Source organism: Parasphingorhabdus sp. SCSIO 66989 (genome assembly GCF_032852305.1).
GTDB lineage: Bacteria > Pseudomonadota > Alphaproteobacteria > Sphingomonadales > Sphingomonadaceae > Alterisphingorhabdus > Alterisphingorhabdus coralli.
The window spans coordinates 3,128,098-3,185,768 of record NZ_CP136594.1; the positions used below are offsets into that span (position 1 = coordinate 3,128,098).

Here is a 57,671-nt window from a genome sequence, read left to right on the forward strand (position 1 = left end):
CCTGGGTCCTGATGTTTGTTATGGCGCCATTTGCTGCCGGTCTCCAGCTTTACTGGATGGTCTCTAACGTCCTCACCATTGCACAACAGAAATGGTTCTATTCGCGCCACCCGGCTCTCAAGGAGCAAATGGCCAAGGATGCAGAAGAAAAGGCGCGCAAGAAGGAACTGGAAGCGGCAGAGAAGTGAGCGAGGCTGCGCAGAAACTGTTTTCCGGTCGCGTTGAATTTCTCAAATCCGCGCCCGCGCTCGAGTTTCTGCCCGATCCGACGGTGCCGGAAATCGCTTTTGCCGGGCGCTCCAATGTCGGCAAGTCCTCGCTGATCAACGCCTTTACCGGCCGCCGCGCCATTGCCCGCACCTCGGTCACGCCGGGACGGACACAGGAACTCAATTTCTTTGAGATTGGCGATCCGACGCTGTTCCGCCTCGTCGATATGCCTGGCTATGGCTATGCTAAGGCACCGAAAGACGTGGTCAAAAAATGGCGTTTTCTGATCAATGATTATCTGCGCGGGCGCACCGTTCTTAAGCGCACATTGGTGCTGATCGATAGCCGCCATGGCATCAAACCGGTCGACCATGAGATATTGGAAATGCTCGATGAAGCGGCAGTCAGCTATGCGATTGTGCTGACCAAGGGTGACAAGGTGAAGGCCAGCGATCTGGCGAAGGTGCAGGACAAAACCGCCGAAGCCATTCGCAAACGTCCTGCCGCTTACCCGGAAATATTCACCACTTCATCGGAAAAACATTTAGGCATTGATGACTTAAGGCAATTTGTGCTGTCATCGATTGAGAGTTAGGGTTTAGCCAAACTAGCCCCTCCCCTTCAGGGGAGGGGTTGGGGTGGGGGCGTTCCAAAAGCGCCGCGCAAGCGGACACTCCCCACCCCGCTGCGACTAAATTCGCTACGCTCATTAAGTCTCACTGCCCCTCCCCTAAAGGAAGAGGGGCGAAAGCAATAATCAAGGCATCGACTATGAAACTGATTATCGGCAACAAGAATTATTCAAGCTGGTCATTGCGCGGTTGGCTGGCCTGCAAGCAATCGGGTATTGCTTTTGAGGAGATCACCGTCCCGCTTTATGGCGAGGAATGGGACAAGCAAAAGACCGGTGAAGAGTTCGCACCCTCGCATGGCAAAGTGCCGATTCTATGGGATGGCGAAACGGTGATCTGGGATTCGATGGCGATTATCGACTGGCTGGCCGACAAGACCCATCGCGACCGCTTCTGGCCCAAGGATGAAACCGCGCGCGGCATGGCGCGATCGATGGCGGCGGAGATGCACTCCAGCTTCATGGCGCTGCGTCAGGAGCTGCCGATGAATATCCGCCAGCGGCTCGATGACAAGGCAATCAGCGCCGAATGTCAGGCCGATGTTATGCGGGTTCTCTCGCTCTGGGCCGAAGCGCGGGCACGTTTTGGCAAGCAAGGGCCGTTTCTCTTCGGCACCTTCGGCGCGGCGGACATTATGTATGCCCCGGTGATCACCCGCTTCCGGACCTATGGCTTCACCCTGCCCGGCTTTGCCGAGGCCTATAGCGAGGCGATATTGGAGCATGACTGGATGCAACAATGGTGCGCCGCAGCGGTGACCGAGGACTGGTCCATCGAACGCTTTGACGCACTGGCGACTTAAGGGCTGAAATCCTCCCCGTTCACGGGGAGGATCTTCAACGACGCCGCCTTTTCAGGATTATATACAGCGCCCCCTCACCGCCATGGCGGGGATGCGCGTTTCTAACGGCGGCGATATCGCCGGCATGGCGCGAGGCCATTAGCCAGTCCTGCATCGCTCTGCGGATCGCACCACGTTCGCGGCCATGGGCTGCATGGCTGTGGGGTGCAGGCCTCGCCTTGCCGGTGATTAGCAGCAACACCCGCGCACCGCGCGCCTGCGCATCGGCTAGCGCCTGATCCATCCGGGCATAGGCATTGGCCAGCGAATGCTCGTGCAGATCGACCGTCATATCGGGTGCGATCAGACCTTTGCCCAGGCGCCGCTCCCAATGCCCATCCAAATTACCGCTACTCGCCTTGGGCGCAGGCTGAAAGGTGTAGCCGCGCTTCTGAACGAGCGGCGTGCCGTTGCTGTTTGAAGAATCTGCGCCGCGCGCGCTATCGAGCAAGCGTGCAAAATCCTGCTGGGTTGGGGTCAGAGGCTTCCTTGCTGGCTCAGAACCAAGGCGTGTTTGGTGTGGCTCACTCGGCGCAACATGGCGCGATAATGGCTTGGGTGCTTGCAGTCGGTACTCATCTGGAACGGGTTTTGATCGAGCGGGTTGCTCCAAAGGCGTTACCGTCGCAATCAGCCGTTGCCACAGCGCCGCTTCTGCATCAGAGAGCGGCCGCTTGCTCATCTCAGCGCGGCGGCGCGTGCATATCGCGCATAGGTGCCTTTGGGCACCAATATCAGCGCCTGACCCCTCGCTGACATACCCCCGGCAATGGTGCGGGCGCGGCTGCCTGCTCCCCAGAAGGTATCGAACCGGTTGGCACCCTTGATCGCGCCGCCGGTATCCTGCGCCACCCATAAGCCATTGGGTTCATCGCGATCCATGGAGAGGAACACCGGCGCGCCCATTGGCACAAAGGCCGGATCAACCGCGGCGCTGTCCTCGCCGCTGACCGGCCAACCCATGGAGCCGAGCGGCCCGGGCCCCGTCAGCTCACGAAAGAAAATATAGCTGGCATTGCGCCGCATCAGCGCGCGGCCTTCTTCGGGATTATCGCGCAGCCATTGCTGAATACCCTGCATATTGGCCTGCCCCGGCTCGAGCTTGCCCTCATCGCGCAGCACCCGGCCAATGCCGAGATAATCATGGCCGTTCTGGCCGTTATAGCCGATACGGATGACCTCGCCTTCGGGTGAGACCAGTCGCCCCGAGCCCTGAATCTGCAGGAAGAAAAACTCTATCGGATCGGCGGCCCAGGCAATTTCCAGACCTTGTCCGGCAAGCGCCCCATCCTCAATCGCGGTACGGTCGGCATAGCGCACAAGCTTGCCGTCCTCGACCCGGCCACGTACCCGCTTGCCTGTCCATTCATCGGCAAATTGGCTGAGGTCAACATCGACCAGATCATCGGGTCGCGCATAGACCGGCACTTCATAGCCGGGACGACGGGTGCGCGATCCGGCGATTTCCGGCTCGAAATAGCCGGTGGCAAAGGCCGCACCATCGCCGACCTGCAACGTCTCGAAATGCGTCTGGAAGAATGCCGCAGCATCATCTTCATCCCATTCCTTCACCACTGCACATGCATCAGCCCAGTCCTGCGATTGGGTCAGACCCGAGCGGTCCTCGCGATTGGGATTGATAAGCGATGGGCAACTTGTGCGGAAGGCGATCAGCGCGCCGCGCGCATCTTCTTGTGTGATAGCGAGGTCCGCCACCGAAGGCCCCTGTTGCAGCGCCATATCCGCGGCGCGTGTGATCTCCTCTATCTGGACACCGTCATCTTCAGACTGGGGAACGGCTGGGGCATCGGCAGGAGCAGACGCGACAGGGCCAGCGAGCACAGCAGCAGAAGCCAGTGCGACGGACAGAGCAATCGCCATAATGCGACCCATTCCAGCTAGTGAAGGATATTTCCGCATGCCCCGTTTGCGCATGCTGACGGATCAGGCTTCGTCGGTCTCGACCAATACCCAGTCGGGTGCATCGCTGCGAACATCGCGAGCGAAGGTCCAGATATCATGGGTTTCGACAGCATCGGTGAGCGATCCGGCGATCATTTCGCCATCACGATCACGCACGACCGAAGCGATATCGGCATCAATACGCACGGTGACACGCGCAATCTTGCCATCAAGTTCAGCGTCAGCAATGACCGCCTTTTCAATCCGCACCAGACGATTCTCCAGCGTCTCGCCACGCTCTTCGCGCGCATCGATCACTTCGGCAAAGCTGGCATAGACATCTTCGTCAGTCAGCGTCTTGAGATCATCCTTATTGCCGGTCCAGAAGGCCTCAAGGATCATGTCATAAGCCGTCTTGGCACCAGCAAGAAAACGCACCGGGTTAAACTGGCGATCGGCATTGGCGATACGGCGCAGGCCATCCTCGGCGGCGGTTTCAACAGCCGGGTTAAACTCGGTCACAGTCTGCGAGTCCTGACCCATGGGCTGTGGCTCGCGCTCATTGGCCGGGCTTTCGGGCACAGTACGCTCTGGCATGGAGCGATCCAGCGGACGGCGCATAGGCTCCTGCTCATGCCCTGTGCGTTTACCCAGCACCGAGTAGAGGCGAAGCCCGAGAAACGCTGCAACCATGGCAAGAATGATGATTTCCGGTGACACGATAATGATAGCCCGTTCTATGATTTCCATGTTGTTCACACCTGGCATAAACACCGGAATATGAACAATAGCTGTTGCCTCTATACGCAAAGAGACAACATACTGTTATTAAGATAAGGGAATTTCCATCATTTGCAAATGGCAAGACCGTTTAATTCGGCTGTTTTCGCGATTCCATGCCCTGATGTGACAGATAATTACGGCAGTATGCCTTTTGAGTCGCGCACTGTGCTCAGCGCGCTACACAATCCGGGTGGCAGGGATGTTGCCCTATCGGCAAGTCACTGCTAGGCGCAAGCGCAAGAATTTTGGTGGCTTGCAAGGCTGTCCCATCGGGCATTTTGCACGCTATCGCATCAGATCAAGAACACCCGGATAACACAGAAAGAAGCACCATGGCCGACGATGATGGCAACATCACATCCGACAATCTCACCGCAAATGGCAATGACACCGCGCCTGCCGTTGGCATTATCTCGCAATATATCAAGGATATGTCGGTCGAGAACCCGAATGCGCCCGATGCCTATCAATGGGGCGGTCAGCCCAAGATTGACGTGCAGTTCAACATCGGCTCACGCAAGCTGAATGACGAGGTGCATGAGGTTGAGCTGAAAATCACTGTAACAGCGACCGCCGACCAGGGCACAGCCTTTATCGTTGAGCTGGCTTATGCCGGACTGATCGGCATGCGCAATGTGCCGGAAGATCAGGTGCAGCCTTTCCTGTTCGCCGAGGCGCCGCGCATCCTCTTCCCCTTTGCCCGTCGCATTCTTGCTGATGCCGTGCGTGATGCCGGTTTCCAGCCGCTGATGCTGGAGCCGATTGATTTCAACGCGCTCTATGCCCAACAGCGCGCCGAGCATGACCGGCAGCAAGCCGCTGGTGAACAACCGGCAGGTAATGCCTGAACCCCGACGACAAAAATACACCGTTAGCCCTGAGCCTGTCGAAGGGCGCTTCTCAGTTGATAGACGGGCTTCGACAGGCTCAGCCCTTACGGTGTAAGTTTCAGTCACAATGAATCTGCTCAAAGCCACAGGAACCATAGGCGGGCTGACACTGGTCAGCCGGTTCTTCGGCTTTGCGCGGGATATCTTGTTGGCGCGGATATTGGGCGCGGGGCTGGCCGCCGATGCCTGGCAGCTGGCGTTTCAGATGCCCAATATCTTCCGGCGCCTCTTTGCCGAGGGCGCGTTTTCGGCTGCTTTTGTACCGCTATTCAATCGCAGACTACATGGCAGTAAGGCCGATGATGGCGATGAGGCGGATGAGGATGCCGACAACGCTAAAGGCCATGCCGCAGCGCAGGCCTTTGTCACCGACATTGTCTCAATATTGGTGCCTGTCCTGCTGCTGTTCTCGGCGATTTTCATGATCGCCATGCCGGGAATTATCTGGCTGATCGCAGGTGATTTTTCCGGCGGTGATGAGGCAGGGCAAAAGGCAGCGCTAAGCGCCACATTGGCGCGGATCGCCTTTCCCTATCTCGCCTTTATGAGCATCACCACTTTGCTGGCGGGTATATTGAACAGCCTGTCACGCTTTGCTGCGGCGGCCGCTGCACCGATCCTGCTCAATATCTGTCTGGTGATCGCGCTGATTGCCGGGGCATTGTCCGGCGCAGGCGAGGACATGACAGTTCGCACCGCCTATTATCTCGCCTTTGCGGTTTCCATCTCCGGCCTGTTGCAGATGCTCTGGCTGGCCTATTGGGTGCGCAAAAGCGGCTTTTCTGTCCGCATCGGCAGGCCGAGGCTGAATGATAATGTGCGCGAGCTTGGGGTTCTGATCTTCCCGGCAATATTCGGCGCGGGCATTTATCAGATCAGCCGATTTGTTGACTTGTTCTTTGTCGCCCGTCTGCCCGAAGGATCCCTTACCTATCTCGCTATGGCCGACCGACTCAACCAGTTACCGCTGGGCATTATCGGCATTGCGCTTGGCACCGCGATATTGCCCGCACTGTCGCGGCTGATTGCCAGTGATGATCCCGATGGCGCGAGCCGGTTACAAACCAATGCGATCGAATTGTCGATGCTGCTGACCATTCCGGCAGCCTTTGCGCTCTATGTCGCCTCATGGCCGGTCGCCGGGGCGTTTTATGTCGGTGGTAATTTCACCGATGAGGACGGGCTGACTACGGCGGCGGTTATCTCGGCATTGGTCATCGGCCTGCCTGCCTATGTGCTCGTGAAGGTATTGGTACCCGGCTTTTTCGCACGCAAGGACACCCGCACACCGGTTGTCACCGCAGGCATATCGCTGGCGATCAACATCACGCTTAACCTGTTGCTCATCCCGATTTACGGCATTGTCGGGCTGGCGCTTGCGGGCGCGATCAGCGCATGGTGCAACACCGCTATGTTATACTCGGTACTGCATTATCGTGGCCATTATCGCCTGCCGCTTATCCTGTTGCTTCGGCTGGCACGCATTGCGCTGGCCGCGACGCTGATGGCTTTGGCGATGATCTATGTCATCCCCTATGGCTTGGTGTTTTTCACCGGCTCAACGATAGAACGGATCGTCTCGCTCGCACTACTGGTGCTGGTCGGTCTGATCGTCTATGCCCTCGCCGCATGGTTTGGCGGTGCCGTGGACAAGGAGCGGATAAAGCTGCTCACATCCCGCAAATCCGCTAACGCCACAACAACCGATACAGCAGAATAGGACAGACAGTGATGCGCGTGGTTTCAGGGATCCAGCCGACCGGCAATCTGCATCTCGGCAATTATCTCGGCGCGATCAAGAAATGGGTCGCGATGCAGGATGAGATGGAGTGCCTGTTCTTCCTCGCCGATCTGCATGCGATCACCGTCTATAATGAACCCCTGGCACTGGCCAACAACACCCGCGAAATGGCGGCGGCGCTGGTAGCCTGTGGTGTCGATCCAGAGCGCGCGGTGCTATTCAATCAGGCACGGGTTCCAGCACATGCCGAGCTCGCCTGGTTGCTGTTCTGCACCGCGCGTATGGGCTGGCTCAACCGCATGACCCAGTTCAAGGAAAAGTCGGGCAAAAACCGTGAGGGCGCGAGCGTCGGGCTTTATGCTTATCCGGTGCTGCAGGCTGCCGATGTGCTGATCTATGGCGCCACCCATGTCCCTGTGGGTGAGGACCAGAAACAGCATCTGGAACTCGCGCGCGACATTGCGACCAAGTTCAACAGTGATTTCGACACCGAGCTGTTCACCCTGCCCGATCCGATTATCGAAGGCCCCGCAACCCGGGTGATGAGCCTGCGCGATGGTTCGGCGAAAATGTCCAAGTCTGACCCTTCGGATATGAGCCGGATCAACCTCACTGATGATGACGACACCATCACCAAGAAAGTGAAAAAGGCCAAGACCGATCCGGAACCGCTGCCGGATTCGCTGGAAGCACTCGAAGAGCGCCCCGAAGCCGCCAATCTGGTTGGCATGATGGCGGCATTAAGCGATCGCACGCCCGAAGATGTGCTGGCGGACTTTGCCGGACAGGGCTTTGGTGCGTTCAAACCGGCATTGGCCGAGGTGATGGTCGAAACGTTGCGCCCGATCCGCGAGCGTTTTGTTGCGCTAAAATCCGATCCTGCGGCTATTGACGCGATTTTACAGCAAGGCTCGGAAAAGGCACGTGCATTGGCAGCGCCGACCGTAGCCGGAGCCTATCGCGCTCTTGGTCTGCAAAGCGCGTAAACCGGGCATTTGAGCCGGTGACGTCATTGGCAACTGGCAGTAGAATTACACAAGCGTAATAGTCCCTGCCTATCGCTTGCTTGCAATTTTTTGCATCGGTTTTGCGGAACCAAGCCTATGCCTTGGCCATTTTATTCAATAGATATTCATGGCGGCATATCCACTATGCGCGCCATAGTGAGTGATTGCTGCTAAGCTCTTGCCTCAAAGCAGGATCGAATCTGATGATTCGCGCAAGGCAGCGTCACAATAAGGTCGCATGGGTGACCAGAATTGGACCGTTAAGAACGAGGCCGGGTAGCAGGCCAGAACAGGAACGCAAAATGACAAACACACCCCTATCATTGCGCATCATTATACCGGCATTACTGCTGATGCTGGCTGGGTGTACCACACCTTTCCGCGCTGATGTGGCGCGCTTTCAGCAATTGCCGCCACCACAGGGTGAGAGCTTTACCGTAGTTCCGGCCGATCCGGCACGGGTGGGCAGCATCGAGGCCAATCAATATGCCATGATGATTACCCAACGGATGCAGCAGGAAGGCTATGCCCCTGCATCCAATCCGGAAGCGACCGACCTTGTTGTCAGCTTCGACTATGTCGTTGATGGCGGTCGGGAGCGCGTTCGCACAACCCCTGGCATCGGTCCGGGCTTTGGTGCCTTTGGCCCATGGGGTGGCTGGGGCGGCTGGGGTGGCTGGGGCGGCTGGGGCGGCTTCAATCGCTTTGGCTGGGGACCCGGCTGGGGTGCCTGGGGTCCCGGTTGGGGCGGCTGGGGCTGGGGCGGCGGCTTTGGCCCGGATGTCCGCAGCTACACCATCTATAACTCCGAGCTGGCGCTGAAGATTGACCGCGTCGCCGACAATGTCCGCGTCTTTGAAGGCCGCGCACAGGCAACGTCGCGCTCAAACAACCTGACCTATCTGGTGCCTAACCTGGTCGAAGCCATGTTCGCCGAATTCCCCGGTAACTCGGGCGAAACGGTGCGGGTCTCACTTGATGATGACAAGGTCAAGGTGAAGACGCTGAACCGCTCGGCCCGTCGCTAAGGCTGTTCTATAAAGGGGCTGCCCCCTTTATTCAGGACCTTGCTGGTGCTGGAGTTTCGCAAGAAACTCCAGCACTGCTGTTTCTACCGCATCGGGCTGTTCGGGTAGCAGGGCATGGCCCGCCTTTTCAACGATCACAATCTCGGCGCGGCCTTTGGCATCATTGACCAGTGCCTGACCGGCATCTTCCGGCGGTGCAATGGTATCCGCCTCACCTTGCACCACCAGAATCCGCTCATCACCGGCCAGCCACCAGTCATCCGTATTGGTAAGCTCCACGGCTCTGCCCTGTAACCGCGCCGTGGCGATATGCCAGCCGCGTTGCCAATGCTCGGGAACCCGGTTGGCCCCGGCGAAAAAGGCATAACGGATACTGGCCAGCCGCTTGACGCTGGTGCGCAGCGGGTTGAAACTGCCTTTCAGCGCGGCATCGGCACGCGGCGGTATTGGCTGCTTGCCACCTGCCGCCAGCAGGATAACCCCGTCAATGCGCTCGCCATGTTTGGCCGCCGTTGCTCGCGCCACACGGTTACCAAAGGCATGGCCGAGAATGACCGCTTTGTCTTGTGATGCGAGTTCAGCATCGAGCACTGCGCGAACATCATCGGCAAGATCAAACAGCGTCATATCCTCATCGGGGAGATCAGAATTACCGATCCCCGGCGGTTCAATAGAAATCGTGCGATAGCCCTTATAGTTCAACTGATCGGCAAGCTCGTTGAAATCGCTGGCCTCTCGCCCGGCGCTGGGCAGCAGAACCACGACAGGCCCCCCGCCTTGCACAAAATAGGCAATGTTGCGACCATCGCGGGCAATGCTGTGCTCGACTCCGTCAGTGGCGCGTGCCCTTGCATTGGGATAGGGCACAAACATCATCACCACCGACATGCCACCCAAAGCGACCAAGCCGATAAGCAATATGGCCCACCGCATTATGGCGCACCTTGGGCAAGCACCGACGCCAGCGCCGCCTGCCATTGGGCCAAACGTGCTGAACGCTCCGCATCCTGCATCTTGGGGGTAAATGCGCCGCCCGAGCGGCGCATCGCGGCCGATGCTTCAAGGCTGGGATAAAGCCCCGCACCGGTCGCCGCCAGCATCGCCGCACCCAGCGCTGTGGTCTCGATAAAGTCGGGCCGATCAACCTCAAGCTGCAATATGTCGGCGAGATCCTGCACCATCCAGTCATTGCTCACCATGCCGCCATCGACGCGCAGTTGCGACCAATCGACACCATCGGCGGCAAAGGCGGTTTTGAGGTCCATCATCTGATGCGCCATCGCCTCCAGTGCCGCGCGGACGATATGCGCCTTATCGCTGGCAAAGCTGAGGCCGGTAATCGCCGCACGCGCATCGGCGCGCCAATGCGGTGCGCCCAATCCGCTGAGCGCGGGCACGATGGTGACGCCGCCATTATCGGCTACCGACCGCGCTAAGGCCTCGCTTTCCTCGGCCTCGACAATCATGCCGAGTTGATCACGCAGCCATTGGATCAGGCTGCCAGAGACAAAGATCGACCCTTCAAGCGCATAGTGACGCACGCCATCAAGCTGCCAGCCAATGGTGGTGAGGATGCGATGCGCCGACAAAGGTGCACTGGTCCCGGCATAGGAGAGGACAAAAGCCCCGGTGCCGAAGGTCGCCTTGGTATCGCCGGGCGCGAAACAGCCCTGCCCTATGGTCGCCGCCTGCTGGTCTCCTGCCATGCCGCAGATCGGAATCGGCGCGCCGAACAGGTCCGCTTCGGTGCGGCCAAAGTCTCCGGCGCAATCGACGATCTGGGGCAAAATCGCATGCGGCACGCCGAACAGGCCGAGCAGTTCATCATCCCATTGCCCCGAATGAATATCCATCAACGCGGTGCGCGCGGCATTGCTGGCATCGGTGATATGCAATCCGCCGGTCATGCGGAAAATCAGATAGCTCTCCACCGTGCCGACTGCGAGATGCTCTCCGGCCGCCTTTAATTGCGGCCAGTTCTCCAATGCCCAGCCGATCTTGCTGCCCGAGAAATAGGGATCGAGCAGCAGCCCGGTCTTGCGCTGCACCATCGGCTCATGACCATAGGCCCGCAGCCGGTCGCAAATCGCAGCAGTGCGCCTATCCTGCCACACAATCGCTGGCGCTAATGGCTCACCGCTGCGCTTGTCCCAAAAGACAATTGTCTCACGCTGATTGGTGATGCCGATAGCCGCGATATTCTCCACGCCGCCAGCCGCTTCAATCTCGGCGCGCATCACATCGACGCTGCGCTGCCATATCTCGGCGGCGTCATGCTCGACTTCGCCCGATTGGGGATAGTGCTGAGTAATCTCTTGCTGGCTGCTGCCAAGGCAACTGCCGTCCACGGCAAAGCGCATTGCACGGGTCGAGGTCGTGCCTTCATCGAGAACCAATATCGTGTCGCTCATGCGGTCGCCGCCCCCTTCATGCCATCCTCGCTCTGCCAGAATAAAGTCGCGCGATTGCCAAAGATCAGCCGGTTGACCGTTAGCGCCACTACTATCGAGCTGAACAGTACGAACACCATCACATCAATATAGTGCAGCCAATCAAAGCCGAGCATGCGGTATAATGTCTCGTCGCCCCAATAGGGCTGCGGCGTATAGAACCAGAATGTGTGCAGCGCATAAATTCCCAGCCCCCATAACAGCCCGGTAATCGCTGCCCGCGCATCAACATTGCGGAACAACAAGCCCACGGCAAAGACCGACAGGATCGGCATCGAGAAGAGACCGTTGAGCTCCTGCAGAAGATTGATAATGCTCTCCGCATTGGCGTAAATGGGCACCAGCGCAATTGCCAATGCCGTGGCGGCGATACCCATCATCCAGTTCAGCCGACCTGCCTTGGCATCCGGGTTGATAAACACCTTGTGAAAATCTACCGCATAAAGGGTAGAGGTCGCGTTCAGAACTGCAGAGAATGTGGTCAGCACCGCCGCGGCAATCATCGCAGCAAAAATGCCGCTGGTCCAGGGCGGCAGCACCTCGGCAACCACCATCCCATAAGCAGCGTCATTGACATCACCAAAAAGCTTGAATGCCACCACGCCGGGGATAACGACAATCGCCGGAACAATAGCAAGGCGTATAATCGCGGCAACCATCACACCCTTTTGCGCCTCGCGTACTGTGGGAGCAGCAAGCGCCTTCTGGGTGATATTCTGATTGGTGCTCCAATAGAATATCTGAATAAACACCATACCGGTGAACAGTGTGTGGAAGGGAATGGGCGAGTCATTATCGCCGATAAGGGTCAACCGATGCGCCGGGACGCCAGTGCTCAGATCAAAACCCACTGCCTGCAGCGCCAGATAGACTACCACCAGCGCCATCCCCAATATACCGATGCCGCTATAGGTATCCAGAACCGCCACGCCGCGCAGCCCGCCCAATATGGCATAGGCACCACCCACCACCGCCAGTGCGGCAGCAATCGGGATCAATGCCCCCTCGTCCAGACCAAAGAGCGATCGCAGAAACAGCGCGCCGGAATATATCACCGCAGGCATATAGATCAGTAGGTTACCGAACAGGAACATCGCCGAAATCACGGTGCGCACATTGCGCTGTTGGTAACGCCTTTCGAGCAACTCAGTCACTGTGGTGCAATGGTTGCGATAATAGATTGGCACAAACACAAATGCGAGGATCAGCAGCCCGGCAAAACCGGCCATCTCCCACCAGGCGAGCAACAGCATCTGGTTGCCGTTCATGCCAACCAGCTGATCAGTAGAAAGATTGGTCAGGGTGATAGCGCCGGCGACAAAGAACCAGTTGAGGCCGCCACCGGCGAGAAACACCTCTTTGGAATCACCGTCAATCCCGGCATGGTGCCCGCGCACATGCCACCAGGTAATCCCGGCCAGCAACAGCATGATGCCCGCAAATATGGTGAGCTGCACTATCGAGCCGCTATTGCCCGCTGAAAATACCGTCAAATGATTGGCCTTTTGTCATCCTCTTGCCGCCACCCTATGCGTCATACCGCAAAGTGCAAGTGAGCCGCGCCGCTCAACGCTCTGCTTTATGGTTTATTCGCCGTTAACCGTTTTTTCGGTCTCACTTGATAATATGACTGATTATGCGGTGGTTACGTCCCTTTATCGCGCTCATAATGCTGTGTGCTTCGGTGCCCATGGGCTTGGAGGCGGCAAGAGCGCAATGTCGTCTTTGCTTGGGCGATGAAGACCAATCCGGATCCGCGAACCAGCCACAAATCCCGCTCAGGATCAGCATAGAGGCCGATATCCGCTTCAACCGCCTTGCTTTTGCCGGAGCCGGTGCTGGTGAAGTGCAGATTGACCCGGCCAGCGGCAGCACCCGCACCGATGGTGGGCTGGTTGATCTTGGCGGGCTGGCGCTGACCGGTTCGGCACGCATTACCGGCGAGCCGGGGCGTGCGGTGCGGGTCGATCTGCCGCACAGCATCCGCCTGACCAGCCAGACCGGGGGGCATGCCGATCTGGTGTCACTGCAAACCAGCCTGTCGCCCAGCCCGCGCATCGGCCCGGATGGTACATTGGTCTTTTCCTTTGCCGGGACGCTGAAGGTCAGCGGTGGCATTGGCGGCCATTATCGCGGTCGCATCCCGATTACGGCAGAGTATGAATAGGCGGCCAGTCCACGCTGTTGGGAAGTGTCAATACAAGTTGACGAAGGTTACGAAAGTTAGGCTCGGGAACCGCAGAAACCGGTGACCTTTGGATTTGTCCAACACTGTGCAAGTTCGTGCCAAAGCGATCCGCCGATAATAACGCTTTTTAGATTTGTAGGAAACTATTGCTAACCTACTTCCTGTTTTAGATGACCCAGCTTAACCGTTCGCCTCGAGCGAAGTCGAGAGGCCCTTGCAAGTGGAAAACTGTGTCTCGACTACGCTCGACACGAACGGTTTTTAAGCGACTTACACAGTCTATAATTGCCTCAACGCTTGCGCGCCGCCGCCATGGCAATCATGGTACATTCCTGCACCAACAGCCGCACGGCATCCTGGCTGTTCTGCATCACCTTGGCATGGATGGTGAGCAGCCGCTCGGCCAAGCGCTCTAGCGCAGCGGGTGGCCAACAACGCAATTGATGCTGGGTCGCGCCTTCTTCCTTCCAGAAAATACCGGTGCTGCGCATCGCGGATTTGGCATCTTTGCCGTCCGCCATGAGCCGATGGACTTTGGCAAGCTGCACACAACGCGCCTCCAGCGCCCGGATCAGCAGCACCGGCTGCAATGTGCCATCGGAAAGCCGATCCAGTTCCGCCGCAAGCTGCGCGGTGCGACCGGACAGGATCGTCTGGATCGCCGGGGCGAGTGCATCATCCTCGGTCTCCGCCGCCAATTGCTCCATCACGAGCATATCAACACTGGCGCGCTGGCCAGGTTGCGCATCAAGATAGAGTGCGATCTTCTCCACTTCCATCTCGGCCAGCCGCCGGTCGAGACGGGTATAGCGGGCGATGGTCTCGGCAATCTCTCGCGGCATCGCGAGGCCGCGTGCTTCCGCCATCTCCCGGATGGTCGCGGCGACATTGTGCACATCGGGCACATAGCTGATACAGGCGAGCGCGCGGTCATCGCCACCCGCCAGCTTGGCCGTACGTGAACGGTCGGTAATGCCGCTAATCTGAGCGATACAGGGATTGGCAACGGTCTCGGCTTCGAGTAATGCATCTATCGCGGCGAAACATTCCTCACCTTGCCCACGCACCAAGATCACCCGCGCATCGCCGAACAGCGACAGCGAGGCGGCTTCCTGTGCCAAAAGCGCCGGGTCTTCCTTTAGCTGCGGTCCGCTCAGTTCCACTTTTTCGGCATCGGCACCGATATGCAGCCGCGTCTTTTCCGCCAGTGCAGCCGAACCCGATTCATCGGGGCCGTAAAAGAGGAAGAGGCGGGTATCAGCGGTGGCGCGCTTCAGGGCCGATGCGAAATTATCGGACTTGATCTTCGCCATTATTGCTCAAACCCTATTGTTCTCTGGCGTAAAGCGAAAGCCGTGTGACAATCTGGTTCGCCACTTCGCGCGACAGATTTTCCAGCGCTCGGTTTTCCGCTGCGATGGTGGCATATTCACTGCTCACCACATCGATACCGGCATCCGATCCGGCGGTGGCATCGATCACCGTTTCTCCGCTGGCGATCTCCACCAGCTGATAGCGCGCGCGCAGGGTGCGGCGTTCACGCGTAATCTGGTCATTGGCGAGGACGCCAAAGCCCTCAATCTGGTCATCCAGCTGCACCACCAGCTGATAGCGCGCGGCATCGCCCTGCACCGGCGCAAGCTGGTCCGTCAGTTCATTACGCACCAGCCAGCCCGCCTCGCCCTCAATCGGCGCGATGGCCACCTGCCCCAGATTCTGTGCGACGACGCCCTGGGTGCCGCCGGAGTAAAGCGGCTGCAGACCGCAGGCGGTGAGGAGGGGGATAGAGAATAGTGCAAAGAATACCGCTAGCCCTGAGCCTGTCGAAGGGCGTTTCTCAACTTGAGAGACGGGCTTCGACAAGCTCAGCCCTAACGGTTTTGTTTTGCTCTTACTCATACCACAATATTCACCAGCCTGTCGGGCACCACAATCACCTTGCGGACCTCGGCACCGTCAATGCTACGCTGCACCTTCTCGCTGGCGAGTGCAAGCGCTTCCATCTCGTCCTTGGGCAGGCCCTTGGCAACTGTGATCGTGTCGCGCAGCTTGCCCTTGACCTGCACCGCGATGGTGACTTCATCATCCACCGCCAGCGCCATATTAGCGACCGGCCATGCGGCATTGGCAATCAGGCCTTCGCCGCCAAGCAGCGCCCATGCTTCTTCAGCCAGATGCGGCGTCATCGGGCCAACCATCAGCACCAGCGAGCGGATCGCCTCATTACGATCCGGCGAAGGCTGTGCTTTTTCGATGGCCGCCGCCAGAGTATAGAGCTTGGCTACTGCCTTGTTGAAACCGAGCTGGCCAATATCCTCGGTCACCCCGGATATGGTCTGGTGCAGGACGCGGAGCAGCGCCTTATCAGCGCCTGCTTCGCCAGGCGCGCCAGCATCCGCCATGTGGGCAATGCGCCAGACACGCTGAACAAAGCGCCAACTGCCTTCAATCCCCGCCTCGGACCAGGGCAGATCACGTTCGGGCGGGCTGTCCGACAACATGAACCAGCGCACCGCATCTGCACCATATTGATCGACAATCGGCTCAGGATCGATGACATTCTTCTTCGACTTGGACATTTTGACGACGCGGCCAACCTCTACCGGCTCGCCACTCTCAATATGCGCCCAATCACTACCATCTTTGCGCACCTCATCGGGCGAGAGCCAGCTGCCATCGCCCATTTGATAGGTCTCATGCGTCACCATGCCCTGGGTGAACAGGCTGGCAAAAGGCTCATCCACATCGAGCAGGCCAATATGTTTCAGCGCCCGGGTCCAGAAGCGGGCATAGAGCAGGTGCAGAATCGCATGCTCAACGCCGCCAATATATTGCGCCACCGGCAACCATTTCGCGATCTCTTCCTTGTCGAACGGCTTGTCATCGGGCTGGCTGGCAAAGCGCAGAAAATACCAACTCGAGTCCGCGAACGTATCAAGCGTATCGGTCTCGCGCAGCGCAGGCTTACCGCTGATCGGGCAGGTCGTGTGCTTCCATGTCGGGTGCCGTTCCAGCGGATTGCCCGGGGTGTCGAAATCGATATCCTCGGGCAGTGTCACCGGCAACTGGTCTCTGGGGACGGGTACCGGACCGTGATCGGGGCTATGAATGATCGGTATCGGCGTACCCCAATAGCGCTGGCGCGACACGCCCCAATCGCGCAGCCGCCAGACAGTTGAGCCTTTACCCCAGCCCTCGGATTCGGCGCGGTTAATCACGGCTTTCTGCGCGTCTTCTATGGATAGGCCGTTGAGGAAGTCCGAGTTCACGATGGAACCGGGGCCGCTATAGGCTTCATCGCCTGCAAATTCGGGCGCTGTCTCCTCGCCATCACTGACGACGCGCTTCACCGGGAGATCATATTTACGGGCGAAATCAAGGTCGCGTTGGTCATGCGCCGGAACGCCGAATACCGCGCCGGTGCCATAGCCCATCAGCACAAAATTGGCGACATAGACCGGCAATTCCCAGCTCGGATCAAGCGGATGGGTTGCCTTTAACCCGGCATCAAAGCCACGCTTTTCCTGTGTTTCAATCTCGGCAGCCGCAGTGCCGGTGCGGCGGCATTCCTCGGCGAACTCCGCCAGTGCGGCATTGTCTTCGGCCAGTTTCAACGCCAGCGGATGGTCGGCCGCAACAGCGACAAAACTCGCCCCGTAAATCGTATCGGGACGGGTGGAGAAAACAGTTATAACTTCACCATTGTCGGCCTTGAAATCAAACGTCAGGCCCTGCGATTTGCCGATCCAGTTTTCCTGCATCGTACGCACTTTTTCCGGCCAGTCTTTGAGGTCATCCAAACCCGCCAGCAGATCCTCGGCAAAATCGGTGATCTTCAAAAACCACTGGTTGAGATTGCGCTTCTCCACCAGCGCGCCCGAGCGCCAACCGCGGCCATCAATCACCTGCTCATTGGCGAGCACGGTCATATCGACCGGGTCCCAGTTGACCGCGCTTTCCTTTCGGTAAACGAGGCCCGCTTCCATCATATCGAGGAACAGCGCCTGCTCATGGCCGTAATAGTCCGGTTCGCAGGTCGCCAGTTCGCGGCTCCAGTCAAAGGCGAAACCCAGCCGCTTGAGCTGATCGCGCATGGTGGCGATATTCTGCCGGGTCCAACCGCCCGGGTGCACACCCTTTTCCATCGCGGCGTTCTCGGCGGGCATGCCAAAAGCGTCCCAGCCCATGGGGTGCAGCACCTCGTGCCCGCGCATCCGTTCAAACCGCGCCAGCACATCGCCCATGGTGTAGTTGCGCACATGACCCATATGGATGCGCCCCGAAGGATAGGGGAACATCTCCAAGATATAGCGCTTGGGCTTGTCGCTGCTGCTATCGGCCTGGAAGGTCTTTTGCTCTTCCCAAAGCTGCTGCCATTTGCCGTCTGCTGCCAGCGGATTGAACCGCTTGTCGGTATCCGTCATCATTGCCCCCGCACAGGCGGATCAGTTGTCATAGACGGCGCTGCGGCGCAGATCGCGGGCCTTGGTCAGGATGATCTGTTCCAGCTTCTGCACCGTTGCAGCCTGTACAGAGGCATCAACCCAATTGCCGCCCTGCGCCACCTGGCGCAAAGCCGCGACGCGCAGCGCATCGGCGCGCAAATCCTGATCGAGAATATAGACGGTCAGCTTGACCCGCTCATTGGGGTTTTGCGGGGTTGAATACCAGTCGGTCACGATCACCCCGCCTGCACTGTCTGCCTGCACCAGCGGCGCAAAGGAAACGGTATCGAGAGAGGCGCGCCACAAATAGCTGTTCACACCAATGGTTGTCACCTGCGATGGCGCAATCCGGTCTTCGGGACGATCATCATCACCGCCACCGCCACAGGCTCCGAGCAGCGTCACGGTGCTCCCCAGCACCATTGCCGTAAGGATTGCTTTTGGCTGCAACATGACTTTCTCTCTCTTCACTGAACTTCCTGTTTCGTACATATCCCACCTGCACGCTCTTCATGCACGCCGCTTTAGGGTTAGCGTGAATTAAGCACAAGTGCGATCATGCGCTTATGCCAAGCGACATTACGCGCGGATTTACGAGGCGCGAGAAAAAAGCTGATGATCGAAGCGCGCCAATCGCCCATTCATGTCTCGCTAACTATGAAGATCTTACATTCTTACGCCCTGTAAAGACTCGACTTTTGACGTAAAACTGGGCAAAAATTGTTGAGCTTTTGCAACATTGACAAGGATTCCGTGAGCAGGCGCAATTTCGCACATGCTTTTTTAATCGGATTGTTCTAGGGCCAAGATAACAGGAGCATAGACTTGTGGCTCACAGATTGAGAACGGCATTTATGGGAGGCGCACTCGCCATTGGCGTGATTGCTGCCATGCCGTCTGTCGTCCTTGCATCTGGTAATGGCTTCAACGCGAAACCCGTATCTCTGAGCGCCCTTGGCGGTATCGGCTCCTTTACCCCGGCCTCGATTGACAAAAATCTCGTATCCTCGCTCAAGCTCAGCGAATTGCGCGCCAGTAGCGATTTCCGCTTCACCCCTGCGGCTGAAGATGGGGTTGGCAAACGCGCTGTCACTGTCGCCGCGCGTGTTCGCGATGAATCAGCGAAAGCGATCACTATTCGCAATGCCATTGGTCCGGTCGGCAAAGGGGCCGCACCGATCAAGATTACGCCGACCAGCTATAGTCTCGGTGTTGCCAAGGGCTGGCAGAGATTTGCTTTACCCGAATCGGTCAAGAAGCTTGATGTGCCTGATCTCGCCGAGATGGGCACCGCGCCTAATCGTCTCGAGCGCGCCGAGAAGCCGAGCCGTTTCAGCAGCCGGGTTGATCTCGACTCAAAAGCGCAGCTGGGCCGTGCTCCGCGTACCTTTGAAGGCGAGAATGCCTATTCGGTCGATGTTGGCGGCAGCTACAGGTTGAGCAACAATCTCGATGTCACCGCCGGCGTCCGCCTGCGTGACGAGCGTGACCGTCTGTCACCGCTCAACAGCAAGCAGATGGACAGCCAGGCCGTTTATGTCGGAACCCAGTTCCGCTTCTGATCAGTCGGCGCTTATCGCGTCATCTTTCCGATAGTCCATCAATCGCCCCCCAACCATCGCAAAATGGAGCTATGCGTGCCCAATTGTCTCGCGTGACACCTCCCAGCGCATAGACCGGACAGCGACGATGCCGCGCCAATGCGGCAAAGCGCATCGGCCCAAGGCTGGTACCACCGGCGTGGCTGCGCGTGGGATAGACAGGCGAGAGAAACACACCATCGGCACCCCGTCGCGCCGCCATGGTCAGTTCCATGCTGTTATGCGCGGTGGCGAGCCATAATCCGCTGCGCTGCGATGGCGGACCCGCGCTGGAGCCGTAGCAGCCATCGGCGTGCAGCACCCGTGCTGTCACGGCGTCGCCGGACCAGAGCCAGATATGGTCGCGGCGCGCATGTCGGCGCATCAGCTTAGCAAACATCCCACACCGTTCCTGCTCTGGCAGATGATAATGACGAAACACCACCCCGCTGCCCGGCGGAAGGCCAGCAATAGCCTTGTCCAGCACATCAGCATTGCGTGCATCGGTAAACAGCCACAGCGATGGTAGGCCGAAATCAGAGAATGACTGGAAAGGCGGCATGGCGCTGCTTATAGGGTCTCAGCATGAGCGAACACAATGATAACAACAGCCCGGCGCAGCGGCTCGCAACTGTTCAAGCCGATATCGCCGCCGCCTGTAAACGCGCCAATCGCGTCGAGACACCGCCAACACTGATCGCGGTGAGCAAGACCCATGCGGCGGAGGCAATTGCTCCGGTGATTGCGCTGGGCCATCGGGATTTTGGCGAAAACCGGGTGCAGGAAGCGCAAGGTAAATGGCCTACGCTGCGCGAGCAGTATCATGATGTGCGGCTGCATATGATTGGCCAATTGCAATCCAATAAAGCCGCAGATGCGGTTGCGCTGTTTGACATGATTCATTCGCTCGATCGACCGTCGCTGGCCAAGGCGCTGGCCAAGGCGATGGCGGATCAGGGCAAGCAGGTGCCGTGCCTGATCCAGGTGAATATTGGCGATGAGGAGCAGAAAGGCGGCTGCGCGGTCAGCGATATCGGCGCGCTACTCGAAACCGCCAAAGGCCACAAAATCCCGGCGATAGGGCTAATGTGCATACCCCCTGCCGATCTGGAACCGGCGCCCTATTTCGCTCTGCTCGACAAGCTGGCCAATGATCATGGCCTTACCGAGCGTTCGATGGGCATGTCGGGCGATTATGTCACCGCCACCGAGATCGGATCGACTATGCTTCGCGTTGGCAGCGCGTTATTCGGGCCGCGCGGCGGTTGATCAGCTCTGTGGCGGCTTGTCCTGCTCGCGTGATGCTTTGCGTTCTTCTGGGCTATCCGGTTTGATAAAGCTGATAATCTGATCACCCAGCTCAATCACCGGACGCGCTTGTGCCGAGAAGAACAGCAGCTTCTGATTGGGTTTCAGAATAGCCACCGGCTCTTCATCCTCCTCAAGATTTTCGCGAAAATCTTCATAGGTGAATTTCTCGGTCAGCCGGGTGCGGCTGAACACCCAGCCATCGCGGGCGCGGTCGACCAGATTGCCATAGCTGGTCGCATTTTCGAGTAAGATTCGTCCGCGTGATGATCGCTCTCCATTGCCGTCAGCAGTGCTGTCGACACTAACCGCGCTGATATGGTCATAGCCAACCTCCGGACCCAGGTCGGAACTGAGCAACTGGTTATAGCTGTCATTATCGGTAGCAACGATGAGGTGCTGATAGGCACCGAGATCAACCATATCATCGAGCGCCTCATCCAATATATCGCCATTATGGATATCGAGCTCGCGCTGCCGCGCGCCACGTAAGGCAAAATAGCTGGTGTCAGAAATCGTGACCGGGATTTCGAGCGATTTGAGAAACGCACCCAGCTCCAATGTCCAGCGATTGGCGCCGACCAGCATCACGCCCTTGCCATCGCCCTCTTCTATGCCCAGACGCTGCGCCACCCAGCGGGCGGAAAAGCCATGCGCAAAGATGGTAGCAATCACCACGCCAAAGCTGAGCGCCACCAGCGCTTCGGCATCTTCATAACCGCTATTGACCAGCCGCTTGGCGAACAGCCCGGTAATCGCCACCGCGACAATACCGCGCGGCGCGATCCAGCCGATAAACACCTGCTCGCGCCAAGGGACCGAGCTGAACAAGAGGCTGGTCCAGACAGTCAGCGGACGCACCACGAACAGCAGCACCAGCAGGAACAGGATGAACTGGATCTGGAACTTCTCCACTGTCGCCCAATCGAGTTGCGCCGACAAGAGGATGAACACGCCCGAGATCAGCAGCACCGACAGGTCTTCCTTGAAGCGGTGCAGCGCGCGGCTGGAATAATATTCGCGATTGGCCATCACCACACCCATGATGGTGACGGTGATCAGGCCGGTTTCGTGCATGATCAGATCGGCGAGCACGAAGCCGAGAATGACGACGATCAGCAGAATCGGTGCCTTGAGATATTCCGGTACATAGCCGCGCGGGAACAGCCAGGTCATACCATAACCCAGAGCGCCGCCGATCAACCCGGCGAGGAAGCTTGCACCCAGCACATCAAAGGCGACATTGGCCATCGCCCCGCCCTTGTCATAGGTAATATAGGCATAGATACCGACCGCGAGCAGTGCGCCAATGGGATCGTTAACGATGCCCTCCCATTTCAGCGTGTCACGCACCCGCGCCCCAACACGCAAATTGCGCAGCATCGGCCCGATTACCGTTGGCCCGGTGACCACCAATATGCCGCCAAACAGTGCCGCCACCGGCAAGGACAGCCCGGCAATATAATAGGCCGCTGCCGTGCCCAGTGCCCAGCCGACGGGCACGCCGATAAACACAAGCCGCGACACCGCCCATCCGGCGACGCGCAAATCCTTGAAGTTGAGGCTTAACCCGCCTTCAAACAGGATCACCGCCACCGCCAGCTTGACGATAGGGTCGAGCAGCGCGCCGAAATCATTTTCCGGGCGGATTATGCCGAGTACGGGCCCGGCGATAATGCCGACGATCAGCATCAGCGCGATGGCCGGACGGCCGGTGCGCCAGGCGACCCATTGCGCGCCAATGCCCAGTGCGCCGATCAGCGCAATTTTGACCATCAGCGAATCGATAATTTCAAATGCCATCAGGCTTTATACTCATTGGGGAAACGATCAGAACAACAGGCCGCATACACTTTGCCTGGCAAAGCGCATAGGGGAGACATGTTATCTCTGGTAAGGTCGGAAGCCTAGCCTAGCTTGGCAAAGGCTGCTTTCAAACGCTCCGATGCTGATGGTCCCGGGATCATGGTGACATCCTTGAGTGTCAGCTTTTTGCCCGCTCCGTTGGTGACTTTAACCTCGGCGACGGCTTCCCTGCTATCACGCTCAGCGACAAAGGACGGCGCGCCGCGATCACCGAACACCCATTTATTGCCCCATTGCGAGAGCGCGACCAATATCGTCAGCAATTCCTCACCCGCGGGCAAAAGCGAATAGACAAGACGGCGGCCATCCTCAGGATGCGGGTCGCGCGCCAATATGTCTTTGGCGACAAGATGATTGAGCCGGTCGGTCAGGGTATTTTTCGGGATATCCAGATTGCGGTAAAAGCCGTCAAAAGTCTGAACGCCGAAAAGCGCCTCGCGCATGATCAGCAAGGTCCAGGGATCACCCAATATATCGAGCGACTGGGCGATGCCGCATTCCATCTGATCAAAACTTTTCCGGCGCATATCTGTCCCTGCTATCCTGCCAAGCGGCTATGGTTCGATTATTGAACCGAATTAGTGCGCTTTCGTGCAGGTTTCAACGCTTTGCTCTAGTGCAGCCCCTGTTCAAACAGCAGAATCGGCTTGTGGCTGGGCATCGCAAGGCGTTCGGGTGCATCGTCCAGCGCGACAATCTCGGATTCCACAAGGCGGGGGTTGATCATGTTCGCCGCCAGATCCTCTGCGGTCTGCTCCATGAAATTGCGTGCATGGCAATATGTCGAGATGAACGTCACCCCCGATGTATGCATTGGCCCGAGCGGTAGCGGGATATTCTCAAAGAAGATGATGCAATTGTGGCAGATAGCGCCGGGTGCCGCCGAGCGCAGCGCAAATTCCAGCGGCTCCTGACCCATGCGCGCGTTGACGATAACATCATAGGTCTCGTTCGAGCGCAGCCTCGGGTCCCATTCCAGCGCATGCGCCCCCAGCTTTTCCGCCAGCCGCAAGCGATCCAGATCATGATCAACATAGGTGACTAGGCTGGCATCGGCCGCCAGCGCCCATTGCGCCGCATAGAGGCCATAGCCACCAAAGCTGGTGATCAGCACCTTGGCACCCGGCTTTTTGCGGATATGCGGTACTGTCGTGCTCCACGCATCGGTAAGATTGTCCCCAAGCGAGACCGCTGCCAGTGGGTCTACATTCTCGGGCAGCTTCACCAGCGAACGCGATGCCCAGGGCACGCGGTATTTCTCCGAAAACATGCCGCCCCATTCGCCAGCATGAGGGAAACCATAGGTGGGGAGCAACGGTCCCTCATTCTGGTCGCAATGCAGCGGCAGATGGTCCTTACACGGCCCACAGGTGCCACAACTGCGGTGATAGGGCACAGAGACGATATCACCGATTTCAAAGCCATGCACAGCATCGCCCATATCGACGACCCGGGCGATGGACTCATGACCGAGCGAAAATGGCGGCTGGAACGGGCTCAATCCCATAATCACCGCGAAATCAACGTCGCAGGTCGTGGCGGCGATGGTTGAGACCAGCACCTCATGGTCGGCTTGAACTGTGGGTTCGGGCACATCATGCCAGACAAGGGTTCTCGGGCCTTCATAATAAAGCTGACGCATAGATGCTCCTCAAGGCCCCGGTAAAGGCCAATGCTGGTGAACGATAATTTAGGTCTGATTATTAGACTAAATGATTCGGTCGTATAATACAACTGATAATCCTCGGCTATTGCCGCAGGCGAGCCGCGCACCCAAAGTCGAAAGATAGATTGCGTCTATGGTGCTGATTTACGGGTTACAAAATGCCCGCAAGCGATTAAGCATAGCGACAATGTTTGGCATATAAGTTCGACCCGAAATCCGGGCGGAGGAAAAATGGACAAGACGATTTTGATAGCTTCCGATCTCACCGCACGCAGCGATCGCCCGTTTTTACGTGCCGCGTTGCTGGCCGAGGAATGGGACGCCAAGCGGGCGGTGCTGTTCGCCAATTCGGACAAGTCGCGCGTTGATCAGGACAGCGTCGAGCATCAGCTACGGCGCAACTATGGCGAGGATATGGATGCGGTGTCCGTTGTCGTCGCGCATGGCAAGGTGCCCGAGACGATCGCCAAGACCGCACGCGGCCTGGAAGCGGACATAATCGTTGTCGGCGCCGCACGGCACAATAATGTCACCGATTTCTTCCTCGGCACCGCTGTGGATTATGTCGTGCGTCAGGCCGAGGCACCCGTGCTAGTGGTCAAGGAACGCGCGCACCATCCTTATGAGAAGGTCATGGTCGCGGTGGATTTCTCGGCATCTTCGAAAAACGCGGTGCATACCGCGCTTACCATGTTCCCCAAGGCGCATATCACCATCGCCCATGCTTTTCATGTCGCCTATTCGGCTTGGTTGAAATCCGAAGGTGTAGCCCAGGAAATGCGCGGCGAGGCGGAAAAGGGCATGGAAGATTTCATCAACGATCTGGCCCTTGGCGAAACCGACACTGCGCGCATCACCACCGCCGTCCTCGAAGGCAATCTGCATCAGAGCATTTACGATATGCTGCTGAAACAGGATATGGACCTGCTGGTGCTCGGCACTCATGGCCGTTCGGGCTTCACCCAGGCCACGATCGGCAGCCGCGCCAGCGAAATGCTGGGCTGGGCGCCGACTGATGTGCTGATGATCCGCGAGCAGAAGTAACAAACGGTTTTGCTCTGACTCGCAGCAGGCGCGCCTCGGTACCTCCGCGTCAACAGGTCCGCCGCGCCGGGCCATAAAGGAACAAAATCCGCGCATAGCCTTTGATAGCATGGGCATATTGGGGACATGACCGGGGGCGTTTGATGTTCGATACCGCACTTCATACATTCACCTCGCCGGTCGTGCTGTTCTTCGTGCTCGGCCTGCTGGCCGCCTTTGTGCGCTCCGATCTCGCCATTCCCGAAGCAATTGCCAAAGCGATGTCGCTTTACCTGATGGCGGCGATCGGGATTAAGGGCGGTGTGGCGGTCTCGAAATCAGGGGTTGACGCCACAGTGCTGGCGGCGCTCGGCGCGGGCACAGCTGCCGGGTTCCTGCTGCCCTTTTTTGCTTATGCAGTGCTGAAAAGCTTTGGCCGCCTTGACCGGATCAATTCCGGCGCGGTCGCGGCGCATTATGGCTCAATCAGCGTCGTAACCTTTGTCACCGCCGGGGAAATTCTCACCGGACAGGGGCGCGAACCGGGCGGCTATATGGTCGCGGTCATGGCGATGATGGAAGCCCCCGCAATATTGAGCGGATTGCTGCTGGCGCGTGGCCTTGGCAGCCGCGATGGCGGTGCGCAAAGCACCGGCGAGATGCTGCATGAGGTGTTCACCAACTCCTCCATCGTGCTGCTGCTCGGTGCCTTTGCCATTGGCCTGATTTCGGGAGAGAGCGGCTTTGTCGCGGTCAAGCCGTTTTTTGAGGTCGGGTTCAAAGGTGTTTTGTGCCTGTTCCTGCTCGATATGGGCCTGATCGCGGCGCGCAGGATCATCGATTCCCGCGCCATCACCTGGCGTCTCACCGCGATTGCGATTTTCCTGCCGATTGTGAACGGGCTGGTCGGCACTGCGCTCGGCGTTAGTGTCGGCCTTGATGCCGGATCAGCAGCGTCACTTGGCGTTCTCTGCGCCAGCGCCAGCTATATAGCGGTGCCGGCGGCCATGCGCCTCGCCCTGCCAGAGGCCGATCCGGGGATTTACCTCACCATGTCGCTCAGCATCACTTTTCCGTTTAACGTGCTTATCAATATCGGCGTCATCAGCGCATTTGCCGCCTATCTCAGCGCTGGTGCAGGAGTAGGACCATGATCGAAACGGTAGTGCGCAAACGTATAGAAATCCTGGCAGACAAGGCGCTGCAAAAGCGTGTCACCGATGCGATTGATCAAGTCGGTATTACGGGCTGGACGATATTGCCGGTTACCGAAGGCAAGGGCCGCGACGGCAAATGGCGCGAGGAAAGGGTGACGGGCACGGACAAGGTGTTTGTGCTGACCATCGCCTCTGAAGACAAGGCGATGGCGCTTGCAGAGGCCATAGCGCCGATGCTGACCAAATTCGGTTTTTTGCTGTCGATGTGGGATGTCGAGGTTATCCGGGGCGAGCGTTTTTAAGGACCGGTGATTAGGCACGGGCTGACGATAATCTGCCGGTCGCTTCTCTCGCTTCCGCCGTCCAGTCAGAGAGCTTCGCTTGCATATCAGCGTCTAGACGCTTCCAACGCGGTTCCAGCCGTTTTGGGATGGCGGAGGCAGCATCAAGCCAGGTCTTGTCCGGTTCTACCTCCAGGAAGTAAGCGAGCCTGTCGAGTTCGTGCTTCGGGTCATCGACCAGACGGGTATATTCCAGATAGTGTCGGCGATCCTCGGCAAGAGACAGAAATTCCGGGATGCTCGTCAGCATCAGCTCGCTCCAGAAGCCAGCGCAATCTTCAAGCGATGGCGGTGTGTCCACCATCCATCTGACCAGTGGCTTGACCGCAAAAACCCTGTCGTTGAACCGCAAATGGCGACTGCGCCCTGCAGGGTTATCGAGATCAATAGGATTAGGCCCAAATCTGCCCGACCATTTCCAGTTCCAGATCGCAGGCCGTATCGGCTTAAAGGCCTGCATCGACAGGGCGACATCCCTGCCATCGCGATAGAGCAGTATGAATTTTGCTTCAGGAAAGAGCCTGGGCAATAGCTTCACATACATCTGCGACAGCCCTGTGCGCTCGACCCAGATTTTGCGGCCCAGCCGCTCCTGCAATGTCCTGAAAAGCCTATCATGATGCGCTTCGATTGTTTGGTCCGGGAAGCGCGGCACTATTCGCGCCAGCTCATCGAACAGCTTTTGCGGATTGTCACTAATGTGCGGCAGCGTCGAAACCAACAGAGGCGGTAAATTATCAATCGGAAAACGCCCCATCCCCTCGCGATACAGAAATTCACTTGGCGCTGTTTTCGCAGTGAACATAACCCGCATAGATCGCGTCTGCGTCGACAATTGCTGCCAGTAACGCTTGCCGCTGATCTTTCCGGGCAAAAGGCTTCGCACACCTTGGGTCGAGAAAAATTCGAAGAGGCTAAGAATGTCAGGATGCAGATTAAGAATGTTCGAGAGCATGGTCGAACCACATCGGCCCGGACCAAGCACGAAAGTTCCGTTCTCTCCCTCTGAACCTTTCATTACGGCTAACCGTAGCGCAAGTTAACCATATTCATAGCGCGATTTATTTAGGCTAACGAAATATTAGCAGTGTTGGGACTAAGGCTTTTGACGGGTTTCAAAAACCATGGTCAAGGCAATGCACAGTCAAAACACCAAATCGCGAGCATCGCTCACTGGACCGCTTGGCTGGATCGGGTCGCTCCTTCAGAGAATTCCGTTCAGGCGCAAATCAGCCAGTACGGCTGACGAGGTTAAGAAGAAGCGCCGAAACATTGCTATCACCGCGATCGCAATTGGCGCGATCGCCGGATTTATTGAACTGCCAATGCCTGTGGACGACGCCTTCCGCGCCGTTCGTGCCGAGCTGCGATCGCATGATGCGCCGGACGATATTGTCGTGGTCGCGGTCGACGATGCGACGCTGAATGAGATTGGGCGCGATCTGCCGACCAGAATACAAGATGCCGAGGTTGTTGAGAAGATTTTCGCAGCCGGCGCAACAAAGCTAGTATTTGACAGAGCCTATGCCGACCCGGCAACACCGGAAGAAGATGCTGCCTTGGCGAGAACTTTTGCTCGGCATAAGGGTAAAGTGTGGCTTGGGGCGTCTCCAGCTGCAGATAATGGTCTGCAAAAACATGACGGGCTATTCCCTACCACCAAACTGCGCCATAATGTTGAAATGGCGTCGATGATGGGCAATGTTACGCCGTTCGAGTTATCGGTGCAGTTTCCAACCGAAACCAGAATAGGTGATATGCCAACCCCTTCTATATCAGCGGTGTTGGGAGATTATGAGGGCAGATTGCATTGGTATCGCCCTGACTTTGCAATCAATCCCGCAACCATAGAAACCATAAGCTATGCCGATCTTCTGTTTGACCGACTTGATGAAAGGCGCTTGGCTGGACGAAGCGTAATAATTGGGTATACCGATCTTCTGACTTCCGACCTACGTAACCTACCACTTGGAGGAAAAGTTCCGGGCGTGTATTTTCACGTTATGGGGGCCCACACCTTGAAGAACGGGCTTCCATTAGACCTTGGGTGGATACCCGGGCTTGTATTTGTCATAATCATCATTGTGTTTCAGGCAAAACGGAAGAAGCCTCTCCCTAAACTCGCATGGGGTGGCACCCTAGCCTTGTTGATTGCACCGCTTGCTTTCGATTATCTGGCAATCAATATCGATTCTTCAGCCGCTATTCTCACGCTTGGGATAGCCACATTTAGACTGCGTCGCCTTTCTAATCAGGTCTACCATAAGGATACCGATCTTATCTTAGCTGGTGCCATCTCCAGCGGAGAGCATAGCCAAGCACAAGACGTCTATGCATTGAAGATCGAGAATCTTGGTGATCTTACCGAGTCTATCGAACCCAAACAATTTGGCACCTTTATCGAACGTATCATTACTTGTGTTCAGCAGGCCAGCCCATCGACCGGAGCCGATACACAAGTCGCCTTCGAGAAGGACACTTTGCTGTGGTTCGCCCAGAAGCTTGATCGGTCTGAATTGGAAGCAAACAGCCTTGGACTTGTTTCGGTACTGCGCAATGCCATGACCTATCAGGGCAATTGGGCCAACTTAGCCACAACGCTGGGCGTTGATATCAGCTACGACCTTCCCGTTGCCCAACGCGTACAAAATGCCATTCGTGCAGCCGAAAACGGTACCAAGACTAGCAGGCGATTTGTCATTTCGGACGAGCAGTTTCTTGATGAGCGGCGCCGCTATCTCGAACTGCTTGCCGAGCTCAATATTGGCATGAAGGCTGAGACTATCGGAGTTGCATATCAGCCCAAGATCCGATTGGCGAACGACACGGTCGCCGGTGCCGAAGCCCTTATTCGATGGCATCATCCGGAGCTCGGCTATGTTGACCCTTTCGAACTGGTTACCACCGCAGAAGAGCATGATCGGATCAATGAGCTTACCATCTATGTACTTGACCGTGCTTTGGGTGAGGCCAAGGAAGCCGTTTTAATTGACCCGGATTTCAAGCTCGCCGTCAACTTTTCGGCGCAAGCTCTGGCCGACGAGATGATCCTGCATCATACCCCCCGGCTACTTAAAGAGCACGCATTCCCGTCACGCAATCTCATCATAGAAGTAACCGAGTCAGCAAGGCTGGATGGCAAACGGGTGAACAGCAAAATCGCGGAATTGAGAGAGCACGGCATTTCCTTCTCGATTGACGATTTTGGCACCGGCCATTCCAGCCTGGATTATCTCAGCCGCGTTCCCTGTCAGGAACTCAAGATGGACCGCAAATTTGTCAGTGGCATGCAATCATCCGAAGACAATGCCAATTTGGTAAAAGGCACCATCGATATGGCACATTCGCTCGCCAAGTCCGTGGTCGCAGAAGGCGTTGAAGATGCGGCCACCGCCAATGCCCTACGCAATATTGGATGCGATCTGGCACAGGGCTATTTCTATTCGCCTGCGATTAGCATGGCAGATATCACCAAAATGATCGTAAAGCGGCGAAACGCAGCGTAACCTTGCAATATATTTTACATTCTGTTAACCATAATTGTTAGTGCAATTCTATGGAGACAGGAGATTGCTATGTTCTGGCGTTTTTTCCACGACGTGTTCGGCCGTCGCTAAGACCTACCAAGATACATAAAAAGCCCCGGTTTTCCGGGGCTTTTTTGTTGCTCTTGCTACTTTGGTGCTGACCGCCAACCATCACATTGAAGCCAAGCGATGCACGCCGAATCGGACGCACTTTAACCCGATTCGGAATCAATGCGTTTAACCATATTTGGTCATAAATTTTTTCACATTGCGCGCCGCCTGTCTCAGGCGTTGCTCATTTTCAACCATCGCCAGCCGCACATAGCCCTCGCCTTCTTCACCAAAACCCACACCCGGGGCAACCGCCACCTGGGCCTCTGCGAGCAGCTTCTTGGAAAACTCCATCGCGCCCATTTCTTTGAACGCTTCCGGGATTGGTGCCCAGGCGAACATGCTCGCGGCAGGCGGCGGGATATCCCATCCGGCGCGACCAAAGCTTTCGACCATCACATCGCGGCGCGACTTGTAGAGCTGGCGATTGGCATCAACATTGTCCTGCGGCCCATTCAACGCCGCCACCGCTGCTGCCTGTATCGGGGTAAAGGCACCATAGTCGAGATAGCTTTTCACCCGGGTCAGCGCGTCAATCAGCGTCTGGTTGCCAACCGCAAAGCCCATGCGCCAGCCGGCCATGGAATAGGTTTTCGACATGGAGGTGAATTCGACCGCAACATCCTTCGCGCCCGGCACCTCGAGGATAGATGGCGTCGGCTCATTGCCGAAATAGATCTCGGCATAGGCGAGATCGGAAATAACCCATAGGTCATGCTTTTTGGCAAAGGCGACTACCTCTTTGTAGAAATCGAGATCAGCGACATAGGCGGTCGGGTTGCTGGGATAGCCCATGACCAGCACTTTGGGCTTGGGCACGCTATAGGCCATGGAATAGTGCAACCGCTTGAAGAAATCCGGCCCTGGCGCGGCGGGGATAGACCGGATCGCAGCCCCCGCAATTATGAAGCCAAAAGTATGGATCGGATAGCTCGGATTAGGGGCAAGCACGACATCGCCCGGCGCGGTGATCGCTTGCGCCAGATTGGCCAGCCCTTCCTTGGAGCCCAGCGTGACCACCACCTCTGTGTCAGGATCAAGATCGACATTGAAACGCCGCGCATAGTAGGCTGCCTGTGCCTTGCGCAGCCCCTTAATCCCCTTGGACGCCGAATAGCGATGCGCATTGGGATCATTGGCGACTTCGGTCAGCTTGTCGATAATATGCTGTGCCGGAGCACCATCGGGATTGCCCATGCCAAGATCGATAATATCCTCCCCCCGCGCCCGCGCCGCCGCCTTCATCGCATTCACTTCGGCGAAGACATAGGGCGGCAATCGGCGGATACGGTAGAATTCTTCGGTCATTTCCTTGGTCTCGGACTGGTGTTTCTCCTCGGCGCGGTTTGGCCGATCCAGTCAGGGCTGTCGAGCATTTTCATGCGTGCAGCAACGCCATGGCGTAAATATATGTCGCGCCACCACCAATGGTTATGCAACAATGGTTACGCTGGCGCGGCGAAGCTGATAAGCTTCGACAAAAGCACCATCATAGGAGTCTCGCCATTATGTCCGCATCACAACCAGAGATGCCCGGTCTCAATATTCCCGGCATGGATATGTCCGCCATGAGCGAGGCGATGCCGAAACTCGAAGATATGCAGCACTGGACCTGGGTGATGGGCAGGGCACAGCAGATGATGATGGAGCATATGGCCGAAATGGCGAGCAAGCAGCCGTCGAAAATGGCGGCCGACGCGCTCACCCAGTTCTGGGATCCTTCCTATTGGCAAGAGCAAATGGCGAATATGCCGAAATTCGATCCGGCGCAGATATTCGAGATGCAGAGCCAGTTCTGGCAGCAAGGGCTTAACCTGTGGCAGGGCCTGCTCGCCGGAGAAGTGCCCAAGGAAAGCAACAAACCCGACAGGCGCTTTCAGGCAGACGAATGGCAGAGTCATCCTGCCTTCTCGACGCTGGTGCAGGGCTATACCATGATTGCCGATCATCTTTTGCGGCTGACCGATACGGTGGACGGCATTGACCCAAAGGCCAAGGCACAATTACGCTTTGCGATGCAGAATATCGTTGATGCCAGCGCGCCGTCCAACTTTGCCCTCACCAATCCGGCGGTGATCAAAAAGACGATTGAAACCAAGGGACAGAATCTGCTCACCGGGCTGGAGCATATGCTGCGCGACATCCGCAACGGCCAGATGACGCATACCGACCCCAATGCGTTTGAGCTTGGCCGCAATATCGCGGTGACGCCCGGCAAGGTGGTGCATGAGACCGCGCTTTATCAGCTGATCCAGTATAGTCCGACCACCGACAAGGTGCTGAAGACGCCGCTGATCATCTTCCCGCCCTGGATCAACCGTTTCTACATCCTCGATCTCAACGAGAAGAAGAGTTTCGTCAAATGGGCCGTGGATCAGGGCATCACCCTGTTCATGGTATCGTGGAAGTCCGCCGACAGTTCGATGCGCGAAGTGATCTGGGATGATTATGTCCGTTCCCAGATCGACGCGATTGATACCGTGCGTGAGCTGCTCAAGGTTCCCGATGTGCACACCATTGGCTATTGCGTCTCCGGAACCACATTGGCGGCAACCCTGGCGCTGATGGCGGAGCGCGGCCAGGCCGAAAAGGTGAAGAGCGCCACCTTCTTCACCGCACAGGTCGATTTTGCCCATTCAGGTGATCTAAAGCTGTTTATCGATGACCAGCAGTTGAAGCTCATCGACACCGTCGCCGCCGATAGCGGCTATCTTGATGGTCGCTATATGGCGGCCACCTTTAATATGCTGCGCGGCCGGGATCTGATCTGGAACTATGTCGTCAACAACTATCTGCTGGGTGAGGACTATCCGCCTTTCGACCTGCTGCACTGGAATGGCGACACCACCAACCTGCCGGTGAAATGGCACAAGGCCTATCTCGCCGATCTCTATCGCGACAACAAGCTGGTCGAGCCGGGCGCGATCACCATTGATGGCACCCCGATTGATCTGAGAAAAATCACAACGCCGATATTGGTACAGGCCGGCAAGGAAGACCATATTGCGCCCGCGAAGAGCGCATGGAAAATCATGGACCATGTCAGCGGCCCGAAAGAGTTTATGCTGGCAGGCTCAGGCCATATTGCCGGGGTGGTCAATCCGCCTGCAGCAAAGAAATACCAATATTGGACTAACCCGGATGAGACCGGAAGTCTGAGCGCCTTTATCGAAGGCGCCGAAGAGCATCCCGGCAGTTGGTGGCCCTATTGGGTGCAATGGCTGGAAAAGCAGGCCCCGGCAAAAACCGCCGCAAAAGGCGCGCGTATACCGGGTGAGGGCGACAAGCCTGCGATTGAGGATGCGCCGGGTCGTTACGTGCGGCAGTAGGTTCCTTTAAGGAACAGTTCTCGTTCGTCTCGAGCGTAGTCGAGAGACATAGCGCACAGTGTCTCCACTACGCTCGACACGAACGGGGTTTTGTTCTTCTTCCTCTAAGCTAAGGTTTGGAATTGCCTAAAAAACCTGTCTAACCGACACGCATAAAACGCTTTTTGTGCACTGCACAAAATTGCTTGACATCCTCCCTGCCGATGCTTATTGTGCACTGCAACATCAATGACGCAGGACACGCATCATGGCAAGCACGCCGAATACCCCAACTGCCAAACCCGTAGCTTCTAGCGAATCTGCGGAAAAGGCTTTTTCTGAAGCGGCGACCGCATCGGTTGCTCCGGCAACCACCGCGAAACCCGCTCCGGCTAAGAAAGCTGCTCCGGCTGCCAAAAAGGCAACCGTAGCCAAGAAAACGACAGCGGCGAAAAAGCCTGCTGCGAAAAAGGCACCGGCCAAAAAAGCTCCGGTAAAAGTAGCCGCCAAGAAAGCCACGGCGACCACTGCCAAAAAGACTGTTCGCAAGACCACCACACGCAAAACTGTTGCAGCCAAGAAAACCGCTGCTCCCAGAAAGGACGTTAAAATGACCAAGAAGACCGAAACCAAAGCAACCGCTGAAAACATGACCGCTCGCGCTCAGGAACTGTTCGGCGATGTATCAGGCCGCGCCAAAGCTGCTTTCGAAAAAGGCAGCGAATATGTTTCGCAGGCTACCGAGTTCAACAAAGCCAATATCGAAGCTCTGGTTGAATCCGGCAAGATCGCTGCCAAGGGCATGCAGGAAATGGGTCAGGCTTATGCTTCTGACACCCGCAAGAATTTCGAAGACGTAACCGCAACGATGAAGGATTTCGCTGCCGTTAAGTCGCCAACCGAATTCTTCCAGCTGCAGGCCGAAACGCTGCGCAAGACTTTCGACACCGCTGTCAGCCAGACCTCGAAGAACACCGAAATGTTCGTCAAGCTCGCTGGCGACGCTTTCCAGCCGATCTCCAACCGCGTCAGCGTTGCGGTTGAGAACGTAAAGAAAGCTGCCTGATTCGCTCAGGTGCTTGATCGTGGCTGATCATGGCCGCGATAACCAGATTGGGGCCGGAACGGGGAACTGTTCCGGCCTTTTTGTATTTATCTTGCTGGTCAAACGGAATTGACGCGACTCAGCTCTTGCACCTGCACCGGGAATAACGATATTCTTGTGACCATGCCGATCACCTCTGCACCCTATAGCGGCGCTGAAGCCGATACCGAGCTATTGCAGCGCAATGTGCTGCATGGCGATGATGCGTCTCTGACCATCGTGCCCGTGCGCGCCAGTGATGAGGATGACGGCGATGAAGGCGACAGCCAGGTCGGCGTCGCGACAAAGACCCGCGCCAAACCGAAAAAGCCAAGCCAGTATAAGGTGCTGCTGCTCAACGACGATTATACCCCGATGGAATTTGTCGTCGCGGTACTGAAGCGCTTCTTCAATATGGATATGGAACAGGCGACACGGGTAATGCTGCAGGTGCACCAACAGGGCATCGGCGTATGTGGCATCTACACCTATGAAATCGCCGAGACCAAGGTCAATCAGGTGATGGACTGCGCCAAAGAAAACCAGCACCCGCTGCAATGCACGCTTGAGAAGGCTTGAATCTAGCCTCCTATTTTATATCTTATCCTGCCAACAAAATCACCTTCAATGAAATTACCTTCATCGTCTATTGCTGGACGACTAAAACGAGAATTTGCAATCAGATTTGCACATGCGTGCCTGTCCAATATTTCGTGCCCGCTGGATTCTAGTATTGTGCACTCTTTTGCACGGCCATCAATTCCAACTAGAAGCTTATATGTTACAACGCCTTCCATTTTTTCCTCAAGAGCACGTGAGGGATAATTACTTGTTACCCAGGTAGAAGGGCGCTTTTTTTCGCCATCCTCTGATTCTTCATTTTGTATTGTTACTTCTGTTTCTACAATTTGACTTTCTGAATCGCGATTCTTTGGAGCAACATGTGACAAGAATATTATACCGGCTAGGGCAGATGTGGTTAGGGTGAAAAACATTAAGTAACTAAATACCGAATGCCATTGCTCAAAGCAACATAGATAAGGAAACGGATCGGTTGTCCTGTGCTTGCGCCAATGAAAATTGGCGTTAAACGCATCTCATGGACAAACTGATTATCAAAGGCGGCAAACGCCTTTCCGGCAAACTACCGATTTCCGGCGCGAAGAATTCTGCGCTGACACTGCTTCCCTGCGCGCTGCTCACCGATGAGCCGGTGACACTGCGCAATCTGCCGCGGCTGGCGGATATTGACGGCTTCCAACATCTGATGAACCAGTTCGGCGTATCTACCAGCATCGCCGGATCGCGCCCCGGCGATTTCGGCCGGGTGATGACGCTGCAGGCAACGCGCATCACCAGCAATGTCGCGCCCTATGACCTGGTGCGCAAAATGCGCGCCTCTATTCTGGTGCTTGGCCCGCTGCTGGCGCGCGAAGGCGAAGCCACGGTCAGCCTGCCCGGCGGCTGTGCTATCGGCAATCGCCCGATTGACCTACACCTTAAAGCACTTGAGGCCATGGGCGCGGAAATCGAAATGGCCAGCGGCTATGTCAAAGCCACTGCGCCCAAAGGCCGTCTGCCCGGCGGCGATTTCACCTTTCCCGTGGTATCGGTCGGCGCTACCGAAAATGCGGTTATGGCGGCGGTCCTCACCACCGGCATTACAACACTGAAGAACGCCGCGCGTGAGCCGGAAATTGTTGATCTGTGCAATATGCTCACTGCCATGGGCGCGAAGATTGACGGTATCGGCTCATCCGAACTGACGATAACCGGACGCGACCGGCTGCATGGCGCGACCTATCGTGTGATGTCCGACCGGATCGAGGCCGGCAGCTATGCCTGCGCCGCCGCGATTACCGGCGGCGATGTCGAGCTGCTCCATGCCCGTGAGGACGAGATGGAAGCCACCGTCGCCGCCCTGCGCGCAGCAGGCGTGATCGTCGAATCCACCGATGACGGCCTGCGCATCGCCACCAATGGCGCGCTGCATCCGCTGACCCTTTCCACCGCGCCCTATCCCGGTTTTGCCACCGATATGCAGGCGCAGATGATGGCGATGCTGTGCCTTGCCGATGGCTCGAGCGTGCTCACCGAAACCATCTTCGAGAACCGCTATATGCACGTGCCCGAACTCAACCGCATGGGCGCGCATATCGAGACCAAGGGCCGCACCGCAGTAGTCCATGGCGTCAAGGAGATGACTGGCGCGCCGGTGATGGCGACCGATCTGCGCGCTTCCATGTCACTGGTGATTGCCGGACTGGCAGCGCAAGGCGAAACCCATGTCAACCGCCTCTACCATCTCGACCGCGGCTATGAGCGGCTTGAGGAGAAGCTGCAGGCGGTTGGTGCTGATGTAGAACGCGTTGGCGGGGACTAAGAGTAACCACCCGTAAACCCGCCGCCAACGGTTTACCGCAACAGACACTCATGCGGCCCATTTCTCCGTTGCGATTGGCGCTCGCGTTCATGCGCCAGAAAGGGTAGCCTTAGCACTTCAGAGAAATGGCTCGCGACTGAAGCGTTTATGCACAGTCAGGGGCAGCAGCCGGAGTTCAAAAGGAGTAGACACATGCGTTTGGTATATAGAAATTCTTGCGCCCTTTTACTGGCCGGTCTGTTGGCGGCGACGGCATCGTCGGGGCTTTCTGCCCAAGAGCAATATCCAACCGGTCAGGACGAGATGGTCGTCTATGGCACGGCGCCTGCCGACCTCACAGGTCTTGCCGAAGGACCCGAGATCAAGGGCATTATCTCCGCGCGCAGTGGCGAGAAAATGCAGGTCACCGCCGAGGATGGCAGCAGCATGGTAGTGTTGCTCAGCGAAGCGACCAACATCCGTGCAAAGGGGGGCTTTCTCGGACTTGAACGCACATCGCTGGGCGCTGATGCACTGCTGAATGGCCTGCCTGTCGAGATACGCACCGTTCAATGGAATGACAGCCTGGTGGCAAGCCGTGTTCGTTTCTCCAACACTAATCTGAAAACCGCCAATATGATTCGCAGCGGCACGGCGCAGGGTTTTGCCGAACAGAGCGCCGCCACCGAGGCCTTGCGCGGACGTCTGGGTGATATTGACAAGTATAACATCAAGCGTACCGCCAATGTGTATTTTGACAGCGGCAAGGCCAATCTGTCGCCCGCGGCGCGCGATGAGCTGTGCTATGTCGCGCGCGAGGCTGATGGTATTGATAACTCGCTGATGCTGGTTGTCGGCTACACCGATTCCACCGGCAGCCAGGAGGTCAATCAACGCCTCAGCGAAAAACGCGCCGGACGGGTGGTCAACTATCTGCAACAGGCATGCGGCTGGAAACCCTATCGCATGCTAACACCGACCGGCATGGCATCCGCCGACCCGCAGGCCGATAACAGCACCGCCGCAGGCAAGGCGCAGAATCGCCGCGTTTCGGTCAATGTGCTGGTCAGTAAAGGGCTGGACGGGCTGTAAGCCAGCCAGAACCTCCTAAAGCCCGAGAGCATATTTGGCGATGTGGAAGATAACATTCTGCTCAATCGTGCCGCGGAACAGATAAGCCCGCGGGCCTTGCGCCTTGATCACCACATCCTCGCCGCCATGGGTTTCGCTGCCCAGCGGCACCAACGCCTGCTGTTTATAGTCGAGCGCAGTGGTATCGGTTTCAGTAAGATCAGCGCGCAGCGCATCCGTCTTGGCACCCGGGCCATTGGCATAGCCCAAAGTGGTATAGGGCTTGCCATCTTCAGGCGTGGTATAGCGGCTTAGCGGTACCTGCCCCAATATAGGGTTATCGCGCGGCTGATAACCGGCGATGGTGAAGACATGGCTATGGTCTGCGGTCACCAGCACCAGTGTTTCGTCCATATTGACCGTCTCGAGCGCAGTCTTGATCGCGGCTTCAAACGCCTGGGTATCAATCAAGGCGCGTGCGGCATTGCCTGCATGATGCGCATGGTCGATACGCGCGCCTTCCACCATCAGGACAAAACCGCGTGGGTTTTTCGACAATTTCGTAATCGCCAGCGCCACCATCTCGGAGAGCGATGGCTCGCCCGCCTGGTCTGTATCGCTACCTAAGATGCGGTCGGCCTCATATTGCATATGGCTGGTCTCAAACAAGCCGAGTATCGGGCCATCATCACCCGCATCTAGTGCCTTGAACCCGGCCATATCATAGACATAAAGGCCTTGAGGGTTCTTGCTCTGCCATTCCGCGACCAGATTGCGGCCATCCTCGCGGACGCCCGTATATTCAGGATATTCCGGATCGGCCATGCTGGTCGGCAGGAAGCTGGCGCGACCACCGCCCATGGCCAGGTCCATCCCCCTGCCCTCGTCCCATTCAACCAACTGCAGCGCTATGTCTTTGCACGCGGTTGCATCTTCGGGCATCCGGCCATCATTTTCCCAATCACGTGAAACACTATGGGCATAGGTGCTGGCCGGTGTCGCATGCGTGATGCGCGCGGTGGAGATAACCCCCGTATCGCGCCCGGCTTGCCTGGCGAGATCGAACAGCGACGGCACCGATTTGCCGACTCCGCTGGCGCAATCGCCGCGCTCCACTTCGGACGTCACACCAAGAGTGCCCGAGCGCGCCTTGACCCCGGAGACGATCGCGGTAGCGGTCGCCGCGCTGTCCGCCACCTGGAAATCATGGCTATAGGTCTTCACCATAGCGGCATAGGGCATGGCATCGCTGGGTGTGACGAAAGACGGGCCGTCACCCCCTTCAGCCTGCCCCATATAGATACGCCCGGCGGTGATGGTGCTGACCCCCATGCCATCGCCGATAAACAGAATCAGATTCTTCGCCTGATTGGTGTTGGGTACATGCTCAAGATGCTGGGCAAGCGCTGTCTCGCCAGCCTGATAATAGGCGTCATTGGCTGTGACGGTATGTGTTGTCTCCTCAGTTTTCGTCCATCCTGTCGTGCTGACGGGCAGGGACAGAGCAGCAATGATAAGTGTCGCATGGCGAGTGGAAAAAGACATCGACGAGCTCCGATGCGGTTGTAAGTTCTCGATCTAACGCGCCGCTCTCCCATGTTCCCATGACAGCCGCAAGACGCCATCGCTGTTTTTACGTAAGCACTCGCTTCGACGCTTGACCTGTCATCGCGGAACAGTCAGCTTCGCCGCATGACCGAAAATACCAACCGCATCACCCAAAATCCCGATATCCGCTATCTTGGCGAGGTGCTGGGCAATGTCATCCGCAGCTATGGCGGCGAAAAGCTCTTTCAGCAGACCGAAACCATCCGCTCGGCAAGTGTCGACCGCCACCGCAGGATCAGCGGCAGTGATGCGGTAGATACCGGGATTGATGCGCTTGATCTGGATGACACGCTCGCCTTTGTTCGCGGCTTTATGCTGTTCTCGTTGCTCGCCAATCTGGCCGAGGACCGGCAGGGCGTTACGCAGGAGCAGGGCGCGACTTTTGCCGAGGCGGTGGAACGGGTGCAGGCGGCAGGGGTCAGTGAAGATGCTATACTGGCACTGCTTGATGAGGGACTGATTGTCCCGGTCCTGACCGCGCACCCGACCGAGGTGCGGCGCAAAAGCATTATTGATCATAAGAACCGTATCGCCGATCTGATGAAGCTGCGCGATGCAGGCGTCGCGGAAACCGGCAGCGGCGACAGCGTCGAGGATGCGATTTACCGCCAGATCGCGCTGCTTTGGCAGACGCGGACATTGCGCCGTGACAAGCTGTTCGTCGCCGATGAGGTGGAAAACGCTCATGCCTATATGCGCGATGTGTTTCTGCCCGTATTGCCCGCGCTTTATGCCCGGTGGGAGCGGGTATTGGGCAAGCGCCCGCCCAGCTTCTTGCGGCTCGGCAGCTGGATTGGCGGCGACCGTGATGGCAACCCCTTTGTCGATGCGGCATCGCTGAAACTGGCGCTGTCGCGCGGCGCAGGCACGGTGATCAAGCGCTATCTTGACGATATTCATGATGTGGGGTCAGAACTCAGCATCTCGTCTGAATTGAGCCGGGTGCCAGAGCCGGTTCTGGCGCTGGCCGAAGCGAGTGGTGATGATGCGCCGAGCCGCTTTGACGAACCCTATCGCCGCGCGCTGACCGGCATTTATGCAAGGCTCGACGCAACCCATGCAGAGCTCACTGGAGACCCAAGCCATCGCCCGTCGTCTATTGAGGCCGAGCCCTATGCCACGCCGGAAGAGCTACGCGCCGATCTGGTGACCATTGCCAAGGGACTGGCCGAAGGCGGTGATAGCCATTTCACCAGTTCGGGCGCTCTGGGCCGGATCATCCGCGCGATTGACACCTTTGGCTTCCATCTCGCCACACTCGATATGCGCCAGAACAGCGATGTGCATGAGCGGGTAGTCGCCGAGCTGCTGCGCCATGCCGGGGTCAGCCAGGATTATCTGGCGCTGGTCGAGGCCGATCGCATCGCGCTGCTACAGGCCGAGCTGGAGCATAACCGGCCACTGGCGCGTACTACGGAGGGTTTCAGCGAAGAGAGCATCAAGGAACTGGCGATCATTCAGGCCGCTGCGGACGCGCATGCGCGCTTTGGTCCGGCCTGCATTACCACCTATAATATTTCCAAGGCGGAAAGCGTTTCCGATCTGCTGGAAGTCTATCTGCTGCTCAAAGAAGTCGGCCTGTATCACGCTGCCGATGGTCACGGGCCCGCGCGCGCCGCGATTATGGCCGTGCCGCTATTTGAGACCGTCGATGATCTCGACAATGCGCCCGACATTATGGCGCGCTTTTTCGCGCTGCCGCAGATGGGCGATATGGTCCGCGCACGCGGCGTGCAGGAAGTGATGATCGGCTATTCCGACAGCAACAAGGATGGCGGCTATCTCACCTCGACCTGGGGGCTCTATCAGGCAAGCAGCGCGCTGGCTGACGTGTTTGCCACGGCTGGAGTTGGGATGCAGCTTTTCCATGGCCGTGGCGGCGCAGTCGGGCGAGGCGGCGGCTCGGCCTTTCAGGCGATCCAGGCCCAGCCCAAGGGCACGGTGCAGGGACGCATCCGCATCACCGAACAGGGCGAGGTGATCGCTGCCAAATATGGCACGATCGAAACCGCCGCGACCAATTTGGAAGCCATGGTCTCGGCGACATTGCTCACCAGCCTGGCGCCGCAGGAACGGCCCGAACAGGACCGCCAGCACTATGCCGCCGCTATGCGCACGCTGTCCGACGCGGCATTCCATGCCTATCGCGGGCTGGTTTATGAGACAGATGGTTTCACCAGCTTCTTCCGCCAGATGACGCCGATTGCCGAGATTGCGACGCTGAAAATCGGCTCGCGCCCGTCCAGCCGCAGCAAGAGCCCGGCGATTGAGGATTTGCGCGCCATCCCCTGGGTGTTCAGCTGGGCGCAGGCGCGGGTGATGCTGCCGGGCTGGTATGGCGTCGGCCATGCGCTGGCGGCGTTTGAGGACACAGCGCTGCTGAAAGATATGGCGCAAAGCTGGCCGTTTTTCCGCGCCTCTTTGGGCAATATGGAGATGGTGCTGGCCAAATCGAATATGGATATCGCCGCGCTCTATGCCGAGATGGTCGAGGACGCCGATCTGCGCACCACAATCTTCCCGCGCATCCGCGATGGCTGGCAACGCACGCATGAAAGCCTGTTGGACATAACCGGCCAGTCGCGCCTGCTGGAAAAGACCCCCGCACTCGACACCTCCATCCAGCTGCGCCTGCCTTATATTGAACCGCTCAACCTGTTGCAGATTGAGTTGATCAAGCGGCATCGCGCGGGGGAAAGCGATGCGCGGATTTCCGAGGGGATACAGCTGACGATCAACGCTATCGCGACGGCGCTCAGGAATAGCGGGTGAAGTCAAAATCTCAGTCGGCCCCGCGCAGGCGGGGCTAGGGCTTTGACTCGCGCAAAGACGCAAAGGCGCGAAAGGATTGCATCAAGCACAAGTCCTTCTTTGCGGCTTAGCGCCTTTGCGTGAGAATAAAGGATAGCCTTGGCCCCGCCTGCGCGCGGCCGACGATAGGACGGACAGAAATAGAACCTAAACCACCTGCCCCGCCGCCCAACCGCTGGACCAGGCCCATTGGAAGTTATAGCCGCCGAGCCAGCCGGTGACATCGACGCCCTCGCCGATAAAATACAGACTAGACACTTTCTTTGCTTCCATGGTTTTGGAGGAGAGTTCCGCCGTGCTGACGCCGCCGGCGGTGACTTCGGCTTTGGCATAGCCTTCGCTGCCATTGGGGACAAAGCGCCAGTCGCTCAGCTGCCGCTGCCAGTCGCGCAATTGCGCGTCCTTGCATTCGCCCAAAGGCGCGGTGCGTTCCGACAGACGACCGCATAAGGCATCGGATAGCCGCTGCGGCAGATGTTGCCCCAACAGGCCGGGCAAATGCTGGCGCGGATGTTCTTGCTTGGCGCTGATCAGCCAATCCTCGGCACTATCGGGCAGAAAATCGATCTGCACCGCATCGCCCTTGCGCCAATAGGAGGAGATTTGCAGGATCGCCGGGCCGGAAAGACCCTTATGGGTGAACAAAGCCGCCTCGCGAAAAGCCGTCTTGCCGCATCGCGCGATCACAGGCGCGGACACGCCCGATAGTTCGCGGAACAACACATCCTCACCGCCGAGCGTCAGCGGCACCAGCGCCGGGCGCGGTTCGACGACTTTCAGGCCGAATTGCCGCGCCACATCATAGGCAAAGCCGGTGGCTCCCATTTTGGGAATACTCGGCCCGCCAGTGGCGATCACCAGCGAGGCGGCGGTCACGGTTGTATCGCCATAATCGACGGTGAAGCGCCCATCACTATGGCGAATATCGCGGATCGCGGCCCCAAGGCTGAGTGTCACCCGGTCATCGGGGCATTCATCCATAAGCATCGCGACAATCTGCTTCGCCGAGCCATCGCAGAACAATTGCCCCAGTGTTTTCTCATGCCAGGCAATGCCATGCCTATCGACCATGGCGATAAAGTCATGCTGGTCATAGCGGCTGAGCGCCGACTTCATAAAATGCCGATTGGCCGAAAGAAAGCGCTCCGGTATGGCCTGCAAATTGGTAAAATTGCATCGCCCGCCGCCGGAGATCAGGATTTTCTTCCCCGGCTTGTCAGCATGGTCGATCAGCAAAACCGAGCGCCCGCGCTGCCCGGCGACAGCGGCGCACATAAGACCCGCGCCACCGGCTCCGATGATGATGGTGTCATATTGGGAAATATGGGCAGTCATCACCGCGCCCTAGCGGGGATTGGCGCGAGGAGCCAGAGAGGTGTTGTCAGCGATTGCTCAGAAATGCTTATCCTCGAGCAATCCGGAAATGATCCTGCATCTCCTGCGACCGGAACAGGAAAATCGTCAGCACAATGTACATCACGATTTCGCGGCCATAGGCAGAATAGCGCCCGTCATTGGTCATCATGTCGAATGTCTGGATGGTGCACATCATCGCCAGCATGCCGAAGATCACAGCCATCGCGACCGGGGTTCCCGACCAGCGGGTGAGATAGCCGATAAGATAGACCGCGCCAGACGCAAAAATGATGATGAAATGCACCAGCTGGGTAGCGGGCAGGAAGTCAGGATTTTTGAGGTCGAGCAGAACAATTCCGGCGTATTCCAGCAGGCCGAGAAGGCCCCAGCCCAGCATGAACAAGGCACAAAGCAGGATAAAATACCGCATGGCCGTTGCGAAAAGCGCCATATCGAATCTCCAAAAATAGAATCTATGTTCTAATTGTTGACAGGACTCACTCGCTCTGTCAATAAACCGAATATACATTCTATTATTCGAGATTGATCACAATGAATGACACACCCTGGCAATCGGAAGTGCACTGGCGCCGCGAGGGGCAGCAGGACCGTGCGCACAAGACCCAGAATCGTGTTCTCGATGCGGCCGAAATCCTGTTTTTTGAGCAAGGCTATGATGCGACCTCGGTGCAGCATGTCGCTAAACAGGCGCAATGCTCGATCGGCTCGGTCTATCATCACTTCAAGGACAAAAAGGCGATTGCCTTTGCGCTGTTCGACCGGATGACCCGCGAATTTGAGCTGACTATGCGCGAAGTGATGGAGCCTGCACGATGGGAGGGCGCGGGGATCGCAGACATATTGCGGGAATTTATCGAATTCGCGATCCTCAACAACAAGGCCCGCCCCGGCTTCAAAAGCGCTGCGCTGGAAGCGGTGCGGCTTGATCCATCACTGGGCGATCATTTCCCGCAGATGCAGCGCAAAGCGAACAAGCAGCTCAAGGCACTGCTGCTGGCGCGGCGACAGGAGGTCGGCCATCCCGATCCGGCCTATGCCTGTGGCTATGTGCTCGACCTGCTGATCGCATTGATGCGCGCACGGTTCGATCCGCATGTGCAAAAGTCCCAGCTATCCCGGCTTTCAAACGCAAAATTCACCGAGCAGGCGCTGTCGCTTGCCTGCGCGTTCCTTCAGCTCGACAAACAGGAAACAGCCAATCATGTCTGAAACAAAGATCGCCATCGTCACCGGGGCCAATAATGGCATCGGATTTGAAACCGCTATCGGCATGGCCAAAGCGGGATATCATACCGTGCTCGCCTGCCGCAGCGAGGCCAAGGGCAAGGCCGCCATGGCCGAGATGCAAAAGCGTGTGCCCGGCGGCGAATTTGCGCTGTTGCTGCTTGATCTCAGCGATTTTGAGTCCGTGCGGCATTTTGCCACTGCGTTCCGCCAACACTATGACCGTCTGGATGTGCTGATCAACAATGCCGGGGTGCTGGATTATTCCGGCCGCAAAGCCAGCAACGGCTATGAACTGCAACTTATGACCAACCATCTCGGACATATGCTGCTGACGTCATTGCTGCTCGACAGGATGCCGGACGCACCAGAATCGCGGATCGTATCGTTGAGCAGCGTAGCGCATAGAGGCGCCAGGATTCACTTTGACGATATCCATTGTGAAAATACCGAAGGCGTCGCCGCCTATAGCCAGTCAAAACTGGCCTGCCTGCTGTTCGGAGATGAACTCAATCGACGGTTGCAGGCGGCGGGCAGACAAGTCCTTTCGCTCTCGGTGCACCCCGGTGGTTCGGATAGCGGCCTCTTCGATGATATGTCGCGGCTACAATATTACACCATGAAGATACTCGCCCCCTTCATCATCCATAACAATGCCTCCGCAGCGAAACCGTCACTCCACGCCGCATTATCTCCCGACGCAAAGGGCGGCGATTTTTATGGGCCCCAAGGCTTCAAGGAATTACGCGGCAAAGCGGGGAAAGCCGTGCGTGATGCCTCTGCCCAAGACCCGGCGGTCGCGAACAGGCTATGGGAGGTCTCGGAAAAGCTTATTGGTGAGCCATTTCGGTTAGGGTGATGCGGCGATGAAAGCCCTATCCACCCACGTTTTCAAGCGTCAGCGATAGCAGTCTCTGGGGCTTCCATGATTTGCTCCGCAGCCGCCACATCCTCCGGCTCCACCGCATCAGCCAACCAGCGGTCCATGACCGCGCAGGCGGTCAGGTCCCCCGCGACATTGACGCTGGTGCGGCACATGTCGAGCAGGCGGTCGACGCCGAGCAGGATGGCGATGCCTTCTGGTGGCAGGCCGATGGATTGGAGGATGCCGCCAAGAATTACGATTCCGACCCCCGGCGTACTCGGGCTACCGATAGAAGCACCGACCACGGTGACAGTGAGCAGCGCAAAGGTCGCGATATCGAGTTCAACGCCGTAAAGCTGGGTCAGGAACAGTGCGGCGACCACCTGATAGAGCGCGGTGCCGTCCATATTTACCGTTGCACCGAGCGGGATGATGAAACGGGCGATAGCACGGCGCACACGCAGTTTCTCGGTGGCAATGCGCATGGATAGCGGCATGGTGGCGGCCGAGCTGGAGGTGGCAAAGGCGAGCAATTGCGCATCGGCAATGGCGGGGAAGAATTGGCGAGGGTCGCGGCGGGCAAAGACCGTCACGATCAGGCCATAGACGCAGAGCAGCAGCGCCAGCCCGCCGAGTACGGTGATGATATAGGCCGACATGCCGAACAGCGCGGTGATACCGACACGCATCACAAAATCACCGATCAGGCCAAACACCGCCAGCGGCGCAAGCAGCATTGCCCAGCCGACAATTTTGAGCACAATATCCTGTAGCGATTGCAAAACCGCCTGCATCGGTGCCGCGCGTTTCTCGCCGATGGCCAGCATCGCCAGTCCCAAGAACACCGAGGCGATGACGATTTGCAGCATATTCTCATAGAGCTGCGCCTCGGCGAGATTGCTGGGGATCATCGCCGCGATCTGTTCGGCAACGCTCGGCGCTTCTTCCTGAAGCTCCTGCGGCACGATAGCAGCGGCGGTCGGGATATCTCCTGCAAGCGAGGTCAATTCAATATAGCTGCCCGGCTGGATCACCGTCGCCATGGCAACGCCGATCAGCACAGCAAAGGTCGTCGTCGCGACAAAATAGGGGATGATGCGCAGCGCCACTTTGCGAAGGAAGTCAGGGTCGCCAGAGCCGACGATACCCAGCGCAATCGACGACATGATCAAGGGCGTCACGATCATCTGGATCATATTGAGAAACAGGCTGCCGGGCAGGCGCAGCCAATCGCCCCAATATTCCGCCTGCGCCGGCGTAATCGCAAAGCGGCTATCACCCACCGGGCTGAGCGCCAGCCCGAGGATGATCCCGAGCACCATGGCGACAATAATCTGCGCCCATAATTTTGTCTGGATCAGCCGATGAATACTGGCGAGGCGCATCCGGTAGAGCTCCGTCACCTCATCGGGCAACAGCCTTTCGGGACGCGATAGATTGGGACGGGGACTATCTGGACTCTGGGTCATAGCGTTGCGCCTTTGCGATCCTGTCCCCTGGGCCTTGGCCCGTGCGGGAATCGATAGCAAAACTACAGCGCGCTGACCATGAGAAAGCGATTACTGAACGCAATTAGGTATAGCGTTCAATCCGGCTGGTAGAGGTTTCGCGGGTTGGCCCTAAGGCTAGCTGGTGGACGCACTCAACGTCAGCACCGATTGGGTATTCTCCTCAATCGCCTTGTCGCTGAACCACCAATAGATTTGTGCATCCTTATCGGTCCAATCGGTGATTTGGTCGGCGAGATGGGGGTGGAATGTCCGGCCCACCGCACCACCCGGCAAGACGGCACGGACCTTGTCCGGGTCATTCAGGTCCGCTGTCATCCGCAAGGAGGCGAACCATTGCGAGTCAAAGGGCTTCTCATAAGGATAGAGCGCCCGCAAAATCGTCTCGCCGGAACCGGGCATTGCGACATCGCGATTGCCGGTGAGTGACCCGACCCAGCCATCAAGCCTGAGCGGACCTGTGAAGCCGATCTTGCGCACATCGCCCCAGCGCCAATTCTCTATATTGTCGCCATAGTCGCTCGCCAATCGCTCTTGTGCCGCGCGTCCGGCGCGGCGGATCATATCGGCGAGGTTTTCCGTTTCCGGGGTGCGGGTGTCGTCGAACCAGGGCGATGTTCCCTCCCGCACCATGGCATCAAAGCGCTCCTGCCAGACATACCAGTTGGAGAGATAGGCGGTCACCGCTTCGGGTCCGAGTTCATCCTCATAGGTCAGCCGGGCGAGATGGCGCATAACCTCCTGAAACAGGGTTGGCCCCACTTCGCCCAGATCATCCCGGTGATTCCAATCCTGCAGCGTCTGTCCGATCTGCTGAATGTCGGCATCCTCGTCTTCCAGCAGAGCAGCCGCCATGATCGGGGCAATATCGCGCGCAAAGACATTCAGCGTGTCATATTGCGCCGCCCAGGACTCCTCGGCGTTGATCGTCGGCTTGTCGTTGAAAATCTCCGACATCCGGCGATAGCGATAGGATGGCGATGCATAGCTTGTGTAGACATAAGGATAGTCCGCAGGTGCGGTGAAATGATTGGCTGTGCCGGTCCAGCCGCGCTCGGGATCAATCTCGCCGGGCATTTCCGCTGCCGGGATGCGCCCGCCCCAATTGTCCTCGCCATCGACTACAGGGAACGGCGCCATGCCATCACCGCGCAACCGTATTGGCGCGACCCCGCTGGCGCGGCGACCAATGCGCCCGGTAACATCGCCAACGACAAAATTGAGCGACACCATATGTGCCAAGCCGATCGCGTCGAGTGCTTCTTCAACGCTGGTGGCCGCCATCAGCGCATCGAGACCCAGTTCTCCGTCCATATATTCGGCAGATGCCCAGCGCATGGTGAGTACCGCGCCGTCGCCCTTTTCAGGATCATGATCGGTAATCACCGGGCCGCGCCGGGTTAGCCTGATAGCCAGCTTTTCCTCCCTGATGCCATTTTCGGCGGCATCATCCTTGATCCGGATGGTTTCGGACAAGGTCTCGAAAGGCAGTGACTGATCGCCTTCCATATAATTGTCAGGATTGTCGGGATCGATAGTCTCGACATAGAGGTCGACCGCATCAGCATAAGCATTGGTCACGCCAAAGGCGATATGGTCATTACGTCCGATGACCACACCCGGAAGGCCTGCGCTGACGCCGACAACCCGTACCTCAGGGGTGATCAGCGCAACAGGATGCCATGATCCGGGCAGGTTGCGGCTGTCGAGATGCGGGTCATTGGTGACCACGGCGGCTGGGGTGCCACTTTTGGCACCGCTCATCGCCCAGTTGTTACTGCCGCCATGGCCCTGCTGGCGCCAGCCGCCTCTGGTCCATGCAGCGGGAGCACCTGTTTTGCTTGCCCAGCGGGACAGCGTAGCTGCTGTCTCTTCTTCGGCAGGCGCAGCTTCAGGGTTATCAGGATTGACGACAATCGGCGCGATTTCCTGAAACTTCTCTTCACCAATGGCCTGGATGACCTGATGCGCGATCAGCTCGGCATCAAAATTGGCGGCGCTGCCCCAGCCCATGAAGAAGGTGACCGCAAGCAGATCCTCTACGGTCCACACCTCCGGTTCAAAACCAGCAAGCGAGAAAGCCATCGGATGGGTATCCGCATGGTCGGTAATATAGCTATTGAGACCCTCGACATAGGGTGTGAGGCTGCGAAGGGCATTGGGGGAAAGCAATTCCATCTGCCGCTCGGCGATACGGCGAAAGCCGATAACACGCGCCTCCTTGTCAAGATTGACAATGGCGTCATCCGCGCCCGCGCCAAACACTTCCGAAAGACGTCCCGATGCTGCTCTTTTTGCCGCCTCCAGCTGGAACAAGCGATCCTGCCCGGCGACAAAGCCCTGCGCACGGAGAGCATCTTCCATGCTCTCGGCATAGATATAGGGCATGGCCTTTTCATCGCGCACGACGCGCACTGGACCCTGCAGGCCGGGCAGTGCGAGCTCTCCATCGGTCTGTCGATCATTGAGTGATGGTAGGAGGAACCATGTCGCGGCGAGGCCGATAACGGCAATCACCAACAATCCGATCACTATTCTAACGATAAGGCGCACACGCCCTCCCCTTGGCTTATTGGTCTATTTTTTTTGGGGAGCTTAACGTGATCTCTCACTTTTGTAAGAGGTATTCGCCTTACAAACGCTCCAGCCGCACTTTCAGGCCATCGCGCGGTTGCGGGATGGGCCAATATTGAAAGTCGGGATCATAGCCCGGCTCGGTGACGATGCGGTTGGTGGTCAGGATTTCGTGCATCAAAATCTTGATCTGCATATAGGCGAAATGGAGGCCAAGGCACATATGCGCGCCGCCGCCAAAGGGCACCCAAGCGAATTTGTGCCGCTCGCGCACCTGTTCCGGGGTGAAGCGCATCGGATCAAAGCGCTCGGGATCGGGCCAATGCTCTTCCATCTTGTGGACTGCACCGGCGCTGATGCCAACCGATGTGCCCGCGGGGACCTTATACCCCATAAACTCAAAATCCTTGACCGCACGGCGGGGAGTAGAAGGCACGGGCGGGATCAGCCGCAGCGATTCCTTAAACGCCATTTCGGTCAATTCCATCTTGGCGAGATCATCAAATGTCAGCTGGCCATTGGGCGCGACTTCGAGACATTCCTCACGCAGCTTTTCCTGCCATTCAGGATGCTGGCCGAGCAGCATCACCAGCGATGTCGCCGAAGAGGTGATGGTGTCATGCGCCGCCATCATCAGAAAGTTCATATGATCGACAACTTCATCCTCGGCGAGCAGCGAGCCATCATCATGCGTCGCACGGCAGAACTGGCTGAACATATCCGGTCCCTGCTGCTCGCGCCGCTGGCGCACCTGGGGGGTGAAATATTCGGTAAGATATTTGCGACCGGCAACACCGCGCGCCATTTTGGTGAATGGCCATGGTCGTCGGGCGACGCCAACCGATGCCTGTACCATATCGACAAAGGCGGTGTTAATCCTGTCCGCTTCCGGCCCCCAGGGAATACCAAGAAAACTGGTCGCCGCGAGATCGAGCGTCAGCTTCTTGATTTCAGGATAGAAGAGAATGTCCTTGCCCGACCATGTCTTGACCCGTTCGGAAATACCCTCGCCCAGCTTTTCAGCATAATGGCGCATCGGCCCCGGCTTGAAGGCAATGGAAAGCGCTTTGCGATCAGCGCGGTGATGGTCAAAATCCATCAGCATCAGGCCGCGCGGGAATAGCAGGTTGAGCACCGGCCCCCAGCCCTGCTCCGAGGAGAAGGTCTTGTTGCGGTCAAACAGCACCAGTTCATTGGCATCCGCCCCGACCAGCGCCACCTGTTTACGGCCAAATTGCCGGGTGCGATAGATCGGCCCATAGGTGTCGTACATCTTCCAGCCAAAGGCGCGCGGATCTCTGAGCGCGGTAAAGGTGTGGCCGATAATCGGCGGGCCATAGTCACCGGGCAGATGGTCAACACCGCCTTCCGGCATACGCACCCAATGCGGGTTTTCGCTATCGGTAAAGCCGGGATTGGCGGACATGCGATTTGGCGCCGCACGCGCAGCTTTCTCTTGAGCAATATCTGCAACCACCGTCGCCATCGCGTTTCTCTCCCTACGGTCGGCATAGTCTTGCCGACACTGTTATTAATCGAACGATTAAATATCCTATGAACATAGGTGTTAGCAAGAGATTTGCCGATCAGATTATCGAGGCGTTCGACAAGCAGCCGATGATAGGCGGAGCCAATGCCTTACCGTGGCATAAATCAATGAAAAACCAGTGATTAGCGCCAAAGGCTGACTCTATCATTCATCCGCAATTCAATCACTTTCCTCTAACTCTAACGATGGAACGAGAGGAGTATAGGATGAAACGAGAAAGCTGGAATAGAGTAAAAGCATTCTGCATAGCCGGACTTGCTGGTCTCACCCTTTCCGGCTGTGTCGGCTTTGGGGCCGGCTTCGGCGGAGGCTTTGGTGGCGGCGCGGTCGTCAACGACTTCGCCTACTATGATGGCTTTTGCGATCCCTATAACCCCTATGATGTCTATAATGACTGCGACTTCCGCAACGGCTTTGGCAATATCGGTTTTGCCGGTGGCCATTTTAACAACTTTTTCTACCCCGGTTACGGCCTGTTCGTCTTTGACCAGCGCGGTCGGCGGTTCAACATGCCGCCGGGCCACAGGCGCCACTGGGCACGCGAACGCTATCGCTATCGCCAGGGCTTTCTCGGTCGCAACGTAGATCGCTTCCAAAGAGCCGAAAGGCGCGAACGCCTTGCCGAAAGGCGGGCGCGCAATGACGCGCTGACACCGGCAGAACGCGCTGAACGGCGCGAGCGCAGAGCGGAGCGACGCGCGCGCAATGCCGATCTAACGCCTGCTGAACGTGCAGAACGGCGTGAACGTCGTGAGGCGCGGCGCAATGATCCTGACTATCGCCGCGGCAATGGCAATCGCAACCGCAACGACCGTCGCGGACGGCGTGGCAATCGTGCCAATGATGGCGGGAATGGCAGCGCTGCAGCTGTCGCGCCGCGACGCGGCCGCAATGTGACAAGTGTGCGCGATCGCCCGCATCGGGCCGCAGGGCAGCGCCGCGCTAATCCAAGCCGCCAGGCACGACCCAACCGTCAGGCGAGACCTAACCGGCAGGCGCGGCCCAATCGCCAAGCTCGTCAAACGCGTCAGGCAAGGCCCAATCGCAGCGCGCCGCGTACCAGGACATTCCGGTCAGATCGACCGCGTATGTCACCACGTGGTCGGACACAGCGCAGCACGACCAGCATTGACTGATCCTATGAGAACACTTGGCGCTGGCACTGCGCGAAGCACCATAGTGACTAAAGTTTAGGAGCTGTGGAAGTATGGTTTGCTTTTTCAGCCTGTTCGACAAGCCTGCCCGTTCTCACCGATCATAGGCGGAGATTAATCTTTTTCTGCAATAGCCGTTAGGAGACAAACAACTAAGCATCGCCTATAAACCGGCTTAGCTTCTGAGCATTTGCGGGATCACGTGACCAAAATTCGCCTTTCCATCATTGATCAATCGCTCAGAAGCGGTGATGCACCTGCCAGTGAGGCATTTGCAGACAGTATAGCGGTTGCGCGATTGGCTGATCGGCTTGGCTATTACCGCTATTGGGTCTCAGAGCACCACGCCAATCCATCAATCTGTGGCAGCGTGCCGGAACTCTTGCTGACCGCGATTGGTGCACAGACCGGTCATATACGCCTCGGCACCGGCGGGATCATGCTGCCGCATTACAGCGCCTATCGTGTCGCCGAGATCGTTTCGACACTGAGCAATCTCTATCCGGGGCGAATTGATGCCGGGCTTGGTCGTGCGCCGGGTGGTGATGTTGCCGTCTCCTATGCGCTGGCACAGGACCGTCGACCGCAATTTGAGAAATTCGCCGAGAGTCTGCAGATATTGCGTGGTTATCTGCAAGGCGAAATCCAACACCCCATGCTGGTACCCGAACCGGTTACGCCTATACCCCTTCACATATTAGGCACCAGCCCACACAGCGCGGTGCTGGCCGGACAAATGGGCATGCCTTATGCCATTGGCCGATTCATCAATCCGCAGGCCGGGAGCGATCTTGCCGCGCGCTATCGGGACCATTTCGTTCCAGCCCATCCCGATGCTCAGCCGCATGTTATTCTGGCGACAACGGCTTTGGCAGCAGAGGACAGCGAGCGTGCCGAGCTGCTGCGCAAGAATGTCTATGTCAATTTCGTCCATATGCTGCTCAAAAGCGATGGCAAAGGCTTGCGACCGCCAGAGGACACGCAGGACTATAGCTTTGATGAGGCCGAAGCGTTGGCGGTTGGACGACAGGCGCGAATTGCCGCCTTTGGCACAGGTGAAGAGGTGGTCGAAAAGCTCCATGCGATGGCGCAAGATTTCACCGCAGATGAGATTATGTTCACGTGCAACACATATCATCTTGCCGACCGTCTCGCTTCGCTGCAGCTGATTGCCGAGGCAGCGGGCATGGACGGCACCGCCAATGGCGGCAACACTGGACGGCTGTTTGACCGACAAAGGCCCGATGCCGCGCCAACAACGCTTGCATAAACTAGCGTGCTCTGACAGGCAGCATCATGGCTGTCCGCAATCCCAATTTCGATAAAAGACGCGATACCCTTGAGTCCGAGGCCGGGTATGACAGCCCGTTGCAGGTGCTGTTTCTCGACGGCGAGGCGCTGGTGGTGGATAAACCGGCGGGCATGCCGGTAACGCCGACCAAATCGGGCGAAGTGGGTGTCGAATGGCTGGCGCATGATATGCGCTTCGGCTTCAAACGTCCTCCTTTGGCCGTCCATCGACTTGACCGCGATACTTCGGGATGCCTGTTAATGGCGCGCAATAGTGGCGCGCTAAAACGCTTTGGCAGTGCCTTTGCCGAGCGGGAGGTGCATAAAGTTTATCTTGGCATTGTGGCGGGCGCACCCGAAGATGAAGCAGGCGAGATTGCCATGCCGCTCGACAAGACCAGCACCGAGGCTCTGGGCTGGTGGATGCATCCCGACCGCAATGGCAAGGCCGCGATAACCCGGTGGCGGGTGATAGCGCAGCATGACGGTCATAGCCTGATCGCCTTTGTACCGATTACCGGGCGCACACATCAGATCCGCGCCCATGCCTATTTTGCGCTCGGCCTGCCGCTGCTGCATGATCCGGTCTATCGTGCTGGCCGCAGCGCCAAGCCCGCTGACAGCAAAGGCGATACGCGGACCATGCTGCACAGCTGGCATTTGGAGTTTGCGCGCTCTGGCAAGAACGATGTGTATGCCACTGCGCCACTGCCCCGTGATTTCGTCAATCTGGGCTTTGAAGATGACTGTGTTGCGCCGTCGCTATTGGCTGAGTTGCTTGCCGAGCCGAAAGACCATGGCTGAACGCTGGCAGGACATTTGGGAGACCATTCCCGCTGATGCGGTCAGCGAGCAGTTTATCACCGCATCTGGCCCTGGCGGTCAGAATGTCAACAAGGTAGCGACTGCCGCGCAGCTGCGGATCAATGTCTTCAGGCTTGAACTCGCTCCGCCAGTCTATGCCCGGCTGAAATCATTGGGTAGCGCCTATCTCACCAATTCCGGAGAGATGGTGATCACCGCCAAGCGCCATCGCACCCAGGCCGCTAATCGTCTTGATGCGCGCGAGCGTTTTGTGAGCCTGTTGCAAAAGGCGCGCACCCTGCCCGCGAAGCGCAAGAAGAGCCGTCTCAATCGTGTTGGCAAGACAAAACGGCTTCAGGGCAAGAAAATCCGCAGCGCCGTCAAGAAGAGCCGCGGCAGGGTGCGGCCCGAATAGGCATCTGGCGATAAAGCAACCCAGTCTCTATATCCACTGCATGTATGATTTTGCCCCCGCTTCCAACGCCACCAAGGCGCAACTCTATGACGATCTGCTGAGCGCCGCCAAAGCGCTGACTCAGGGCGAACCCGATGCCATCGCCAATATGGCCAATGTCGCGGCATTGATCTGGCAGTTTCTCCCCGATCTTAACTGGGCCGGCTTTTATCGCGTGGTGGCTGACGAATTGGTGCTGGGGCCGTTTGTGGGTAAGCCAGCCTGTATTCGTATCGCTATAGGTCAGGGCGTCTGCGGCACCGCCGTTTCCGAAGCCAGGGCGCAGCGTGTCGATGATGTCCATGCCTTTCCCGGCCATATCGCTTGTGATGCCGACAGCCGATCCGAGCTTGTCCTGCCGATCATCGCCGACAATCGGGTAGTCGCGGTAATCGATCTCGACAGCCCCTTGCCAGCACGCTTTGACGCTGAGGATGAACAGGGCATGATGCAATTGGCGGCACTTCTGGGCGACAGAATGGTCGCGTAATGATGATTAATCCATTTCGGATTTAATGCATCATTTCAGGACAGTTTGCCCTAAAAGGCCGCTCATATCCGGCAATTTACATTTCAAATATGGTTCATATCGGATTAAAATGGTAACGCTTCGCTAACCAACATTCTGGGTCAACGCGTGCCATAGTATCGCGCCGGGGCCTGATCAGGGAGCGATTAACCATGACCATCCGCCCAAAAGCACGCAATACTCTTTCTGTCGCAAGCTGTGCTGCGTTGGCCATAGCAACCGTCGGCCCAGCGTCTGCGGCCGAATCGCTGCACCATGGCGACACCAACACCGTTGGCGACATGATCGGCACAATGCATCAAACGCAACAGCCGGTCGTTACCCAGCAGCGGCTTGATGATGGTACCTTGATTACCACCACCACAACGTCCGGCCCGGTCTATGACCCTTCGGTTTTTGTCACAGATGGTGGTCCCATGTCCCCTGGTGTACCAGCAGCGCAACCCGCTGCCCCGATCGCCCCAGCAACAACGCAAGATGGTCGCTATAATGGCCAATGGACCGGTAACTATGTCGGCCCCGATGGACGCACCTATCAGGGGCAGTGGACCGGCACCTATCAGGACCCTCAAGGGAACACTTTACAGGGCGAATATCGCGGCACCTATACTGGCGAGAGCCGTTTCACCGATGCCAATGGCAATCCGGTGGGTGTCGATTTTGGTAATGGCGCTGTGCCAGCCGCGCCCACTGCACTCCCGACAGCAATGCCCGGTTATCCGGGATATCAAGGCTATCCCGGTTATCCGGTTCAGCAGACCAATAGCAACCTTAGCTATCTGACCGAGCAACTGGAAGAGTGCCGCCGCGATAATGGCATTGGCGGCGCGCTGATCGGTGGAGGTCTTGGCGCCCTGGCGGGCAATCGCATTGCCGGTCCGGGCAACCGCACTGCAGGCACGCTGATCGGCGCGGGTGTCGGTGCCGTGGCTGGCATGGCAATTGATCAGGCGGAAAAGAACCCTTGTGATGATCTGGAGCGCCAAGTCGCCGCTGCGCGCCAGCAACAGCAACAGGCCGCCTATAATCCGTATGGCGGATATCCTTATGGATATGGTTATGGCTATCCTGCCTATTACTATCCGCCGCAGACAGTGACGACGATTGTTATCCAACCGGGCTCAAGTGCAGCGAGAACGACCTATGTTCAAGGTGGCGGATATTCGTCACCCAATAGCAAAGTGGTGCGTCGGGCGACCAAGAGAATTCCGCGCTAAAGCATAGTTCCGGCAAAGCCGGAATTCGCCGCTAGGCGCAGGCCGATGCTCCGCAGCCACAATCAGGCTCCACAACCCCGAAGTGGCGAGAACGCAGCGATGATCTCAGATAATCCTGCATCGCCAGCGCAGGTGACAAGCGCGTGTCGACAGCCATCTTCTGCAGCCGATCTTGCTGGAATCGCT

At 57.6% G+C, this 57,671-nt stretch carries 53 protein-coding genes (2 of these 53 only partly in view); 28 read left to right on the plus strand and 25 right to left on the minus strand.

Annotated elements, in window-relative coordinates:
* The 3 genes from yidC to RB602_RS14620 form a co-directional block, all read left to right on the plus strand.
* Positions 1–188 carry the 3' portion of a membrane protein insertase YidC gene (yidC, locus tag RB602_RS14610; protein ID WP_317081599.1) on the plus strand. It extends 1,615 nt beyond the left edge of the window, so 188 of the gene's 1,803 nt are visible here — the last part of the coding sequence; its start codon lies beyond the left edge, outside the window; its stop codon occupies positions 186–188.
* Complete coding sequence (yihA, locus tag RB602_RS14615) at positions 185–805, plus strand: ribosome biogenesis GTP-binding protein YihA/YsxC (protein WP_317081601.1); 621 nt, start codon at positions 185–187, stop codon at positions 803–805. Before yidC ends, yihA begins: the two co-directional genes overlap by 4 nt.
* 176 nt (positions 806–981) lie before the next feature.
* Entirely contained in the window at positions 982–1,644 is a 663-nt protein-coding gene (locus RB602_RS14620) for a glutathione S-transferase family protein (protein WP_317081603.1), read from the plus strand.
* 34 nt (positions 1,645–1,678) lie between these two features.
* On the opposite strand, the gene RB602_RS14625 is transcribed toward RB602_RS14620, so the two are convergent.
* From RB602_RS14625 to RB602_RS14635, 3 genes are all read right to left on the minus strand, one after another.
* Positions 1,679–2,365, minus strand: a complete 687-nt coding sequence (locus RB602_RS14625; protein WP_317081605.1) for a Smr/MutS family protein — start codon at positions 2,363–2,365, stop codon at positions 1,679–1,681.
* A complete protein-coding gene (mltA, locus tag RB602_RS14630; RefSeq protein ID WP_317081606.1) occupies positions 2,362–3,564 on the minus strand; it encodes a murein transglycosylase A in 1,203 nt (400 codons plus the stop codon). Before mltA ends, RB602_RS14625 begins: the two co-directional genes overlap by 4 nt.
* A 63-nt stretch (positions 3,565–3,627) precedes the next feature.
* Positions 3,628–4,335, minus strand: coding sequence for a Tim44/TimA family putative adaptor protein (locus tag RB602_RS14635; protein ID WP_317081607.1), 708 nt, complete (start codon positions 4,333–4,335; stop codon positions 3,628–3,630).
* A gap of 365 nt (positions 4,336–4,700) precedes the next feature.
* Here RB602_RS14635 and secB point away from each other — a divergent pair, with 365 nt between their 5' ends.
* The 4 genes from secB (at position 4,701) to RB602_RS14655 (ending at position 9,034) form a co-directional block, all read left to right on the plus strand.
* Positions 4,701–5,216, plus strand: a complete 516-nt coding sequence (gene secB, locus RB602_RS14640; RefSeq protein WP_317081608.1) for a protein-export chaperone SecB — start codon at positions 4,701–4,703, stop codon at positions 5,214–5,216.
* Positions 5,217–5,325: 109 nt separating this feature from the next.
* Entirely contained in the window at positions 5,326–6,978 is a 1,653-nt protein-coding gene (gene murJ, locus RB602_RS14645) for a murein biosynthesis integral membrane protein MurJ (protein ID WP_317081610.1), read from the plus strand.
* 11 nt (positions 6,979–6,989) lie between these two features.
* Entirely contained in the window at positions 6,990–7,985 is a 996-nt protein-coding gene (gene trpS, locus RB602_RS14650) for a tryptophan--tRNA ligase (protein WP_317081611.1), read from the plus strand.
* Between the two features lie 323 nt (positions 7,986–8,308).
* Positions 8,309–9,034 carry a DUF4136 domain-containing protein gene (locus tag RB602_RS14655; RefSeq protein ID WP_317081612.1) on the plus strand — a complete coding sequence of 242 codons (726 nt, stop codon included), beginning with the start codon at positions 8,309–8,311 and terminating at the stop codon, positions 9,032–9,034.
* Between the two features lie 27 nt (positions 9,035–9,061).
* Here the strand turns inward: RB602_RS14655 and RB602_RS14660 are convergent, their stop codons facing one another.
* The 3 genes from RB602_RS14660 to RB602_RS14670 are packed head-to-tail and all read right to left on the minus strand — an operon-like array spanning position 9,062 to position 12,977.
* Entirely contained in the window at positions 9,062–9,967 is a 906-nt protein-coding gene (locus tag RB602_RS14660; RefSeq protein ID WP_317081613.1) for an alpha/beta fold hydrolase, read from the minus strand.
* Positions 9,967–11,445 carry an FGGY family carbohydrate kinase gene (locus RB602_RS14665; protein WP_317081614.1) on the minus strand — a complete coding sequence of 493 codons (1,479 nt, stop codon included), beginning with the start codon at positions 11,443–11,445 and terminating at the stop codon, positions 9,967–9,969. Before RB602_RS14665 ends, RB602_RS14660 begins: the two co-directional genes overlap by 1 nt.
* Positions 11,442–12,977, minus strand: coding sequence for an SLC5 family protein (locus RB602_RS14670; protein ID WP_317081615.1), 1,536 nt, complete (start codon positions 12,975–12,977; stop codon positions 11,442–11,444). Before RB602_RS14670 ends, RB602_RS14665 begins: the two co-directional genes overlap by 4 nt.
* Positions 12,978–13,213: 236 nt before the next feature.
* On the opposite strand from RB602_RS14670, the gene RB602_RS14675 reads away from it, so the two are divergent.
* The gene (locus RB602_RS14675; protein WP_317081616.1) at positions 13,214–13,651 is read left to right on the plus strand and encodes a DUF4402 domain-containing protein; all 438 of its coding nucleotides are present in this window, start codon (positions 13,214–13,216) and stop codon (positions 13,649–13,651) included.
* A 311-nt stretch (positions 13,652–13,962) separates the two neighbouring features.
* Here RB602_RS14675 and holA read toward each other — a convergent pair whose 3' ends face one another.
* The 4 genes from holA to RB602_RS14695 are packed head-to-tail and all read right to left on the minus strand — an operon-like array spanning position 13,963 to position 18,570.
* Complete coding sequence (gene holA, locus RB602_RS14680; RefSeq protein WP_317081618.1) at positions 13,963–14,985, minus strand: DNA polymerase III subunit delta; 1,023 nt, start codon at positions 14,983–14,985, stop codon at positions 13,963–13,965.
* A gap of 13 nt (positions 14,986–14,998) precedes the next feature.
* Complete coding sequence (gene lptE, locus RB602_RS14685) at positions 14,999–15,571, minus strand: LPS assembly lipoprotein LptE (RefSeq protein WP_317081620.1); 573 nt, start codon at positions 15,569–15,571, stop codon at positions 14,999–15,001.
* Positions 15,568–18,099, minus strand: a complete 2,532-nt coding sequence (leuS, locus tag RB602_RS14690) for a leucine--tRNA ligase (RefSeq protein WP_317081621.1) — start codon at positions 18,097–18,099, stop codon at positions 15,568–15,570. Before leuS ends, lptE begins: the two co-directional genes overlap by 4 nt.
* 18 nt (positions 18,100–18,117) lie before the next feature.
* Positions 18,118–18,570, minus strand: coding sequence for a DUF3576 domain-containing protein (locus RB602_RS14695; RefSeq protein WP_317081623.1), 453 nt, complete (start codon positions 18,568–18,570; stop codon positions 18,118–18,120).
* Positions 18,571–18,971: 401 nt separating this feature from the next.
* Between RB602_RS14695 and RB602_RS14700 the strand changes: the two genes are divergently transcribed.
* Positions 18,972–19,679, plus strand: a complete 708-nt coding sequence (locus RB602_RS14700; RefSeq protein ID WP_317081624.1) for a hypothetical protein — start codon at positions 18,972–18,974, stop codon at positions 19,677–19,679.
* 19 nt (positions 19,680–19,698) lie between these two features.
* On the opposite strand, the gene RB602_RS14705 is transcribed toward RB602_RS14700, so the two are convergent.
* Positions 19,699–20,259 (minus strand): thiamine phosphate synthase, encoded by a 561-nt coding sequence (locus tag RB602_RS14705; protein WP_317081625.1) that lies wholly within the window; start codon positions 20,257–20,259, stop codon positions 19,699–19,701.
* Positions 20,260–20,282: 23 nt separating this feature from the next.
* On the opposite strand from RB602_RS14705, the gene RB602_RS14710 reads away from it, so the two are divergent.
* A complete protein-coding gene (locus RB602_RS14710; protein ID WP_317081627.1) occupies positions 20,283–20,966 on the plus strand; it encodes a YggS family pyridoxal phosphate-dependent enzyme in 684 nt (227 codons plus the stop codon).
* On the opposite strand, the gene RB602_RS14715 is transcribed toward RB602_RS14710, so the two are convergent.
* The 3 genes from RB602_RS14715 to RB602_RS14725 all read right to left on the minus strand — a co-directional run bounded on the left by RB602_RS14715 (position 20,967) and on the right by RB602_RS14725 (position 24,513).
* Entirely contained in the window at positions 20,967–22,808 is a 1,842-nt protein-coding gene (locus tag RB602_RS14715; RefSeq protein WP_317081628.1) for a cation:proton antiporter, read from the minus strand.
* Positions 22,809–22,912: 104 nt separating this feature from the next.
* Entirely contained in the window at positions 22,913–23,398 is a 486-nt protein-coding gene (locus tag RB602_RS14720) for a winged helix-turn-helix transcriptional regulator (protein ID WP_317081630.1), read from the minus strand.
* 86 nt (positions 23,399–23,484) lie between these two features.
* Positions 23,485–24,513, minus strand: a complete 1,029-nt coding sequence (locus tag RB602_RS14725; RefSeq protein ID WP_317081632.1) for a zinc-dependent alcohol dehydrogenase — start codon at positions 24,511–24,513, stop codon at positions 23,485–23,487.
* Positions 24,514–24,768: 255 nt separating this feature from the next.
* Between RB602_RS14725 and RB602_RS14730 the strand changes: the two genes are divergently transcribed.
* The 3 genes from RB602_RS14730 (at position 24,769) to RB602_RS14740 (ending at position 27,019) form a co-directional block, all read left to right on the plus strand.
* On the plus strand, positions 24,769–25,581 hold the full coding sequence (locus tag RB602_RS14730) for a universal stress protein (protein WP_317081634.1): 813 nt from the start codon (positions 24,769–24,771) through the stop codon (positions 25,579–25,581).
* A gap of 143 nt (positions 25,582–25,724) precedes the next feature.
* On the plus strand, positions 25,725–26,714 hold the full coding sequence (locus RB602_RS14735; RefSeq protein ID WP_317081636.1) for a sodium-dependent bicarbonate transport family permease: 990 nt from the start codon (positions 25,725–25,727) through the stop codon (positions 26,712–26,714).
* Positions 26,711–27,019 carry a P-II family nitrogen regulator gene (locus RB602_RS14740; protein WP_317081638.1) on the plus strand — a complete coding sequence of 103 codons (309 nt, stop codon included), beginning with the start codon at positions 26,711–26,713 and terminating at the stop codon, positions 27,017–27,019. The genes RB602_RS14735 and RB602_RS14740 overlap by 4 nt, the downstream gene beginning before the upstream one ends.
* Positions 27,020–27,029: 10 nt before the next feature.
* On the opposite strand, the gene RB602_RS14745 is transcribed toward RB602_RS14740, so the two are convergent.
* Entirely contained in the window at positions 27,030–28,076 is a 1,047-nt protein-coding gene (locus tag RB602_RS14745; RefSeq protein WP_317081640.1) for a sulfotransferase, read from the minus strand.
* Between the two features lie 118 nt (positions 28,077–28,194).
* On the opposite strand from RB602_RS14745, the gene RB602_RS14750 reads away from it, so the two are divergent.
* A complete protein-coding gene (locus RB602_RS14750; protein WP_317081642.1) occupies positions 28,195–30,564 on the plus strand; it encodes an EAL domain-containing protein in 2,370 nt (789 codons plus the stop codon).
* A gap of 258 nt (positions 30,565–30,822) precedes the next feature.
* Here the strand turns inward: RB602_RS14750 and RB602_RS14755 are convergent, their stop codons facing one another.
* Positions 30,823–32,004 carry an LL-diaminopimelate aminotransferase gene (locus RB602_RS14755; protein ID WP_317081644.1) on the minus strand — a complete coding sequence of 394 codons (1,182 nt, stop codon included), beginning with the start codon at positions 32,002–32,004 and terminating at the stop codon, positions 30,823–30,825.
* 245 nt (positions 32,005–32,249) lie between these two features.
* On the opposite strand from RB602_RS14755, the gene RB602_RS14760 reads away from it, so the two are divergent.
* Positions 32,250–34,025, plus strand: coding sequence for a PHA/PHB synthase family protein (locus tag RB602_RS14760; protein ID WP_317084582.1), 1,776 nt, complete (start codon positions 32,250–32,252; stop codon positions 34,023–34,025).
* A 225-nt stretch (positions 34,026–34,250) separates the two neighbouring features.
* On the opposite strand, the gene RB602_RS14765 is transcribed toward RB602_RS14760, so the two are convergent.
* The gene (locus RB602_RS14765; RefSeq protein WP_317081646.1) at positions 34,251–34,583 is read right to left on the minus strand and encodes a hypothetical protein; all 333 of its coding nucleotides are present in this window, start codon (positions 34,581–34,583) and stop codon (positions 34,251–34,253) included.
* 31 nt (positions 34,584–34,614) lie between these two features.
* Between RB602_RS14765 and RB602_RS14770 the strand changes: the two genes are divergently transcribed.
* Together RB602_RS14770 and clpS are read left to right on the plus strand one after the other, a co-directional pair.
* Positions 34,615–35,070 carry a phasin family protein gene (locus tag RB602_RS14770; protein ID WP_317081649.1) on the plus strand — a complete coding sequence of 152 codons (456 nt, stop codon included), beginning with the start codon at positions 34,615–34,617 and terminating at the stop codon, positions 35,068–35,070.
* Between the two features lie 162 nt (positions 35,071–35,232).
* Positions 35,233–35,667, plus strand: coding sequence for an ATP-dependent Clp protease adapter ClpS (clpS, locus tag RB602_RS14775; RefSeq protein ID WP_406568423.1), 435 nt, complete (start codon positions 35,233–35,235; stop codon positions 35,665–35,667).
* A 2-nt stretch (positions 35,668–35,669) separates the two neighbouring features.
* Here the strand turns inward: clpS and RB602_RS14780 are convergent, their stop codons facing one another.
* Positions 35,670–36,038, minus strand: a complete 369-nt coding sequence (locus RB602_RS14780) for an energy transducer TonB (protein WP_317081651.1) — start codon at positions 36,036–36,038, stop codon at positions 35,670–35,672.
* A gap of 149 nt (positions 36,039–36,187) precedes the next feature.
* On the opposite strand from RB602_RS14780, the gene murA reads away from it, so the two are divergent.
* Entirely contained in the window at positions 36,188–37,471 is a 1,284-nt protein-coding gene (gene murA, locus RB602_RS14785; protein WP_317081653.1) for a UDP-N-acetylglucosamine 1-carboxyvinyltransferase, read from the plus strand.
* Between the two features lie 192 nt (positions 37,472–37,663).
* Complete coding sequence (locus RB602_RS14790) at positions 37,664–38,542, plus strand: OmpA family protein (RefSeq protein ID WP_317081655.1); 879 nt, start codon at positions 37,664–37,666, stop codon at positions 38,540–38,542.
* Positions 38,543–38,557: 15 nt separating this feature from the next.
* Here the strand turns inward: RB602_RS14790 and RB602_RS14795 are convergent, their stop codons facing one another.
* Positions 38,558–40,066, minus strand: coding sequence for an alkaline phosphatase family protein (locus RB602_RS14795; protein ID WP_317081657.1), 1,509 nt, complete (start codon positions 40,064–40,066; stop codon positions 38,558–38,560).
* Positions 40,067–40,213: 147 nt separating this feature from the next.
* On the opposite strand from RB602_RS14795, the gene ppc reads away from it, so the two are divergent.
* Positions 40,214–42,901, plus strand: a complete 2,688-nt coding sequence (gene ppc / locus RB602_RS14800) for a phosphoenolpyruvate carboxylase (protein WP_317081658.1) — start codon at positions 40,214–40,216, stop codon at positions 42,899–42,901.
* 186 nt (positions 42,902–43,087) lie between these two features.
* Here ppc and RB602_RS14805 read toward each other — a convergent pair whose 3' ends face one another.
* Together RB602_RS14805 and RB602_RS14810 are read right to left on the minus strand one after the other, a co-directional pair.
* Positions 43,088–44,275 (minus strand): BaiN/RdsA family NAD(P)/FAD-dependent oxidoreductase, encoded by a 1,188-nt coding sequence (locus RB602_RS14805; protein WP_317081660.1) that lies wholly within the window; start codon positions 44,273–44,275, stop codon positions 43,088–43,090.
* Positions 44,276–44,342: 67 nt separating this feature from the next.
* On the minus strand, positions 44,343–44,747 hold the full coding sequence (locus RB602_RS14810; RefSeq protein ID WP_317081662.1) for a hypothetical protein: 405 nt from the start codon (positions 44,745–44,747) through the stop codon (positions 44,343–44,345).
* Positions 44,748–44,848: 101 nt separating this feature from the next.
* Here RB602_RS14810 and RB602_RS14815 point away from each other — a divergent pair, with 101 nt between their 5' ends.
* Complete coding sequence (locus tag RB602_RS14815) at positions 44,849–45,526, plus strand: TetR/AcrR family transcriptional regulator (RefSeq protein WP_317081664.1); 678 nt, start codon at positions 44,849–44,851, stop codon at positions 45,524–45,526.
* Positions 45,519–46,400 carry an oxidoreductase gene (locus RB602_RS14820; RefSeq protein WP_317081666.1) on the plus strand — a complete coding sequence of 294 codons (882 nt, stop codon included), beginning with the start codon at positions 45,519–45,521 and terminating at the stop codon, positions 46,398–46,400. The genes RB602_RS14815 and RB602_RS14820 overlap by 8 nt, the downstream gene beginning before the upstream one ends.
* Before the next feature lie 32 nt (positions 46,401–46,432).
* Here RB602_RS14820 and RB602_RS14825 read toward each other — a convergent pair whose 3' ends face one another.
* The 3 genes from RB602_RS14825 to RB602_RS14835 form a co-directional block, all read right to left on the minus strand.
* Complete coding sequence (locus RB602_RS14825) at positions 46,433–47,875, minus strand: dicarboxylate/amino acid:cation symporter (RefSeq protein WP_317081668.1); 1,443 nt, start codon at positions 47,873–47,875, stop codon at positions 46,433–46,435.
* Positions 47,876–48,031: 156 nt separating this feature from the next.
* Entirely contained in the window at positions 48,032–50,467 is a 2,436-nt protein-coding gene (locus tag RB602_RS14830) for a penicillin acylase family protein (RefSeq protein WP_317081670.1), read from the minus strand.
* Between the two features lie 79 nt (positions 50,468–50,546).
* A complete protein-coding gene (locus tag RB602_RS14835; RefSeq protein WP_406568424.1) occupies positions 50,547–51,914 on the minus strand; it encodes a cytochrome P450 in 1,368 nt (455 codons plus the stop codon).
* 329 nt (positions 51,915–52,243) lie between these two features.
* Here RB602_RS14835 and RB602_RS14840 point away from each other — a divergent pair, with 329 nt between their 5' ends.
* The 6 genes from RB602_RS14840 (at position 52,244) to RB602_RS14865 (ending at position 57,485) form a co-directional block, all read left to right on the plus strand.
* Positions 52,244–53,173: a hypothetical protein gene (locus RB602_RS14840; RefSeq protein WP_317081672.1), complete on the plus strand. Its 930-nt coding sequence runs from the start codon at positions 52,244–52,246 to the stop codon at positions 53,171–53,173.
* 220 nt (positions 53,174–53,393) lie between these two features.
* Positions 53,394–54,461, plus strand: coding sequence for an MsnO8 family LLM class oxidoreductase (locus RB602_RS14845; protein ID WP_317081674.1), 1,068 nt, complete (start codon positions 53,394–53,396; stop codon positions 54,459–54,461).
* 26 nt (positions 54,462–54,487) lie between these two features.
* On the plus strand, positions 54,488–55,285 hold the full coding sequence (locus tag RB602_RS14850; protein ID WP_317081676.1) for an RluA family pseudouridine synthase: 798 nt from the start codon (positions 54,488–54,490) through the stop codon (positions 55,283–55,285).
* Positions 55,278–55,700, plus strand: coding sequence for an alternative ribosome rescue aminoacyl-tRNA hydrolase ArfB (gene arfB, locus RB602_RS14855; protein ID WP_317081678.1), 423 nt, complete (start codon positions 55,278–55,280; stop codon positions 55,698–55,700). The genes RB602_RS14850 and arfB overlap by 8 nt, the downstream gene beginning before the upstream one ends.
* Positions 55,701–55,740: 40 nt before the next feature.
* Positions 55,741–56,229, plus strand: coding sequence for a GAF domain-containing protein (locus tag RB602_RS14860; RefSeq protein ID WP_317081680.1), 489 nt, complete (start codon positions 55,741–55,743; stop codon positions 56,227–56,229).
* Positions 56,230–56,420: 191 nt separating this feature from the next.
* The gene (locus RB602_RS14865) at positions 56,421–57,485 is read left to right on the plus strand and encodes a glycine zipper 2TM domain-containing protein (protein ID WP_317081682.1); all 1,065 of its coding nucleotides are present in this window, start codon (positions 56,421–56,423) and stop codon (positions 57,483–57,485) included.
* Positions 57,486–57,516: 31 nt separating this feature from the next.
* Here the strand turns inward: RB602_RS14865 and RB602_RS14870 are convergent, their stop codons facing one another.
* Positions 57,517–57,671, minus strand: partial view of a DUF1465 family protein gene (locus RB602_RS14870; protein WP_317081684.1) — the end only. Its footprint extends 385 nt past the window's final position; the window shows 155 of its 540 coding nt (coding positions 386–540); its start codon lies off the right edge, out of view — the gene reads right to left on this strand; its stop codon occupies positions 57,517–57,519.

Excerpts from the sequence above, each read along its gene's own strand:
- RB602_RS14620 (WP_317081603.1), top strand. The coding sequence starts at position 982 with ATGAAACTGATTATCGGCAACAAGAATTATTCAAGCTGGTCATTGCGC.
- RB602_RS14625 (WP_317081605.1), bottom strand. The coding sequence starts at position 2,365 with ATGAGCAAGCGGCCGCTCTCTGATGCAGAAGCGGCGCTGTGGCAACGG.
- mltA (WP_317081606.1), bottom strand. The coding sequence starts at position 3,564 with ATGGCGATTGCTCTGTCCGTCGCACTGGCTTCTGCTGCTGTGCTCGCT.
- RB602_RS14635 (WP_317081607.1), bottom strand. The coding sequence starts at position 4,335 with ATGGAAATCATAGAACGGGCTATCATTATCGTGTCACCGGAAATCATC.
- secB (WP_317081608.1), top strand. The coding sequence starts at position 4,701 with ATGGCCGACGATGATGGCAACATCACATCCGACAATCTCACCGCAAAT.
- murJ (WP_317081610.1), top strand. The coding sequence starts at position 5,326 with ATGAATCTGCTCAAAGCCACAGGAACCATAGGCGGGCTGACACTGGTC.
- trpS (WP_317081611.1), top strand. The coding sequence starts at position 6,990 with ATGCGCGTGGTTTCAGGGATCCAGCCGACCGGCAATCTGCATCTCGGC.
- RB602_RS14655 (WP_317081612.1), top strand. The coding sequence starts at position 8,309 with ATGACAAACACACCCCTATCATTGCGCATCATTATACCGGCATTACTG.
- RB602_RS14660 (WP_317081613.1), bottom strand. The coding sequence starts at position 9,967 with ATGCGGTGGGCCATATTGCTTATCGGCTTGGTCGCTTTGGGTGGCATG.
- RB602_RS14665 (WP_317081614.1), bottom strand. The coding sequence starts at position 11,445 with ATGAGCGACACGATATTGGTTCTCGATGAAGGCACGACCTCGACCCGT.
- holA (WP_317081618.1), bottom strand. The coding sequence starts at position 14,985 with ATGGCGAAGATCAAGTCCGATAATTTCGCATCGGCCCTGAAGCGCGCC.
- lptE (WP_317081620.1), bottom strand. The coding sequence starts at position 15,571 with ATGAGTAAGAGCAAAACAAAACCGTTAGGGCTGAGCTTGTCGAAGCCC.
- leuS (WP_317081621.1), bottom strand. The coding sequence starts at position 18,099 with ATGATGACGGATACCGACAAGCGGTTCAATCCGCTGGCAGCAGACGGC.
- RB602_RS14695 (WP_317081623.1), bottom strand. The coding sequence starts at position 18,570 with ATGTTGCAGCCAAAAGCAATCCTTACGGCAATGGTGCTGGGGAGCACC.
- RB602_RS14700 (WP_317081624.1), top strand. The coding sequence starts at position 18,972 with ATGGGAGGCGCACTCGCCATTGGCGTGATTGCTGCCATGCCGTCTGTC.
- RB602_RS14705 (WP_317081625.1), bottom strand. The coding sequence starts at position 20,259 with ATGCCGCCTTTCCAGTCATTCTCTGATTTCGGCCTACCATCGCTGTGG.
- RB602_RS14710 (WP_317081627.1), top strand. The coding sequence starts at position 20,283 with ATGAGCGAACACAATGATAACAACAGCCCGGCGCAGCGGCTCGCAACT.
- RB602_RS14715 (WP_317081628.1), bottom strand. The coding sequence starts at position 22,808 with ATGGCATTTGAAATTATCGATTCGCTGATGGTCAAAATTGCGCTGATC.
- RB602_RS14720 (WP_317081630.1), bottom strand. The coding sequence starts at position 23,398 with ATGCGCCGGAAAAGTTTTGATCAGATGGAATGCGGCATCGCCCAGTCG.
- RB602_RS14725 (WP_317081632.1), bottom strand. The coding sequence starts at position 24,513 with ATGCGTCAGCTTTATTATGAAGGCCCGAGAACCCTTGTCTGGCATGAT.
- RB602_RS14730 (WP_317081634.1), top strand. The coding sequence starts at position 24,769 with ATGGACAAGACGATTTTGATAGCTTCCGATCTCACCGCACGCAGCGAT.
- RB602_RS14735 (WP_317081636.1), top strand. The coding sequence starts at position 25,725 with ATGTTCGATACCGCACTTCATACATTCACCTCGCCGGTCGTGCTGTTC.
- RB602_RS14740 (WP_317081638.1), top strand. The coding sequence starts at position 26,711 with ATGATCGAAACGGTAGTGCGCAAACGTATAGAAATCCTGGCAGACAAG.
- RB602_RS14745 (WP_317081640.1), bottom strand. The coding sequence starts at position 28,076 with ATGAAAGGTTCAGAGGGAGAGAACGGAACTTTCGTGCTTGGTCCGGGC.
- RB602_RS14750 (WP_317081642.1), top strand. The coding sequence starts at position 28,195 with ATGCACAGTCAAAACACCAAATCGCGAGCATCGCTCACTGGACCGCTT.
- RB602_RS14755 (WP_317081644.1), bottom strand. The coding sequence starts at position 32,004 with ATGACCGAAGAATTCTACCGTATCCGCCGATTGCCGCCCTATGTCTTC.
- RB602_RS14760 (WP_317084582.1), top strand. The coding sequence starts at position 32,250 with ATGGATATGTCCGCCATGAGCGAGGCGATGCCGAAACTCGAAGATATG.
- RB602_RS14770 (WP_317081649.1), top strand. The coding sequence starts at position 34,615 with ATGACCAAGAAGACCGAAACCAAAGCAACCGCTGAAAACATGACCGCT.
- clpS (WP_406568423.1), top strand. The coding sequence starts at position 35,233 with ATGCCGATCACCTCTGCACCCTATAGCGGCGCTGAAGCCGATACCGAG.
- murA (WP_317081653.1), top strand. The coding sequence starts at position 36,188 with ATGGACAAACTGATTATCAAAGGCGGCAAACGCCTTTCCGGCAAACTA.
- RB602_RS14790 (WP_317081655.1), top strand. The coding sequence starts at position 37,664 with ATGCGTTTGGTATATAGAAATTCTTGCGCCCTTTTACTGGCCGGTCTG.
- RB602_RS14795 (WP_317081657.1), bottom strand. The coding sequence starts at position 40,066 with ATGTCTTTTTCCACTCGCCATGCGACACTTATCATTGCTGCTCTGTCC.
- ppc (WP_317081658.1), top strand. The coding sequence starts at position 40,214 with ATGACCGAAAATACCAACCGCATCACCCAAAATCCCGATATCCGCTAT.
- RB602_RS14805 (WP_317081660.1), bottom strand. The coding sequence starts at position 44,275 with ATGACTGCCCATATTTCCCAATATGACACCATCATCATCGGAGCCGGT.
- RB602_RS14810 (WP_317081662.1), bottom strand. The coding sequence starts at position 44,747 with ATGGCGCTTTTCGCAACGGCCATGCGGTATTTTATCCTGCTTTGTGCC.
- RB602_RS14815 (WP_317081664.1), top strand. The coding sequence starts at position 44,849 with ATGAATGACACACCCTGGCAATCGGAAGTGCACTGGCGCCGCGAGGGG.
- RB602_RS14820 (WP_317081666.1), top strand. The coding sequence starts at position 45,519 with ATGTCTGAAACAAAGATCGCCATCGTCACCGGGGCCAATAATGGCATC.
- RB602_RS14825 (WP_317081668.1), bottom strand. The coding sequence starts at position 47,875 with ATGACCCAGAGTCCAGATAGTCCCCGTCCCAATCTATCGCGTCCCGAA.
- RB602_RS14835 (WP_406568424.1), bottom strand. The coding sequence starts at position 51,914 with ATGTCCGCCAATCCCGGCTTTACCGATAGCGAAAACCCGCATTGGGTG.
- RB602_RS14840 (WP_317081672.1), top strand. The coding sequence starts at position 52,244 with ATGAAACGAGAAAGCTGGAATAGAGTAAAAGCATTCTGCATAGCCGGA.
- RB602_RS14850 (WP_317081676.1), top strand. The coding sequence starts at position 54,488 with ATGGCTGTCCGCAATCCCAATTTCGATAAAAGACGCGATACCCTTGAG.
- arfB (WP_317081678.1), top strand. The coding sequence starts at position 55,278 with ATGGCTGAACGCTGGCAGGACATTTGGGAGACCATTCCCGCTGATGCG.
- RB602_RS14860 (WP_317081680.1), top strand. The coding sequence starts at position 55,741 with ATGTATGATTTTGCCCCCGCTTCCAACGCCACCAAGGCGCAACTCTAT.
- RB602_RS14865 (WP_317081682.1), top strand. The coding sequence starts at position 56,421 with ATGACCATCCGCCCAAAAGCACGCAATACTCTTTCTGTCGCAAGCTGT.